The sequence below is a fragment of the Variovorax flavidus genome, from assembly GCF_030317145.1.
Taxonomy (GTDB): domain Bacteria; phylum Pseudomonadota; class Gammaproteobacteria; order Burkholderiales; family Burkholderiaceae_C; genus Variovorax; species Variovorax flavidus.
Genome location: NZ_JASZYE010000001.1, coordinates 1,061,848 through 1,118,781, shown reverse-complemented (window position 1 = coordinate 1,118,781; position 56,934 = coordinate 1,061,848). Strand labels below are relative to the sequence as shown.

Genomic DNA, 56,934 nt, shown 5'->3' with positions numbered 1-56,934 from the left:
GGGCAGCACGTGATCGGCGGCGATCGGCCCGCTGCCGATGCGCACGTGGCCTGCGTTGCCCTTGGCGAAATCGCCCACCTCGCGCAGCGCCTCTTCGGTCGCGCCGCGCAGCACGCGTGCACGCGCCAGCAATACCTGGCCTACGGGCGTGAGCCGGATGCCGCGGCCCTTGCGCTCGAACAGCGCGGCGCCGAAGGCTTCCTCCAGCCTTTGCACCGCCTTGGTCAGCGCGGGTTGCGTGCGGCCCAGCTTGTCGGCGGCCTGCCCGACGTGGCCCAGGTCGGCCACGACCTCGAAATACTTCAGGTCTCGAAGGTGGATGTCCATTCATAGCTCCGAGGAATCGATGGATGAACATTATCGAATGGACGGAATGGATCGGAGTTTTCAGAATTCACCCTACCAACAGGAGACATTCCATGACCCGTCGATACCGTTTGCTGGCAGGCGCCGCTCTCGCACTGCTCGCCTGCAGCAGCCTTGCCCAGACCCCGTGGCCCGCCAAGCCGATCAAGCTGGTCGTGCCTTTCCCGCCCGGTGGCGGCACCGACTTCGTGGCGCGCCTCATTGCCGAGAAGCTGACGACCCAGGCCGGATGGGTGATCGTGATCGACAACAAGCCCGGTGCGGGCGGCAACATCGGGCTCGACGCCGTGGCCAAGTCGGCCCCCGATGGCTACACCATCGGCCTCGGGCAGACCGCCAATCTGGCAATCAACCCAGCGCTCTACGCGAAGATGCCCTTCGATCCGCTGAAGGATTTCGCGCCGATCGCCTCGGTCGCATCGCAGCCGGTGGTGCTGCTGGTGAACGCGTCGTCGCCCTACAAGACGTTGGCCGACGTGGTCGCCGCGTCGAAGGCCAAGCCCGAATCACTGCGCATCGGCCTGGCCGGCAACGGCACCGTGGGCCATCTGGCCGGCGAGATGCTGGAGCGCCGCGCGGACATCAAGATGCTGAACGTGCCATACAAGGGCGCGGGACCGGCCATGACCGACCTGCTCGGCAACCAGGTGGAGCTGAACTTCGCGAACACGCCCGTCGCGATCCCCCAACTGACCGGCGGCAAGGTCCGCGCACTGGCCATCAGCTCGCCGCAACGGCTGAAGACCGTGCCACAACTTGCAGCCGTGCCGACGGTCGCGGAGCAGGGTTATCCGGGCTTCGACGCGATCACCTGGACCGGGCTGGTCGCACCCGCGGGCACGCCCCCGGCAGTGGTCGAGCGCATCAACAGCGAGGTGCAGAAGATCCTCAAGCGTCCGGACGTGCTCGAGAAGCTGGCGCTCGAAGGCAGCACGGCCGCTGCCGAAGGCACGCCCCGGCAGTTCGGCGACTACATCCGCAGCGAACACCAGAAATGGGGCGCGCTGATCCGCGGAGCCAACATCAAGCTCGACTGAGCCGCGACAGGACTTACCCAGTGAACCCCACCATCCTGGTCACGGCGCCCAAGCTCGCGAAGGCCGGCACCGACCTCCTGACGCAAGCCGGCGCGCGCGTGATCTACCTTGCCGACCCCGACAGCGTGGAAGAGGTCGAACGCATCATGGCCACGGAGCCCGTCGATGCGGTCATCTCGCGCACGGTACAGCTCTCGGGCCGGGCCATCGCGGCATGCCCCACGCTCAAGGTCATCTCCAAGCATGGCGTCGGCGTCAGCAACATCGATGTCGATGCGGCCACCGCGCGCGGCATCCCGGTCTACGTGACGCCGGGCGCCAATGCGCAGTCGGTGGCCGAGATGACGCTGGGGCTGATGTTCGCCGCGGCACGCCGCATCGGCTGGATGGACGCCGAGTTGCACGCCGGCCGCTGGTCGCGCGCGCAGGATGGCGTAGAACTGCATGGCAAGACGCTGGGACTGGTCGGCTTCGGCCAGATCGGCCAGCGCGTCGCGACGGTATGCCGGGCGCTCGGCATGGAAGTGCTGGCCTTCGACCCGGCACTGACCGATGGCAAGAGCGCAGTCGATGGCGTGCGGCTGGTGCCGTCGCTGGCCGCGATGCTGCCGCAGGTCGATGTGCTCAGCCTGCATGTGCCGCTCAACAAGCACACCCGCAACATGCTCGGTGCCGGGCAGTTCGCGGCGATGCGGCGCGGCGCCATCCTCGTCAATACGGCGCGCGGCGAAGTGGTCGACGAGCCGGCGTTGATCGCTGCGCTGCGGCGCGGCCAACTGCACGCGGCTGGCCTCGACACCATGGCGGTCGAGCCGCTGCCTGCCGACAGCCCGCTGGCTGCATTGCCCAACGTCGTGCTGACGCCGCATGTCGGCGGTTCCACGCCTGCCGCCCTCGCGGGCATGGCCAGCGGCGCCGCGCGCAACGTGCTCGGCTGGCTGCAGGGCCGACCGGTCGATCCGTCGGCCTGTGTCAATCCCCAGGTCTTTTCCTGATCCCCACCCGTCTGATGTCCCCGGAGATTCCATGAGCAACGAAACCGCCGTCCAGTGGCCCGCCGGCTACCGCATCCATCCCCGCGCCGCAGGCCCCGCAGCCGATGTCGTGGCAGCGTTCCGCGACATCCCGGTCGCGGCGATCGGCGATGCGATGAGCCGAAACATCGGCACCATCGGCCTGCGCCAGTACCACGCGCGGCTCGACACCGTGCTGTGCGGCCCGGCCGTCACGGTGCGCGTGCGCCCCGGCGACAACCTGATGATCCACAAGGCGCTGATGATGGTGCAGCCCGGCGACGTGCTGGTCATCGATGGCGGCGGCGATGTGTCGCAGGCCCTGGTCGGCGGGCTGATCCGCACGACCTGTCTCTTCAAGCGCCTCGGCGGCCTCGTCATCGACGGCGCGGTGCGCGACCTGTGCGAATGGGCGGAGGAGGGCATGCCAATCTTCGCTCGCGGCCACACGCACCGTGGCCCGAGCAAGGACGGCCCCGGCGAGATCAACGTGCCGGTCTCCTGCGCCGGCCTCGCGGTGCTGCCGGGCGACCTGGTCGTCGGCGATGCCGATGGCGTCATTGCCATTCCAGCAGCCGAGTGCGTCGACGTCCTGGCGCGAAGCCGCGCGCACCTGGTGAAGGAAGCGAAGATCCGCGCCGACAACGCGGCAGGCAAGTCCGACCCCGAGCGCTTCGACGCGACCTTGCGCGCCAAGGGCCTGCCGGTGTGAGCGCCGCCGTGACGACGACCTCATCGACCGGCCTGGAGCACGTGGCCGCGCCGAGTTCGTCCGCGCCGGCGGGCGCAGGCGGATCGAAGCTGCCGCGCAAGCTGCGCCGCATGCTGTCGCTGGACGATTTCGAGCACGCGGCACGGCGCTTCCTGCCCGCGCCCATCTTTGCCTACGTGTCGGGCGGCTGCGAGACGAACCGCTCTCTGCGGGCCAATCGCAGCGCGTTCGAAGGCTTCGCGTGGGTGCCCCGCATCCTCACCGACACGTCCACACGCACACTGGCCACGCCCTTGCTCGGCAGGCAGTACGCGGCGCCGTTCGGCATCGCGCCCATGGGCATCGGCGCGCTGTCGGCCTACCGCGGCGACCTCGTCCAGGCGCAGGCGGCCGCGGCCACCAACGTGCCGATGATCCTGAGCGGGACTTCCCTGATCGCGATGGAGGAAGTCGCTCGCGCCAATCCGGCCGCCTGGTTCCAGGCCTATGTGCCCGGCGAGCCGGAGCGCATCCTCAAGCTGCTGGACCGGGTGGAGCGCGCCGGCTTCGGCACGCTCGTGGTCACGGTGGACACGCCGGTCTCGGGCAACCGCGAGAACAACATCCGGGCCGGCTTCTCCACGCCGCTGCGGCCGAGCCTTCGCCTCGCGCTGGACGGCATCACGCGCCCGGGGTGGCTTTGCAAGACGGCGCTGCGCACGCTGCTCGTGCACGGCATGCCGCATTTCGAGAACTCGCAGTCCACGCGCGGTGCGCCGATCCTGTCGTCCAGCGTGATGCGCGACTTCGGCGCGCGCGACCACCTGAACTGGGAGCACTTCGCGCTGATACGCCGGCGCTGGCAAGGCCAACTGGTCGTCAAGGGCATCCTCGACCCTCGCGATGCGCTGCAGGCGCGAGAGCACGGTGCCGACGGCGTCATCCTGTCGAACCACGGCGGCCGGCAGCTGGATGGCGCCGTGTCGCCGATGCAGGTGCTGCCTGCGGTCGTCGATGCGCTCGGCAAGGACTATCCCGTGATGATCGACAGCGGCTTTCGTCGCGGCAACGACGTGCTGCTCGCGCTGGCGCTGGGCGCGAAGTTCGTCTTCGTCGGGCGGCCGTTCAACTACGCCGGCGCGATGGCGGGGCAGGCCGGCGTGGAGCACGCCATCGGCATCCTGGCGTCGGAGATCATGCGCAACATGGCGCTGATCGGGGTCCGGAGTCCCGCGGGCGTGGGCCGCCAGAACCTTTTCGGCACGGCGTAGGCGCAACGCCCTATCTGCGCAGCTGCATCGACACCGAGAACCGGTCCGCGGGATGCACCGAGACAGAGATCTCGAAGACATCGCCCTCGTCGTCGAAATAGCGTCGAACGATCTTCAGCGCCGTCGTGCCAGCCTTCACCTGGAGCTTGTCGGCCATGGCGCCATCGGTGATCGTGAATGCGCGCACGTCCTGGTGGATCTCTGCGATATGCCGGTCATAGCGGTCCTCGATCAGTGAGCTGATCAGCGAATCGGGCGAGGCCCGGACCACCTCGGCAATGTCGGCGTAACCGGGGTCGATGTAGACGTCGGTCCAGCCGATCGGCAGCGCGTCCTCGTCGCCCACCATCCGAAGGCTCGAAATGCGCAGCCAAGGCGCGCCATCGGCGCAGCCCAGCTCACGGGCGAGTTCGCCCGTCACCGTCGTCTGCCCGATCGCCTGCACCACGCGCTGGTGCTCGGCACCGAACTGCACCAGATCGTCGACCGATGCCAGCGAAGGCCTGAACCTGGGCCTCGGCTTCGCGGAGACGACGCGCGTGCCCACGTTCTTGCGGCGCGACACCAGTCCCAGCTCTTGCAATTCCGCCAGTGCGGCGCGCACGGTGTGGCGGCTGGTGCCGTAGTGCTTGCAAAGCTCCAGTTCGGTCGGCAGCAGCGTCCCCACGGCGAAGTGCCCCGACGTGATGCCGTCGGTCAGGTGGCGGGCGATGTTCGAGAAGTTGGCCTTCTGCGGGGTCGGTTCGAGAGCGTCGTTCATGGGCTTAAGGGTATACCCCATTGGGCGGTTATGTCCGAACATATTACAGTGAACATATGTCCGGACATATTGACGTCCGCCCCACATCACTTCACGAGGCCCCTATGTCCACTCCTTCGCTCCCCATGGCCAGCACGGTCGTTGATTCCATCCTCTTCCGCGATGCCTTCGGCACCCAGAAGATGCGGCAGCTCTTCTCGGACGGCGCGCTGATCCAGCGCTACATCGATGCAGAGATCGCGCTGGCAAGGGCCGAGGCCCGCTGCGGTGTCATCCCCGCGGAGGCGGCTGAAGTCATCGCGCGCGAATCCAGGATCGACCGGATCGACTTCGACCACATGCGCCACGAGACGGACATCGTGGGCTATCCGATCCTGCCGCTGGTTCACCAGCTGGTGGCGATGTGCGGCGAATCGGGCCGCTACGTGCACTGGGGCGCGACCACGCAGGACATCATGGACACCGCTGTCGCGCTGCAGGTGCGCGACGCGCTCGACAGCGTGGGCGAGGACATCCGCGAGCTGCGTGGCATCCTGGCCGCGCTGGCGAAGAAGCACCGCGACACGCCGATGGCGGGCCGCACCCATCTGCAGCAGGCGCTGCCGGTGACCTTCGGCTACAAGGTGGCGATCTGGCTTGCGATGTTCGACCGGCACCAGGAGCGCCTTGCCGAGCTGCGGCCTCGCGTCGCGGTGGTCGAGTTCGCGGGCGCCGCCGGCACGCTAGCCTCGCTCGGCGACAAGGGCTTCGAAGTGCAGAAGGCGATGGCCGGAGAGCTGAAGCTCGGCGTGCCCGCCACCACCTGGCACGTGGCCCGCGACGGCTTTGCCGAAGCGGTGAACCTGCTGGCGATCATCACGGGCTCGCTCGGCAAGATCGCGCTCGACATCATGATCATGGCGTCGACCGAGTTCGCCGAGGTCTACGAGCCTTTCGTCAAGGGGCGCGGCGCGTCGAGCACGATGCCGCAGAAGCGCAACCCGATCTCCAGCGAGCTGATGCTGGCCGCCTCCAAGGCGGTGCGCCAGCACGCCGGGTTGATGATCGACGCGATGGTGCAGGACTTCGAGCGCGCCACCGGTCCCTGGCACGCCGAATGGATCGCGATCCCCGAGAGCTTCATCCTCTCGTCGGGCGCCTTGCACCAGGCCAAGTTCGCGCTCGGCGGCCTCATCGTCGATGAAGCCCGCATGGCTCACAACCTCGGCATCACCAAGGGCCTGATCGTGGCCGAGGCCGTGATGATGGGCATGGCGCCGCACATTGGCCGCCAGCAGGCCCACGACGTGGTCTACGACGCGTGCCGCACCGTGAACGACAAGGGCGGCACTCTGGCCGAAGCCCTCGCAGCCCTGCCCGAAGTCACGAAGCACTTCGACCGCGCCACCATCGATCGCCTCACCGATCCGGCCAACTACCTCGGCCTCGCGCCGCAGATGGTGGACCGTGCGCTGGCGCTGTCGGCCGAAGTCAGCGCCTGAGACGCGGGAGAGAGACATGATGACAACCACCGCCACCCTCGAAGCGCCCCTGGCTCCCGCCCGCAAGCTGCCCTGGTATCGCAAGCTGGGCATGCAGGTGCTGGTCTCCCTGGTGCTCGGCATCGTCGTGGGCTTCGCCTTCCCGAAGTTCGCCTCGCAGCTCAAGTTGCTGGGCGACATGTTCCTGTCGCTGATCAAGGCAGGCGTCGCGCCGCTGGTGTTCCTCACCATCGTGCACGGCATTGCATCGGCCGGCGACGTGAAGAGTGCAGGGCGCGTCGGTTGGCGATCGATCGTCTACTTCGAGGTGATCTCGACGATCGCACTGGTCGTCGGCCTGCTGGCGGGCAATCTGCTGGGCATCGGCAAGGGCATGACCACGGTGGCCGCGGGCGCCGCCGCCCCGATCGCGAAGGCCGCGGCGCCGCAAGGCTTCCTGGAGTTCATGGCGCACATCGTTCCCGACAACTTCGTCGGTGCTTTCGCCAAGGGCGAACTGCTGCAGGTCGTCGTCCTCGCGGTGATGGTCGGCATCGGGATCCTCGCGATTCCCGAAGGTCGCCGCGAGAAGGTCAATGGAGGACTGGACTACATCTCGGAGGTGCTGTTCTCGTTCATCAACCTGGTGATGAAGCTGGCGCCCATCGGCACCTTCGGCGCCGTGGCGTACTCGGTCGGCAGCAACGGAAGCGCGGTGCTGATTGCGCTGGCGCAACTGGTGTTGAGCTTCTATGCGGTCATCGCGCTGTTCATCGCCGTGGTGCTCGGCCTGATCGCGAAGATCGCAGGCTTCAGCCTCTGGCGCTTCCTGCGCTACATCAAGGACGAGATCCTGATCGTGCTGGGCACGGCATCGTCGGAGAGTGCCTTGCCGCGCCTGCTGATCAAGCTCGAACGCCTGGGCTGCGCCAAGCAGACCGTCGGGCTGGTGCTGCCCACCGGCTACGCCTTCAATCTCGACGGCACGTCGATCTTCATGGCGATGGGGGTGATGTTCATCTCCCACGCCTACGGCGTACCGCTGTCGCTGGACCACCAGATCGGCATCCTGCTGCTGATGCTGCTGACCTCCAAGGGCGCGGCCACGGTGTCGGGCGGTTCGTTCGTGGTGTTCGCGGCGACCGTGACTTCGACCGGCATTCTTCCCGTCGAAGGGCTCGCTGTGATCTTCGGCGTCTACCGCTTCCTGTCGATGGCGATCTCGACGTGCAACACCATCGGCAACAGCGTGGCGGTCGTAGTCGTCGCGAAATGGTCCGGCACCTTCGACCCGAAGGTCGCCGAGCGGCATCTCTATCCCGAGCGCTTTCCGGCCATCGCCGCCGCAGATGCGCAACTGGACGACGGCAACCTGCTGCCCGAGGACATGAAGGACACCAATCCCCACCCGACCGGCATCGACATGCGTGCGCCGGCCGCTGCCCACTGACCCCGATCCACCTCAAGGAAATCATCATGAAGTCGAACTGGAAACTTGGCGCGCTTGCGCTGGCGTTTGTGGCGGGCAGTGCGTTCGCGCAGGCCTACCCGGTGAAGCCGGTCACCTGGATCGTGCCCTTCGCCGCGGGCGGGCCGACGGATGCACTCGCACGCAGCATCGCGGAACATGTGGCGCGGGAACTGGGACAACCCATCGTCATCGACAACACGCCCGGCGCGGGCGGCACGGTCGGCGCCGCCAAGGCTGCGCGCGCCGCGCCCGACGGCTACACGATGCTGGTCGGGCACATGGGCTACATGGGCGCCGCGCCCGCGCTCTACAAGAAGCTCAACTACGATCCGGTCAAGGACTTCGCACCGGTGTTCCGCTTTCCGGATACGCCGCTGGTGCTCATGGTCCGCAGGGAGCATCCGGCCAAGGACATCAAGTCACTGGTCGACTTCGGCAAGGCCAACCCGGACAAGCTGTTCATCAGCAATGCGGGTGTCGGCTCCAGCTCTCACCTGATCGCGGCGCTGTTCGCGTCGACCGCGGGCATCAAGATCTCGCAGGTTCCTTACAAGGGCGCCGGCCCCGCGCTGATCGACGTGATCGGCGGCCAGGTGGACGGCATCTTCGACCAGACCAACACCGCCCTGCCACAGATCAAGGAGGCGAAAGTGCGACCGCTGGCGGTGACGTCGAAGGTGCGGCTCCCGCAACTGAAGGACGTGCCGACATTGGCCGAGACGGTGCTGCCCGGCTTCGAGGCATCGACGTGGTATGGCGTCTACTCGCCGAAGGGCACGCCGCAGGCCGTGCTGGACAAGGTGCAGGCGGCCTACCAGAAGGTCATGACGGACAAGGCTTTCACCGACAAGATGTCGGAGCAGGCCATCCAGTTGCTGCCCGCCGACCAGTACACCGGCGCGGCGCTGGGCAAGCACACGGAGAGCGAGGTGGCTCGATGGAAATCCGTCGCGGCCAAGACCAACATCTCCCTGGACTGAGCATGAGCGGCGTACGCATCGAGAGCGATGCATTCGGCCCGGTCGAGATCCCCGCCGACTGCTACTGGGGTGCGCAGACGCAGCGCGCACTCGGCATCTTCGAGGTCGGCGAGGAGCGTTTTCCGGCCTGCCTGATCCATGCTTTCGGGCTCCAGAAGATGGCGGCTGCGCAGGCCAACCTGCGTTGCGCGACGCTTGCGCCCGAACTGGCGGAGCCCATCGTGGCCGCTGCCGCCGAGTTGCGCGACGGGCGCTTCGATGCGCACTTCCCGCTCACGGTCTGGCAGACCGGCTCCGGCACCCAGACCAACATGAACGCCAACGAGGTGATCGCGAACCGGGCGAACGAGCTGCTGGGCCAGCCGTTGGGCACCAAGTCGCCGGTGCATCCCAACGACCACGTCAACGCATCGCAATCCTCGAACGACAGTTTCCCGACCGTCATGCACGTGGTCACGGTGCTGGAACTCGAACGTCGGCTGAAGCCATCGCTCGTTCTTCTGCGCGACGGTCTGCAGCGCCGTGCCGAAGCCTTCGCCAATGCGCGGAAGATCGCACGGACCCACCTGATGGACGCAGTGCCCATGACGATGGGACAGGCCTTCGACACCTTTGCCCGCCAGGTCGCGCACGGGATCGACCGGATCGATGCCGCCATGCCGCGGCTCCAGCAACTGCCGCAAGGTGGGACGGCCGCCGGCACCGGCCTGAATGCGCCGCCCGGTTTCGACGCGTTCTTCTGCGAGGCGATCAGTACGCTCGCCGGCCGGCAATTCCTGCCCAACCCGTCGAAGTTCGAAGGCATGGCGGCGCACGATGCCCTGGTCGAAGCGTCCGGCGCGCTCAACGTCATCGCGACGTCGCTGATCAAGATCGCGAACGATGTGCGCTGGCTCGGTTCCGGGCCACGTTGCGGCCTGGGCGAGTTGAAGATTCCGGACGACGGCCTGACGAGTTCGATCATGCCGGGCAAGCGCAACCCTACGATTGCGGAGGTGCTGGTGCAGGCCTGCATGCAGGTCGTGGGAAACCACGCGACCATCACGATGGCCAACGCATCAGGCAACTTCGAACTCAACGTCGCCAAGCCTGTTCTCATCGCCAACCTGCTGCAGTCGATTCGCGTGCTGGCCGATGCGGCCCGCGTGTTCGCCCTACGGTTGGTCGAAGGCATCGAGGTGGACAGGGACCGGCTCGCCAGCAACGTCGAGAACGCGTTGCTGCAGGTGACGGCCCTGAACCCGCTGCTCGGGTACGACAAGGTGGCGAAGATCGCTTCCCTTGCACTCGCGCAGGGCATCACGCCGCGAGCGGCTGCGTTGTCGCTCGGGTTCGTGGACGAGGCGACTTACGACAGCGTGGTGGGCGCGTCGACGCCATAGCGCGGCAGGAAATTCATCGCGACGCTGCCCGAGCTGCCCGCCCGGACGACACGGTGGATGAAGTCGAGCTTCTCGATCACCGGCGGGACGACGATGAACGGGTAGCTGTCGTGCGCGCCCAGGCTCCGATCCATGGCATTGATGAACTGGGAAACCGGCAGCCACTGTTCGACCACGGCGTCCCGGATGGACTCGGCCTGCAGATCGAGGCTGCATACCTTCAGGGCAGGTCCCGAGGGCAGGGCAAAGTCCAGTCGCGCGCCCCACGAGGCGGCGGTTTCGAGGCCATCCACCATGTGCAGGTAGTGGGCCCAGGTCTCGGCCCAGTCCTCCCACGGGTGCGAGCTGGCGTAGGCGCTGATGAAGCGCAAGGGCCAATCCGCCACGGGCGAGCCGTAGTGCTTCTTCAACGCTTCCTCGTAGTCCGCCCGTTCGTCACCGAACAGCGCCCGGTACTCGTTGATCCACGGGGTACCTCGCACCAGCCGGTCCCAGTAGTAGTGGCCGATCTCGTGCCGGAAGTGACCCAGCAGCGTCCGGTAGGGCTCGTGCATCGACATGCGGATGTGCTCGCGGCGCGCATCGTCGGCTTCGGCGATGTTGAGCGTGATCACGCCTTCGTCATGCCCGGTCAGCACCCGCTCCTTCGGGTCCGCCTGCTCCAGAAACTCGAACGACAGGCCGTTGGCCGGATCCTCCAGCTTGTTGGGCGTGGGCAGGACCAGTTCGACCAGCGTGTAGAACAGGCGCCGCTTGGCCTGTTCGAGCGCAGCCCAGTATCCACGGTTCTCGGGCTTGGTCAGCGCGGGAATGGTGTGTGTCGTGCGGCATGAGAGGCAATGCTCGTGGGCACCGCCGGCGGGCACCATCCAGTTGCACACGCTTTCCTTGCGGTTCACGCAGGGCCTGTAGTCGGCACCGGGGTGGCCCAGGCGGCGCCATGACGCCTCTTCCGTGGCCTCGAAGGCGAGCATGAGTTGCTCATCGGGCGCGTATCCCAGTACCGAGCCGCAGGTTTCGCAGCTCAGGTTCTCGAAGAAGACGCGATTGCTGCAATTCGAACAGGTCAACTGCTTCATGGGGTCCGCGCTCTTCTTGTTGCAACGCAACATTGTCGGTCGGCCGGCGCAGGCCGTCGCCACGGACGTCTGCCCGCCCGCACGTGGGACGAGGTGCCGTCGCATTGTTGCGGCGCCGTCCTACCGACCTTGATGACGCCCGGGTCGCGCGAGGGGGACACCCGAGGCGCACACTCCGGCGGCCTTGCGTTGATCCATGCCTCCATGAACCCACTTCGAAGCCGCACGAAAGCCATTCTCTGGACGCTCGTCCTGTCGGTCGCCGCGACGGTCCTCGTGCTCGCCTTCACCGGCGGCGAAAAGAAACTCGACGAACAGATAACCCGCGAATATGCGTTGCACGACGCGCAGTACCAGCGTGCACTGGGCGTCATGCTCGGGCCGCCCATCACTGAGGGCAATCGTTTCGAGGCGCTGTACAACGGCGACCGCATCTTCCCGCCCATGCTGGCCGCCATCCGAAGCGCGCGGCAGAGCATCACCTTCGAGACCTACATCTACTGGTCGGGCGACATCGGGCGCGCGTTTGCCGATGCGCTGGCCGAGCGATCGCGAGCCGGCGTCAAGGTGCACGTGCTGCTCGACTGGGTGGGCAGCGCGAAGGTCGACGAGGATTTCGTGAAGGAGATGGAAGACGCCGGCGTGCAGATCCGCAAGTTCCACAAGCCGAACTGGTACGACATCACCCGGATGAACAACCGCACCCACCGCAAGCTCCTGGTGGTCGATGGGCGTATCGGCTTTACCGGCGGGGTCGGTATCGCGCCCGCCTGGACGGGCGATGCCCAAGACGCGGAGCACTGGCGCGATTCCCACTTCAAGGTCGAAGGGCCCGTCGTCGCCCAGATGCAGGCCGTCTTCATGGACAACTGGATCAAGGTGTCGGGCGACGTGCTGCACGGAGAGCGCTACTTTCCGGCGATCGCCAGGATGGGGAACGGGCGCGCCCAGATGTTCAGCAGCTCGCCCTCAGGAGGAAGCGAGAGCATGCACCTGATGTACCTGCTGTCCATCGCCGCGGCAACGAAGAGCATCGATCTCGCCAGTGCCTACTTCGTGCCGGACGACCTGACCGTCGGCGCGCTGGTCGCGGCCATGCGGCGTGGTGTGCGGGTGCGCATCATCACGCCCGGCCCGATCATGGATTCGCAAACCGTGCGCGGTGCGTCCCGGGCGGCCTGGGGCCCCCTGCTGGAAGCCGGCGCGGAGATCAGCGAATACCAGCCAACCATGTTCCATTGCAAGGTCTTCACCGTCGACGGCTTGCTGGTCTCGGTCGGGTCGACGAACTTCGACAACCGTTCGTTTCGCCTCAACGACGAGGCGAATCTCAACATCTACGATGAGGCCTTCGCTGCGATGGAAACGGTCCAGTTCGAGACCGACTTGAAGCACTCCAGGCGCATCACTCTCGAAGACTGGCGCAAGCGCCCGCTGTCCGAGAAAGCGCTGGAGCACCTCGCCTCGTTGCTGTCTGCGCAACTCTGACGCACGCTCTAGGCTGGCTGAGCGGAGATCGACGGCAGGAAGGGCGGGAGAACCCGCGCTGCACTCTGGAGAAGCTCGAATTCGCCGTCCGGCAGCGGGTGGCTCTGCACATCGAAATGACAGAGCGTCCCGATGAGTTCACCCGTCGCACTCGTGAGGGGCACGCCGTGATAGGAGACCATCATGCCCTGGTACGGATGCCCATCCAGTCGGGAGTCCTTGCCTGAATCGTCCGTGCGGAAGAAGCCGTCGCGAAGCACGAACTGGCAAAAACTCACCTCGAAGGGGACGATTGCCAGGAACTCCGGGCGCAGCTCGCCTTGCTTGTCATGCAGGTAGATGTTCTGCAGGGTTTCGCCGTGAAGGCGATAGACCGCCGAGTACCGGTGCGGGACGGCAGCGTTCAGGAAGGCGAGGGCGGCTTCGGGGCCCTCCGTTTGCAAGGTTGCGGTGAAGACCGAGATATCGCGAAGGGAGGGCATGGTGTGGGTGACTGTACGCTTGATCCACTGGGCCGCCCCAGCGAGGCGGGCGCTGGGTGCTTGAAGGAAGCACTGACACCGCCCGCCTTTCTGGCACGGAGCTACCCGTTCCGCTCGCGTGCAGCGTTCCGCAGGTCGCGAATCAGATCGTGGTTTCGTTGTGCACCATCCGCCTGCCGCTGAACGACGGCGCGGACTTCCGCGGGCAGGCTTTGCTTCAGCGCCTTGCGGTAGCGCGCGACCGCCGAATCCTCGCCGCGTTCGCAGGATTCGAGGATCGAGAGTTCGCTGTCGGCGCCGACGGTTCCCTTCACCTGGACCCAGCCGCGATGCATGGCGCCAGCCGTTGTGCCGCCAGATGCCGGCTCGCCGCCGTACGCCCTGACGAGCTGGATCAGTTCCACCCCGGCCTGGCGGCAGCCATCCGCGCGACTCTCGAAAAGCTGCCTGGCGTTGGGCGTTTCCACTTGCTCGGCGCAGGTGCGGAATCCGTATTCACCATCACGCGCGTTCTCCAGCAGATCGTTCAGCACGTCCACCACGTCGTCGTCGGAGAGATCTTCGTGGCTGACGATGTCACTGCCGTTGGCCTGCGTCGCATAGTAGGTCTCGTCCGCGCGGTTCCAGGCGGCTTCCGCAGCCGGGCGAGCCTCGGTCCAATCGAGCCTCGAGGCGCCGCGGCGGCTTTCCCATTCGGATGCCAACGCGGGCTCCGCCACGCTGAAGTCTTCGCCCCGGACGCTGCGCCCGGTCCAGCCCGCTTCGTAGGCCGGACCATAGTCTTCCCAGGGCCGGCTCGGGTCGTGGTACAGCTCCTTTGTGTAGTTCTCGCGCCAGTACGTTTCTTCGGCCGTCGGGTTCACCCCTTCGGCCACTGCCTTGCCGCCGAGGCCGCCAGCGACCGCGCCGGCCACCAGGCCGACCACCGTTCCCACAGGACCGGCGAGCGACCCCGCGGCTGCTCCGGCGAGTGCGCCCCCTGTCGCTCCCAGCCCGGTGCCTACCGGATGGGCGCCGGGCGCGCCAGTGATCGGATCGCGGTTGGGTGTGCCATTGCCGAGTTGGCCGTCATCTGTTGCCATGTTGTCTCCTGGTTGCCCGCCGTGGGCGATTGAAAACTCTTCGAAGAAGAGAGCCGAGGTCACCGTAGCGAGGCGCATGACCCGGTGGAGTCGTCGACATCGTCCAGCGCATGTAGGGCAAAGCCGGTGGTGTATCGACGAGATGCAATTCGCCGTGCGGCTATGGCTGGCGGCGTCGGCGCGCGATCTTTCGTTGACGCCGGGCCCAGCGAGTGGTCAGGAAGTTGCCGAGCGTGACTGCCGCGAGCAGCACCAGTTGCCGGCTGAGCATGCTGGTTGCCTTGGCAACACGGCGATCGACCTCACGCTGTGCGGCCCCGGTTCTAGCGATGCCTGAATAGTCCGGTACCGGCGCCCGCACGCCTAGCGGTGCGATCGCTTGAGCCGCAACCTCCGGAGCGAGACCTGCGCCCGAATGGACTTGCGCGTCACGGGCGCTTCCGTCCATTGCCCTGGAACCCGCCAGCGAGCCGTGTGAATCTGCATAGGCCTTGGTGAACTCGGCGCCGAGCAGGAAGATCTGCGCAGCGTAGTAGACCCACGCGACGAGCACTACCAGCGAGCCCGCGGCGGCGAAGGATTCGCTGACCCCGCTCTTGCCCAGGTAGAGCCCGATCAGCAGTTTCCCGAGTTCGAACAACAGGGCGGTGACGAACGCGCCGATCCAGACATCACGCCAACCGATGGCCGCCGTCGGCATCAGCTTGAAGATCATGGCGAAAAGCAGCGTGAAGATGCCGATCGAAATCAACTCGTTGGTGCCCTGAAGAAGAATCTCCCAGCCTGGAAGCAGACCACCGAACCAGGCATCGAACGCCGCGAGGCCCGCGCTGACCATCAGCGACACGATCAGCAGGAAGGCCAGCCCGAGGATGAGCCCGAACGACAGAAGACGCGACCGCAGCACCGCCCACAGGCCGGACGGCTTCTCCCGCTCCGGTACATGCCATATGCGGTCGAGCGAGCTTTGCAATTCGGCAAAGACCGTCGTGGCCCCGATCAGCAGCACGGCAACGCTGATGGCGCCGGCGACGAGGCCTCTCTCCGGCTCGCTCGCGCTGCGCAACAGCGCCTCCACGGCCGTGGCCCCGTCCTGGCCTACCAGCCCGCCGATCTGCGCGACGATCTCTCCCTGTGCCGCCTCGCGACCGAACACCGCGCCGGCAATGGCGATCACGATGACCAGCAGCGGCGCCATGGAGAAGATCGTGTAGTACGAAATCGCGGCGCCCATGCTCGGAGCGAAGTCGTCGATCCAGGCCATGACCGCCTTGCGGCAGAGTGCGAGAAATTCCCTGGGCTTCATGCGGGGGCCTCCTGTTCAGCGCTCCCTGGGACTTCGAAACTAGGATTCGCGCTCGACACAGTCGGTCGGCACGCACGGACGAACGCTGTCAGGAAGTCTCCTCACTTCTATTCCGCTATGTCGTGCGACATTGACAGGCGCTTGGCACCGCTCCAGCCGGCGCCCCTTGAACAGCCTGGGACAAGAGGCGAAGATGCGTCTCAAGTTCCCGCCAGCATGGGCCTCAAGGAGACCATCCCATGAGCACCGAAGCAGCAGAAAAGCACCGCCTGGACGAAGCGCGTGCGAACCGGGCGGCCTGGAAGAAGTGGGGGCCCTATCTCAGCGAGCGGCAATGGGGCACGGTCCGCGAGGACTACAGCGAAAACGGCGACGCCTGGAACTACTTTTCCCACGACCAGGCCCGCTCGCGCGCCTACCGCTGGGGCGAAGACGGCTTGGGCGGCATCAGCGACGACCACCAGGTGTTGTGCTTCGCGCTGGCGCTATGGAACGGGCGCGATCCGATCCTGAAGGAGCGCGCCTTCGGTCTGGCCAACAGCGAGGGCAATCACGGCGAGGACGTGAAGGAGTACTACTTCTACCTCGACTCGACGCCCACGCACTCGTACATGAAGTACCTGTACAAGTACCCACAGGCGGCCTATCCCTACGACGATATCGTCGGCACCAATCGCAACCGCGGCAAGCAAGAGCCCGAGTACGAGTTGCTGGACACCGGCGTGTTCGACGACGACCGCTATTTCGATGTCTTCGTCGAATACGCGAAAGCCGCACCCGACGACGTGCTGGTGCGGATCACCGTCTTCAATCGGGGTCCGGAAGCGGCGTCCCTGCATCTGCTGCCGACGCTGTGGTTCAGGAACACCTGGTCGCAGTCGGGAGGCGGGTCCAAGCCGATTCTCGAGCGCGTGACGTCCGCGCGAGCTTCGACCGTCCGCGCCCGGCATACCGATCCTCTGTTCCTGGAATCGCTGGGGGACTACGACCTGCATTGCGACGCGGACGTACCGTTGCTCTTTACCGAGAACGAGACCAACAACGCCCGCCTGTTCGGTGGGACCAACGCCTCCGCCTACGTGAAGGACGCCATCCACAGCTTCGTCGTCCATGGCGACACGGCCGCGATCAATCCGGCGCAGACGGGCACCAAGGTGGCCGCGCACTATCAGCTCGACATTGCTTCCGGGGAATCGCAGGTTGTCCGGCTGCGACTGAAGGCCAGCGAAATTGGCGCCGCGGACAGTGCCTTCGGGGATTTCGATGCCGTCTTCGCGTCCCGGCTCCAGGAGGCCGATGCGTTCTATGCCTCCGTGACACCGCCTGCCATTCGAGATGATCCCGACCGGGTGAACGTCATGCGCCAGGCACTGGCCGGCATGCTGTGGACCAAGCAGTACTTCTACTACGACCTCGATCTCTGGCTCGACGAGCATGGCGCGGGCACACAGTTGCCGCTGTCGGAGCGCCGCCGGGTGCGCAATAGCGAGTGGGGCCACATGTTCAACGACGACATCATCTCGATGCCCGACAAATGGGAGTACCCCTGGTACGCCGCGTGGGATCTGGCCTTCCACATGATCCCGCTGGGCATGGTCGACCCCGACTTCGCGAAGCAGCAGCTCGACCTGATGCTGCGCAACGACTACCTGCATCCGAATGGCCAGCTCCCGGCCTACGAATGGAACTTCGGCGACGTCAATCCGCCCGTGCACGCGTGGGCGACGATGCAGCTCTATCTGATCGACAAGGAGCGCCGCGGGGGGCAGGGGGACGTCGAGTTCCTCAAGTACGCCTTCTCCAAGCTGCTGGTCAACTTCACCTGGTGGGTCAACCGCAAGGACCGCACCGGCGCCAATGTCTTCGAGGGCGGCTTCCTGGGGCTCGACAACATCGGCGTGTTCGACCGCTCGTCGCCGCTGCCCACGGGCGGCTACCTGGACCAGGCCGACGGGACGGCATGGATGGTGTTCTTCAGCCAGCAGATGCTGCGCATCGCCGTCGAACTGGCGCTGGAGGAGCCGCTCTACGAGGAGTTCGTCGAGAAGTTCTTCCAGCACACCCTGTTCATCGCCGGCGCCATGGACCGTGTCGGCGAGCGGCATGACGAGATGTGGGACGAGGAAGATGGCTTCTTCTACGACGTGCTGCGTCTGCCGGACGGCAGCGCCACGCGCCTGAAGGTGCGCTCCATCGTCGGCCTCTTGCCCCTGGCAGCGGTGGCCGTGTTCGAGGAGGACATCCTCACCAGGCTGCCGAAGTTCCGCGAGCGTGCGCAACTGTTCCTGGTGCGCCACCCCGAGCTCGCGGCCAACATGCATCTGCCGCAGGAGCCCGGCGTGGCCAATCGCCGCATGATGGCCATCGTCGACGAGAAGAAGCTGCGCCGCATCCTCGCGCGCATGCTCGACGAGAGCGAGTTCTTCGGCCCCCATGGCATTCGCGCGCTGTCGCGCGTTCATCTGGAACATCCTTATGTCTTCCAGCATGCGGGGCAGGACTACCGCGTGGCGTACGTGCCCGGCGACTCGGATTCAGGCATGTTCGGCGGCAATTCCAACTGGCGCGGACCCGTGTGGATGCCGATCAACTTCCTGCTCTACACCTCGCTGCTCCGCCTCTATGCCTACTTCGGCGAGGATTTCAAGGTCGAATGCCCCACGGGCTCGGGGCAGATGAAGACCCTGCTCGAAGTGGCGAAGGAACTGGGCGAGCGCCTGACCCGGATCTTCCTTCGCGACAGCGATGGTGGCCGGCCGGCATACGGCACGGCGCCGAAGTTCCGCGACGACCCGCACTGGCGCGACCTGCTGCAGTTCTACGAGTACTTCCATGGCGACACCGGGGCCGGGATCGGCGCCAGCCACCAGACCGGCTGGACCGGTTGCGTGGCGCGCATCATCCAGGTCAACGCCGTGCTGACCCAGGACCTGTTGCTGATGCCAGGCGCGGAGGCTGCGGCAGCGCGAGCGATGCATGGCAGGCAGGGGCCCGGATCCGACACCCGGCGGTGAGCGCCGTGCAAAAGCCTCGCTATCCGGCGCTGTACCAGATCAACACACGCGTCTGGCTCACCGCGCTGTCGCATTCGCTCGGGCGTCCGGCCACGCTGGACGACATCGCCGACGCCGAACTGGATCGACTGGCGGAGATGGGTTTCGACTGGCTCTGGCTGCTCAGCGTCTGGCAGACGGGGGAGGCGGCGCAGCGGGTCTCGCGCAGCAATCTGTCGTGGCGGCGCGAATTCGAGCACACGCTGCCTGATCTGCGCGAGGAGGACATTGGAGGCTCGGGCTTTGCCATTGCCGACTACCGCGTGCATGCGGCCCTGGGCGGCAATGACGCCCTGGCGCGGCTGCGGGCGCGCATGCGCGCGCGAGGGCTGAACCTGATGCTCGACTTCGTGCCGAACCACATGGCGCCGGATCATCCGTGGACGGACGATCACCCGGACTATTTCGTCCCCGGCAGCGAAGCCGATCTGGCGCGTTCGCCGCAGAATTTCGGCCGCGTGGCGACGGCAAGCGGGCCGCTCCTGCTCGCCTATGGCCGCGACCCGTACTTCGATGGCTGGCCCGACACGCTGCAACTCGACTACGGCAATCCGGCGCTCCAGGCTGCGATGGTCGGCGAACTGGAACGCATCGCCGGCCAGTGCGACGGCGTGCGCTGCGACATGGCCATGCTGGTGCTGCCCGAGGTGTTCGAGCGCACCTGGGGCATCCGCGCCGAGCCCTTCTGGCCGAAGGCCATCGCGACGGTGCGGCGCACGCATCCGGCGTTCCTGTTCATGGCCGAGGTGTACTGGGACATGGAGTGGACCCTGCAGCAACAGGGCTTCGACTACACCTACGACAAGCGCTTGTACGACCGCTTGAAAGAGCAGCACGCTCGCCCAGTGCGCGAGCACCTGTGCGCGGACATGGGCTATCAGGACAGGCTGGCGCGTTTCCTGGAGAACCACGACGAGCCGCGAGCGGCATCCACCTTCGCGCCGGAAATGCACGCAGCCGCCGCGGTGCTCACCTATCTCTCGCCGGGCCTGCGTTTCTTCCACGAGGGGCAGCTCGAGGGTCGGCGAGCACGGATCTCGCCGCATCTGGTCCGCGCGCCGGATGAAGCCGTGGACGCCGCACTCCAGCGAATCTACGAGCGGCTGCTCGCCGTGCTGCGCCTGCCGATCGTGCGCGAAGGCCGCTGGTCCTTGCTGGAGTGCGTTCCGGCATGGGCCGAGAACCCCACGGCGGACAACTTCATCGCCTTCCGTTGGGAAGGGGCCGGGCAGCCATGGCTGCTCGCGGCCGTGAACTGTTCGCCGCAGCAGTCCCAGTGCTTCGTGCGCGTTCCCATGCCGCAGATGGCGGGATGCACCTTGCAGCTACGCGATCTGCTCGGCCCGGCGGTCTACGACCGGGCAGGCGATGACCTGCTTGCCCGTGGGCTGTTCCTGGACATGCCGCCATGGGGCCGGCATGTTTTCGATGTGCAACGGCTCACCTGACTCCGTCAGTCAGCTCAGGCGCCGGCCATATGCTCCATCGCCTCGAAATCCCGGGTTTCCAGCAGAACGGGGTGATGAGGCGCCTCGTGATGGCGCTCCAAGGCGCAGGCGTCGATGATCGAGGCGTTCGCCTTGTAGGCCTCCACCAGGGTGTCCCCGCCGCCGTCCGCACCAAACAGGTCGCGCAGCGGATCTTCGGCGATCTCGACGACGACTCGCTCGCCCTCGGGGCCATCGGGGTAGATTGCGAACCGCACCGTTGCCGTGTCGAAACAGTAGATGGCTTCGCTCATTTCATTGCCTCCACGATCAGCGCAGGCACGCCAAGCGGATGCATTGCCATGCCCTCGCATGCCGCTCAATGATCCGCGCCGGCAGGCCGGGCGTCCAATGACAAAGTGTTTCCTCTTCGGTCAGTGCGGGCACTTTTCTTCGCGTTACGGTTGGAGCAAGCGGCGCGGCTCATCCGCGCCGGACGAGGCGCTGATCATTTCCTTTGCGTTAAGCCACGCTGGCCGTTACATTCGTTTTCGATCAGGAGGAGATCCAGATGCACCAGCCTCGTGGGCGTTCAATGAAGTGGCGCGGCCGTCGTCTTCGAGCCGGCCTCTCGACAGCGATTGCGCTGTCATTGGGATGGGCCTCGCAGGCGCACGCATCCTTCCTGGAAGGCGATGCGCTCGATACGGCCGCCGATGTCATGTCGTGGGTCGTGCTGGCGCTGGTCCCCTGCCTGGCGATCGCAGTGTTCTGGATCGTGCACGTGATGCCCGAGAAGATCGCCGAGAAGCGCCACCATCCGCAAAAGGATGCGATCCACACCCTGTGCCTGCTGTCTCTCGTCTTCGGTGGGTTGCTCTGGCCGCTCGCCTGGCTCTGGGCCTATACCCGGCCCATCGGCTACAAGATGGCCTTCGGCACCGAGAAGCATGAGGACTTCTTCGTCGAACACGGCGAGAAGGCCCATCGCGACGAGCTGGAGAGCGAGCACCTCGACCATCTGCTGGATGAACTCGAGGCGCTCGGGCGGCGCGGCAGCCTGACGCCGGAGCTCCAGCTGGTGCGCGAGCGCGTGCTGGCCGCGCGGGCGCGAAGGAGCGCAGCCGTGGCAACGGTCGAAGGGGGGGCCGCGTAATGGAAGCGATCCTCCTCGGCATCTATGCCTTCTTCGTCTGGCTGATCTTCTTCAAGTTCAAGTGGCTTCCCTGGAACACCGTGACGATGGTGATCGTCATCACCATCCCGGTCGTCGCGCTGACGGCGCTGGTCCTCCTGCTCAACATCTTCGCGCCGTCCACGACCGAGGTGCGGGTGTTCAAGTACGTGGTGAACATCGTGCCGCAGGTGAGGGGACGGGTGATCGAAGTGCCGATCGAGCCGAATCGGCTGATCAAGCGTGGCGACGTCCTGTTCAAGATCGATCCGACACCGTACCAGCTGCAGGTCAAGGCGCTGGAGGCTCAGCTCGCGAATGCCGAGGGCGGCACGCGCAAGATGCGCGAAGAACTGAAGGCCGCGACCTCGAAGTCCGGCGTGGTGCGGGCGCAGCTGGATCTGGCGCGCAAGCGCGTCGAACAGAACCGGCAGTTGGTCGCCTCAGGGGCGGGCGACCGCTTCGCGCTCGAACAGGCGCAAGCCAACCTGGCGGAGCTGCAGGCTCAGTTGGCGTCATCGATTGCCGGTGAGGCACAGGTGCGTGCCACGCTGTCTGCGACCGTTGACGACGATCAGGCGGAAATCGCGCAGATCAAGGCGCAGCTCGAAAACTCGCGATGGGAGTTGTCGCAGACCACCATCGTCGCGCCATCCGACGGCTACGCGATCAACCTGCAATTGCGGGTCGGCTCGATGACCGCGGCGTTCCCGGTCACTCCTGCGATGACCTTCGTGGAGAACGAGTACCAGGTCATCGCGCTCTATCAGCAGAACGAACTGCACCAGGTCGCGCCGGGCGACGAAGCCGAGTTCACGCTGAAGACCCGGCCGGGCACGGTGTTCAAGGCCAAGGTCGAATCCATCGTCTGGGCGCAGGGCCAGGGACAGGTGGCGAATTCGACGCAGTTGCCCTCGACCGGCATGGGGCCCATCCCCCCGGGACGTTTCGGCGTCAGGCTCGACGTGGACCCCCGGCACCAGGACGAGTTCTTCGCCGCTGGCGCGGTGGGCGACGGCGCCATCTACACGCAGCATCTTGCGCTGATCCACATCATCCGCAAGATCATCCTGCGTGTCGGCTCCAAGCTCGACGTGCTGATCCTCAAGCTGCATTGAGAGTCGCGCATGAATACGCACTCCATCCGCTTCTGGTCGACGATCGCGCTGGCGGCACTCGGAGCGGCGGGGTGCGCGTTGAAGTCACCGCCGGACCGCGCGTCGCTGGCCAGCGAGTCGCTGCCCAATGCACCGGCGCCGGCTGCATGGAAGGCCGGTGCGACATCCGGCAGCGTCGGCGACGACTGGATCGCGAGCTTCGGCGACCCGGTGCTGAGCCAACTGGTCGCCGAAGCGCTCGCCTACAACAACGACCTGCGGGCATCGGCTGCCCGGGTCGAGCAGGCCGCTGCGGGCGTGAAGGCCGCAGGGGCCCAGATATGGCCCGCCATCGACCTCATCGGCCGGCGCGGCGGCAAGATGGGTGGCGATGGGTCGGGCCTCAATGGCTGGGTGATCTCGGCATCATGGGAAATCGACCTGTGGGGCCGCGTGCGCTATGCCCGGCGTTCCGCAGAGGACCAATACGCATCGACGCAGGCCGATTTCGCGGCGGCGCGCCAGTCGATCGCCGCGCTCGTCGCGAAGTCGTGGTTCCTCGCGACCGAGGCGTCGTTGCAACGCCAGCTCGCCCGCCAGATGATCGATACCAGCACCCAGTCGGTCAAGCTTGCGGATCAGCGCTGGCGTATCGGTGCGTCGAGCGAAAGCGATGTCGTGCAGGCCCAGGCGAATTTGAAGACGTTCGTCGATGCCGAGCGGCAGCTGGACCTGGCCTACTCGAAGTCGCTGCGCTCGCTTGAATTGCTTCTCGGCCGCTACCCCGGCGCGGACCTCAAGCCGGCCGCCGCGTGGCCGCGTGTCGACATGCCGGTCGGGACGGGCGTGCCGTCCGAACTGCTCGAACGCCGCCCGGACATCGTCGCCGCGGAGCGTCGCGTCGCCGCGGCCTTCGATCGCACCCAGGAAGCTCAGGCCGCGCGGCTGCCGCGCATCTCGCTCTCGGCGGGAATCTCTTCGATCACGAGCGAGATGTTCGTGCTGAAGGACCGCGACAACCCCAGTGCGAGCATCGGCGCGGGCCTGGTCGCCCCGCTGTTCCACGGCGGCGCGCTGCTGGCGCAGGTCGAGGCGCGCACGGCCGAGCAGCAGCTGGCCGTGGCCGCCTGGGCGCAGACCGCGCTCAGGGCCTTCAATGAGGTCGAGACGGCGCTGGCGGAAGAAGCCACCCTGCGCGACCGCGAGCCGATCCTCGATGCGCAGGCGAGGGATGCGCAGAAAGTGCTCGACATCGAGAACTCCCGCTACCGGGTGGGCTCGCGCGACCTGCGGACCGTGACGCAGCAGGAGATGAGCGTGTATGCCGCGCGCTCGACACTGCTTCGCGTCCAGGCAGAACGGCGCGTGCAGCGCGTCAATCTCCTGCTTGCGCTTGGCGGCGGATTCGGTCCCGGCGCCGAGATCGAATCGACCATGCAGGGCCAGGAGAAGCAGCCATGACAACGACCCGATCGCACTTTGCGCTCGGGTGTCTTTGCGTTTGCCTTCTGCTGCTCGGTGGCTGTGCCACGCGTCCGGTCAATCCGCCGATCGCCCAGGCGAATCCGGGCAGCGGCTACCGCTTCGAAACGCGGCAGGCCGAGGTCAAGGACAAGGACGCGCTGGTCATCCTTGCGTTTTCGGGTGGGGGCACGCGCGCCGCCGCGTTTTCATACGGCGTCCTCGAATACCTGCGCCGCACCGAGATCGTCACGCCGAAGGGCAGGGGCCGGCTGATCGACCAGGTCGACATCATCACGGGCGTCTCGGGCGGCAGCTTCACCGCGCTGGCCTACGGCCTCTATGGCGAAAAGCTGTTCGACGACTACGAGCAGCGCTTCCTCAAGCGCGACGTACAGGGCGAGATCATTTCCCGTTCGCTCAATCCCGGCAACTGGGGCAGGCTGTCGTCGCTGGGATGGGGGCGGTCCGAACTGGCGTCCCAGCTCTACGACGAGGTCTTGTTCAACAATGCCACCTTCGGCGACCTGAACCGCGGCAAGGGGCCGCTGATCCTCGCATCGGCAACCGACATTTCGAGCGGCGCCCGTGTCGTCTTCCAGCAGGCCACGTTCGATGTCTTGTGCTCGGACCTGAACGCCGTGCCCTTGTCGCGCGCCGCCGCCGCCTCGTCGGCGGTGCCGGTGGTGCTCTCGCCGGTCACGATCAACAACTACGGCGGCACCTGCAACATGACGCCTCCCGCGTGGGTGAAGCGCTTCACCGATACCGACAACCCGCCGCGACCGGCGGCCCGCGCGATACGCTCCCTCCGCTCGCTGGGCGACTTCGAGGACAGCAAGAAGCGGCCCTACCTCCATCTGGTGGACGGTGGCGTATCGGACAACGTCGGCATGCGCGGCGTGCTCGATTCGCTGGAGATCCTGGAGGCCATGCAGGAAACCGGCATGCCGACGCAACTCGACAATGCGAAGCGGATCGTCGTCTTTATCGTCAACTCGCTGTCCGTGCCGCCGACGAACTGGGACGAATCCGAATCGCCGCCCGGCAGCGTGGAGATCCTGCTCAAGTCGAGCGGTGTGCCGATCGACCGCTATTCGTTCGAGGCCGTCGAGCTTCTGAGGGACATGGCGGCACGTTGGAACACCATGCGCAGGATCCGCAAGTCGGCGGCCATGGCGGACAACAAGGACCCGGCGCTCGCGTCCGCGATCCGCGGGCCGGACGCCGAGATCTATGCCATCGACGTGTCGTTCGCTGCGCTGAAGGACAAGGGGGAACTGGCCTATCTCAACCAGCAGCCGACGTCCTTCGTCCTGCCTGAGGAGGCGGTTGATCGCCTGCGGGCCGCGGCAGGCACGATCATCCTGGATTCGCCCGAGTTCAAGCGTCTGCTGAAGGACGTCGACGGCACCTTGGCTGCCGAACCGCAAGCGAGGCGACGGACAGTGCTGAAGAATTAGGCCAGCCTCGTTTCCGAAGCAGAATCCAGATGCTTCAACGTGGACTGCGGTCCAGGAAGGCAAAAGATGGAACTGGAAGAAGTCAACGCGCGCCTCCGCTCGCTGGAACTGCGGGCTGTCGCCCACACTGCGGCGATCGCGGTCCTGCTCCAGGAGCAGCCCAATGCCGCGGCCAAGCTGCACCTGGTCTCCGAGCACCTTGTCGACGCGCCGCCGATCCCGATGTCCGATGCAGACCTGGTGAAGGTCGCGGCCTACATACAAGCCATGCTGGGAGGCCCGTGGGTCGAGTGAATCCTGCCTCAGCGTCCCGGCGGAATCTTCGCCTGAGCGGCTGGGTCGCCGCAGCGCGGGGCGTCAGTCGAAGCCGCGAGCGGCATCCTCGCTGCGAAGCCACCGCTCCCGGCTGAGGCGGTACAGGCAGCACCGCCTCATCGCGCTGCCTTCCGGATAGGCGGGGTGATCGAAGTCTTCGTTGGCGTTGACCATTCCCACCCGTTCCATGACTGCGCGCGAGGGCAGGTTCAGGCGCGTGGTGAATGAAACGATCTCCTCCAGGCCCAGGCGTTCGAAGCCCAGTCGCAGCACCGCCTTCGAACCCTCGGTGGCGTAGCCCTTGCCCCAATGCGCCTCGGCCAGGCGATAGCCGAGTTCCACGCAGGGCATGAACGGAAGCGCTCTCCTGGGAACGGAAAGCCCGATGTAGCCGATGAAGGTCCCGGAATCGCGCGTCTGCGCCGCCCAGTTGCCCCAGCCCCGGTTGTCGATGTCGCCTCGCCAGGCGTCGATGTCGCGATCGCTGCCCGCGCGCGAAAGAGTGCTGGCGAAGAAACGCATGACGACCGGATCCGCGCACAAGGCCGCGTACGGCTCGCGATCCGAGTCTCGCCACTGACGAAGAAGCAGCCGCTGGGTCGTGATCTCGATCGGAGTCGACATGAGATGGGCACCGTGAAAGCGTCAGGTCAAGCTCGACTCAACGAACCGTTCCGAAGGTTGTTGTGCGCCGGTGGACCCGTGACACGGCAGGTTCCACGCATCGCGGATTTTCACCTGATGCGATTCATAATGTCCCAGATCAGGAACATCTCAACCAGTGGAACATCCCTCGCCACTCACGACCAGGTTCAGCACCGAAGAGCGCTACCGTCTGCTCGTGGAGGCGGTCGCCGACTACGCCATCTACATGCTCGACAGCGAGGGCTTCGTGGTCAGCTGGAACCCGGGCGCGGCGCGGCTCAAGGGTTACGCCGAACGGGAAATCATAGGGCGGCATTTCTCTCTCTTCTACGAGCCTGACGATGTTCGCGACGGCCTGCCGACTCGGGCCTTGGCCACCGCAGCCCGGGAGGGGCGCTATGAAGCGGAAGGCTGGCGTCGCAAGAAGGACGGCGGACGATTCTGGGCGCAGGTCATGGTGAACCCCATCGTCGCCCCCGACGGCGAACTGCTGGGCTTCGCGAAGGTGACCCGCGACCTGACCGAGCGGCGGGCCGCCGAGGAGAAGCTTCGGCGCAGCGAAGAGCAATTCAGGCTCCTGGTACAGGCCGTGACCGACTACGCGATCTACATGCTCGACGTCGACGGAATCATCACCAGCTGGAACGCGGGCGCGCAGCGCGCCAAGGGCTATGCGCCGCACGAGGTCGTCGGGACCTCTTTCTCCCGCTTCTACCGGCAAGAGGACCGGGACCGCGGTCTTCCCGCCAGAGCGCTCGCGACGGCTGCGGCCGAAGGACGCTTCGAGGGAGAGGGCTGGCGGGTGCGGAAGGACGGCACCGAATTCTGGGCCAACGTCGTGATCGACCCCATCCGCGACGCGAACGGTGTCCTCATCGGCTTTGCCAAGGTCACCCGCGACATCACCGAAAAGCGTCAGGCGCAACTCGCCCTCGAGCAGGCCAGGGAAGCGCTGTTCCAGTCCCAGAAGCTGGACGCGATCGGCCAGCTCACCGGCGGCGTCGCACACGATTTCAACAACCTGCTGATGGTCGTCCTGACAAGCCTCGAGCTTCTGCGCCGGGGCCTGCCGGAAGACCAGCGGCTGCACCGCCTCCTGGACAACGCGGTGCAGGGTGCCAAGCGCGGGGTGTCGCTCACGCAGCGCATGCTTGCATTCGCGCGCCGGCAGGAGCTGCGTCCTGTCAATGTCGACGTTCCGTCGCTGATCGGCGGGATGCGGGAGATGCTCGAACGCACGCTGGGCCCGACGATTCGCATCGACGCAAACTTCCCGGACGGCCTGAAGCCCGTCAGGGTGGACCACAACCAACTCGAACTCGCCATCCTGAATCTCGCCGTCAACGCGCGCGACGCGATGCCCAACGGCGGTTCGCTCACCATCGAGGCCAGCGAAGTGGAGGGCACTCCGGCGGACAGGCTCGCGGCGGGCAGGTACCTTCGCCTCTCGCTCGCCGACAGTGGCAGCGGCATGAATGCCGCCACGCTCTCGCAAGCCATCGAACCGTTCTTCACGACCAAGGGCGTCGGAAGGGGGACGGGCCTGGGCCTGCCCATGGTTCTCGGGCTGGCGATCCAGTCGGGTGGCAAGTTCGTGCTGGAGAGTTCGGAGGGCGTGGGGACGCGCGCCTTGCTCTGGCTGCCGGTCTCGACGGAGGACAGTCCGTCGATACCCGAGCCGACGCCCGCGCCGGAATTTCAGGAGGCAGTCGCTGCTCGCGTGATCGTGGCCGTCGACGATGATGCGCTGGTGCTGGCGGGCACCGCATCCATGCTGGAGGATCTTGGTCATTCGGTGCTGTGCGCCGGCAGCGCGAAGGAGGCGCTGGATCTGGTCCGGCGCACGCCGGGCGTCGGCCTGGTCATTTCCGACCAGGTGATGCCGGGCATGACCGGCGCCCAGTTGTTCGACGTCTTGCGCGCCGAGCGGCCTGACTTGTCGCTCATCCTTGCATCGGGCTATGCCGACTTGCCCGCCGACGTGGGTCCGCTGACGTTGCGGCTTTCCAAGCCGTTCGATCAGGGCCAGCTCGCCGAGGCGATCTTCCGGGCGACGAAGGCCTGAGGCCTGGCCCTTGCACAAGCACAAGCGAATGTCATCAATGGACGACGATCTCGACGCACGAATCCGCTCAGGCAAGGCACTGAGCGAATCGATGGGCAATTTCCACGTGACCGGATGGGATCCTGACCGCAAGGTGCTGAAGGCCGCGTTCACGGTCCGGCGCGAGTACTGCCACACGAACGGCACGATCGCCCAGGGCGGCTTCATCACGGCCTGGCTCGATGCGGCAATGGCGCACGCGGTGATTCACGACACCGGGCATGCGCAGACGGTCTTCAGCCTGGAGATCAAGGTCAGCTTCTACGAGAAGGTGGGCCCGGGCGAAGGCCGGGTCGAGGGGCGGGTGATCCGGCGCGGCAAGCGGGTCACCTTTCTCGAAGCCGCGCTCTACAACCCTGAAGGCAAGCTGGCGGCAGAGGCGACGTCGACCGGGATCCTGGCGGATCTCTAGAGGCGCGGGCGCTTCAGGCTGCGTTCGGGCCCGCCAAGGCTCCATGCAGCTTCATGCCCGGCACATCCAGTGTCGTGCGCAGGATCGTTCCCGTCGTAGATTCGGTGCAGTAGAGCACCTTGCGTTCCGGTCCGCCGTAGGCAAGGTTCGTCAGCGACATGCCCTCGACGCTGCGCAGGACGATCACCGGCTCCGCGCGATGATTCAGTACCCACGCATAGCCGAGGCCGGGGTTCGCCACGAGCAGGCGACCCTCTTCATCCATGGCCAGCCCATCGGGCCCGCTCGGCCCGTACGAGGTGAAGAACTGGCCGACCTTTGCCACGCTGCCATCCTGCATCAACGGCACCCGCCAGACGCAGTTGCCCCGCGTCGCGGCGACGTAGAGCACGCGTTCGTCCGGGGAGAGCACGACGCCGTTCGGACTCGGGACGTTGTGCAGCAGCAGGTCGAGCCGCCCATCCGCAGCCAGCCTGTAGACGCGACCCGTGGGCTCGTGCATCCCGCTCTGGCCCTGGTCCGTGAAGTAGAGGCAGCCGCGGGAATCGAACACCAGATCGTTCACCCCCCGGAAGCGCTCGCTGTTGCGTCGCTCCAGAAACGGCGTGGCCACGCCGCTGACCACGTCGAGCGCCATGAGACCGTTCTTGTAGTCGGTGATGACGAGCGTGCGCTCGTCGGCGAACTTCATGCCGTTGGGTTCGCCGTCGAACTCCGCGACCAGTTCCCAGTCACCCGCGGGATCGATGCGAAAGATCCGTCCCCATGGAATATCCGTCACGTACAGATGGCCGGCCGCATCGAAGACCGGCCCTTCGAGGAAGCTGTCGACGGGCGCTCCGCCGCGGTTCGCGTCCGCCCAGGCCGAGCGCTGCCCCGTTCGCCGAAAGCGCTCCGGCATGCGGGTGAAGACGTCGAGATCGCGAACTTCGGGCGCGTGCAGCAGCATGATGAGTCTCGTGGTGGTCCGGAGGCCGGCTATTGTTTCTCGACCTTGGCGGCTGCAGCCACTGTGCTCCACAACTGCGTGTTGTCGCGCAGCATCTTCGTGAAGGCATCGCCCGACACCACCGACGGCACCGAGCCGAGGTCGGCGGAGAACTTCTGGACGTCCGGGCTCGCCATGGCTGCCGCTATTTCCTTCTGCAGTCGCTGCATCACCGGCGCGGGCGTTCCCTTGGGCGTCCAGAGGCCCGTGAAGTTGATGACGCTGTAGTCCTTGATGCCGGCCTCGGCGAAGGTCGGCACATTCGGCAACGCCGCCAGGCGCTTGTCGCCGCTGATGCCCAGCAGCCTCACCTTGCCGCCCTTGACCTGGCCCATCACGCCGGGCGTCGACGCGATCTGGAAATCGATGGTGCCGGACAACAAGGCCAGCGTGGCCTCGCCCGCGCCCTTGAAAGGAACGTGCGTGACATCGATCTTCGCCGCACTGGCGAGGGCCTCGGTCGAGAAGTGCGGCGTCGTTCCCGCACCGCCGGTGCCGTAGTTGAGCTTGCCGGGATTCGACCTGGCATAGCCGATCAGGTCCGACAGGGTCTTGAACCGGGACTCCGCGCCAACCACCAGAGCCATCGGGGCGAAGTTGAAAGCGGCCACGGGGACCAGGTCGCGCTCTGGATCGAACGGCAGCTTGTGGAAGACGTGCGGCAGGATCGAATAGGTCGTGTCGTTCGCCATCAGGGTGTAGCCGTCCGGCGCGGCCTTCGCGACCTGCTGCGCGCCGATCGTTCCGGTCGCGCCTGCCTTGTTCTCGACGAAGAAGCTCTGGCCGGTCTGCTCGGTGAGCTTCTGTGCGACGCGGCGCGTCACCTGGTCGACTGCGCCTCCCGGCGGATACGGCACGACGATGCGGACCGGCTTGGAAGGGTAGTCACCCTGCGCCAACGCGGCGCCGGCGGCGGTGCACAGGGCTGCCGCAGCCAGTGCGACCTGCACGGCCTTGCTGGAAATGCTCATTGAATGTCTCCTGATGGATTTCGGGAAGGCTGTCAGGCAGTCGCCTGCTGTTTCGCCAGGACTTCGAGCGCATTCCTCGCCGCCGCAACGCCCATGTTCACGTAGGCGTCGCTGGTCACGCCACCGATGTGCGGGCTCAGGATGAATCCCTTTCCGCCCTGGAAGGGATGCCCGGCAACCATCGGCTCGACCGCGAAGCTGTCCAGGCCCGCAGCCATCACCTGGCCCGAGCGCACCGCGGCAAGAAGTGCGTCTTCGTCGATCAGGCCACCCCGTGCCGTGTTGATCAGGATCACGCCGCGACGCGCCTTCGCCAGTGTCTGCGCATTCACCATCCGGCGGTTGTCCTCCGTCAGCGGGCAATGCAGCGAGATCACGTCGGCCTCGCGCCAGATCGTCGGCATGTCCACCAGTTCCAATCCTTCGGGAGCGTTCGTGGCGAACGGATCGAAGCCGATGACGCGCATGCCGAGGGCGCTGGCCATCCGTGCGAAGCGCAGCCCGATCGCACCCAGCCCGACCAGTCCCACGGTGCGGCCGCCCAGTTCGAGGCTCTTGTGCGTGGCCTTGTCCCAGTGCCCGCCGTGCATGCGCGCATCGAGCGCAACGACGGACTTCGCGCAGGCGAGCATCAGTGCCAGTGCCTGCTCGGCCACGGCCGCGGCATTGGCGCCGGCGGCGGCGACGACCTGGATGCCGCGTTCCCCGGCCGCGACCTTGTCGATCGTGTCCGTGCCGCTGCCATGCTTGGAGATCACGCGCAGGGAGGGCGCCGCATCCATCGCTGCCGCGCCGACCTTGCTGTAGCGGACGATGATCGCGACGGGATCGTGCTGTGCGCAAAGCGCCACCACATCGGCTTCGCTGGGCGTCTTGCCGGCGAAGATCACCTCGTATCCGCGCAGGAGTTCGAGTGCCTGCGGCGCCAGGTCCGCGCCGGTGACGAGAATCGCACTCACAGCGTCTCTCCTTCCTTGAGGACGCCCGCGGCGCGCAGCGCGCCGTCGAGCCAGGAGGCCGCGGTGTTGCCTTCCTTGATCGCTGCGATGCGCTTCGCTTCGTCCTGCACCTTCTTGCGCGCCGCGCCGACCAGCGACGCGATCTTCTCGCGCTCGACGACCATCACGCCGTCGCCGTCGCCGATGACGAAGTCACCGGCGCGCACGGTCACGCCGCCGACGGTCACCGGATGCCCGATGCGCCCGCCGATGTTCTTGGTCGGCCCGTTCGGATTCGTGCCGACCGAGAAGACCGGATAGTCCATCTCGTCGATCTCCAGGCTGTCACGCACGGCGCCGTCCACGACGACGCCGGCGATGCCGCGCTGGCGGCACGCGGTCATCATGATGGTGCCCATGAGCGCCGAGGTCTGGTCCGCCTTGCCGTCGATGACGAGCACGTCGCCGGGCTTCGCCAGCGCGATCGCCGCATGGATCATGAGGTTGTCGCCCGGCCGCACTTCGACGGTCAGGGCCGGGCCGGCAACCTTCATGCGGCTGCGCAAGGGCTTGATCCGGCCATGCAACGCGCCGCGGCGTCCGGCGACGTCGGCAAGGATCGCCGGCTGGAATTCGGAAGCCTGCTTGACGACGTCGGCGGGCACGCGCTCGAAGTCGCGAATGATCTCGGGAAGGGGGTGGCTCATGATGGGTCGCTTTCGGTGGAGGGAGGTGGAGGAGAGGAAGGGATGTGGTCAGTCGACCTTGGCGCCGGAGTCCTTGACGACCTTCCCCCAGCGAACGATGTCGTCCTGGATCAGCTTGGCGAACTGTTCGGGCGTGCCGCCCAGCACGTCGGCGCCCTGGCCTTCGAGCTTCTTCCTGACGTCGGCGTCCTGCAAAGCCTTGTTGAAGGCGACGTTGAGCTTGGCCACGGCATCCTTCGGCATGGAGGCGGGCCCTGCAATGCCGAACCATGTCACGGCTTCGAAGCCCTTGAAGCCGGACTCCGCGATGGTGGGAACGTTGGGCAGGTCGTTCACGCGCTTGTCCGAGGTGACCGCGATCGCCCGCATCTTGCCGCTGCGGATGTGCCCGATGAGCGTCGGAACCGACGACATGTAGAGCTGGATCTGTCCGCCGATGAGGTCGGTCGCGCCCTGTGCCGCTCCCTTGTAGGGCACATGCGTGAACTTCACGCCGGCGATCTTCTGGAACTGCTCGACGGCCAGATGGGCGACCGTGCCGCTGCCGGAGCTGGCGTAGTTGATCAAGTCGGGCTTGGCCTTGCCGGCAGCGATGACGTCGGCCAGCGTCTTGTAGGGCGAGTCGGCCGCGACGACGAGAACCAGCGGCGAGCTGGCGACCAGCCCGACCGGCGCCAGGTCCTTCTGCGGGCTGTAGGGCAGCTTCGAGTACAGCGTGGGATTGATGGCCAGGTTGCTGGTTTGCCCGAGCACGATGGTGTAGCCGTCCGGCGCCGACTTGGCCGCCGCGTCGACGCCGAGGTTGCCGCCCGAGCCGGGCTTGTTGTCGACGATCAGCGTCCAGCCCTGCTGGGTCGCCACCTTGGTCGCGACTTCGCGGGCGATGGCATCGGTGCCGCCGCCGGCCGGGAAGGGCACGATGAGCTTGATCGGCCGCGAGGGATAGGCCTGCGCGAAGGCGGCGCAACTGGCGAAGGATGCGACGACGAGCAGCGCGGCGCGGCGGGAAAGTTCGAGCTTCGGGATGGTCAAGGTTGTCTCCGGTTCGTGATCTGTATTCGCCTCTTCAGGCTTGGACGGACTGTAGATTTGCGTTCCAATACGTACAATGGGGTTGCACCAGACGGACCATGACCCATGCAGCGGACCAATAACCAAGACAAGAAATCCAAAGAATCCGCCGCGGCCGAGCCAGCGACCGGTGGCCAGGATTCCGGTGGTGTCACCGCCGTCACACGCGCCCTGCAGTTGCTCGAGGCGTTCGGCATGCAGGACCAGCGTCTTTCCCTTGCGGAGCTGACGCGCCGCAGCGGCATGCACAAGACCACGGCACTGCGCCTTCTTCGGACGCTGGCGCACAGCGGTTACGTCGTCCAGCGCGAGGACGGCGAATGGCGACTGGGACCTGCCGCCGGCTGGCTGGGCGCGCGCTACCAGGCTGCGTTCGATGTCAACAACGTCGTCGAGCCGATGCTGCGCGAGCTGACACAGGCGACCGGCGAGAGCGCGGCCTTCTACGTGCGCGAGGGAAACATCCGCACGTGCATCGTGCGCGTCGAAGGTCCGCAGCCCATCCGCCATCACGCGCGAATGGGCTCGGCCCTGCCGCTCGACAAGGGCTCGCCGGGTCGGGTCATCCTCGCGTTCTCAGGCGAGCCTGGCGCGCTGTACGAGGAGATCAGGCAGCGCGGCTACCACTATTCCATCGGAGAGAGAGAGGAGGGCGTGGCGACCGTGTCTGCCCCGGTCTTCGGCCTGAACTGGCGGCTGCTCGGTTCCGTGTGCATCTCGGGGCCTGCGGATCGCTTGCCGAAGAACAAGTTGATCCGTCACGCGAAGACGATCATCAAGGCTGCCAATCAGCTGTCCTACGCGCTGGCAGGCACTTCGACGTCACAGACACCCAAGGTCGTGTCCGCCTGGCATCCGTAGCCCGGCGCGAGAATGCACGCCGCACGAAACCTCGGCAGTGCTTGAATGACCTACGGAGTTCCCGGCATGCAATGGACAGAAATCTTCGGATATCTCGGCGCGTTGATGACGCTGACGACCTTCTCCATGAAGACGATGCTGCACCTGCGCATCGCGGGCATCGTGTCCAACCTCGTCTTCATCACCTATGGCGGACTCGGCCACGTCTACCCGGTGCTGCTGCTTCATCTGTCGCTGCTGCCCCTGAACGTGTGGCGCCTGCGCCAACTTCTGCAATTGACGCGCGAGATGAAGCTGATCGCTTCGAGCCGGCTCTCGATGGAATGGCTCAAGCCCTTTTCGCGCCGCAGGGCCGCCCAGGCCGGGGAGACGCTGTTTCGCAGGGGCGATGCGGCGGCCGAGGTGCTGTTCGTGCTGGGAGGCAAGTTCCGCGCGGTCGAGGCGGACGTCGTCCTGGAACAGGGCGAACTCATCGGCGAGCTTGGGCTCATCAACAGGGAACACACCCGGACACAGACCGTCGTTTGCGAAGAGGCTGGCCCGCTGCTGGTCGTCACCTACGACGAGGTGCGGCAGATGTACTTCCAGAACCCGAAGTTCGGCTTCTTCTTCCTGGAACTCGTGGCGGAGCGACTGACCCGGGACGCAAGGCGGGTCACGCCGGCGCAGGATGCGGCCCTCAGCCTGCACGCAGGATCTCGCCCAGCCTCTCGCCGATGATCACGCAGGGCGCCATGGTGTTGCCCGTCGTGACGTTCGGCATGATCGACCCATCCGCAATCCGCAGATTGCGAATGCCGTAGACGCGCAGCTTCGCATCGACGACGGACATCTTGTCCTTCCCCATCTTCGCGGTGCACGTCTCATGGAAGTAGGAGACCGCCGCATCCCGGATGAAGTTGTCGAGCTCCTTGCCCTTCATCGGGCCGGGCATGATCTCGCGCTTCACGAAGGGCTTCATCGGCGCCGAATTGCCGATCTCGCGGCACAGTTCCACGGCCCTGCGCATCGCGGCCATGTCATCCGGATGCTCCAGCACCTTGGCATGGATCTCCACGCCGTCGCGCGGGTTGGTCGACGTGAAGCGCAGGTAGCCGCGGCTCTTGGGCCTCACGATGCCGGGGCCGATGGTCCAGGCGGTGGGCACGGCCAGCTTGCCCGTGATCTCGGACGAGAACGGAATCTCGATCTGGAACGGTTGCATGTCCGGCGTCTCCAGCTTCGGATCGCTCTTCCAGAAGAAGGTGGCCTCTGCCGAGTTGTTGCGGGCCGGCACGGCTTCGGGCGGCTCCCACATGCATGCGGCCACCATCGTGTGGTCCTGGAAGTTCTGTCCGACGCCCGGCAGGTTCGATGCGACCGGGATGCCCAGGCGCTTGAGTTCCCTTGCATCGCCGATGCCTGAGTTCATGAGGATGCGCGGCGTATTGATGGCACCCATCGACAGCACCACCTCGCGCGCCACGCCGATCTTGCGCGCCTTGCCGTCCCACTCGAACTCCACGCCGGTCGCCTTCTTGCCATCGAGCGTGACCTTGTGGACCAGCGCCTGCGTGAGGATGGTCAGGTTGGCCTGGTCCATGATCGGATACAGATAGTGCGACGGCACGTTGCGTCGCCGCCCGTCCTTGATGCACAGGTTGGCGATCGAGGCGCCACCCGGGCCTTCCATCATCCGGCCGTTGTGATCCTCGAACGCCGGTATGCCCACGGCGGCGCAGCCTTGCACCATCGCGGGTGCCAGCGGACTCGGGTCCGGCGCGGGCTGCATGAACACCAGCCCGCCTTTTCCGCGGTAGGCGGGATCGGGCGGGCCCTGCCAGTCCTCGATGCGCTTGTAGATCTCAAGCACATGCCGGTAGCCCCACGCCTCGTCGCCCGAGGCGCGGGCCCACGAGTCGAAGTCGTTCTTGTGGCCGCGTGCCCAGACGGTGGCGTTGATGCTGCTGCCGCCGCCAATGGCCTTCCCCATGGGCATCGCGATCGACCGGTTGTTGAGTCCCGGCCTCGGCATGGTCTTGTAGCCCCAGTCGAAGGGCCCGCCGATGTTCGTGTACCAGACGGCCGGGTTGAGGATGCTGGGCGCATCCGCGGCACCTCCGGCTTCCAGCAGAAGCACCTGCACGTTCGGGTCTTCGGCGAGACGGCGCGCCACCACGGAGCCTGAAGAGCCGGCGCCGCAGACGATGTAGTCGTAGCGCGGCTTCAGCTCGCCGCGCAACTCCGACTGGTTGGCGCCGATGGCGAGCGCCTTGTCGGCCATGGTCGCCGCGGCCAGCCCGGTGACCCCCAGTGCTGATGCGGCCTGCATGAAGCCGCGCCGGTCGAGCCGGCCGGCCATCAGTTGCGCCTCGATCCGATCCAGCTTGCGTCCGCTGAGCGGATCGGGGATGGTGTTCGCCTTTTTCAATTCGAGCTCCTCGTGGCCTGCCGGACGGGTGCCGGCATCCGGCATTGTTGAAACTCGGCGCCAGGCGCACTATCCGTTTCGCGCAGCACTGTCCGTTTTGCGCAGGCGATGCCTTCAGGGTTTTCACGGATCGTTGGCCTCGCGCCGAGAACACAGGATTTCGCGTCAGCCGAACAAAGGTCTGTCCATGGCTCTTGAACATGTCCACACGCGCGACCTCGCAGAGGCCATCGAGACCGTCGGGCAGATCTATTGCGAGCACCGGCTCTCGCTGGATCGCAGGGCGAGCGGCATCGACACGACGCTGGACGTGAGCGGCGCCGCGCGCCAGCCGATCGTCCGGCTGCGGTACGGCGCGGCGGTGAATGTGGATGCGGGCAACTTCCCGGACCTGTACCTGATCATGCGCTGCACCGATGGAAGCGGGCGTGTGCGCCAGGGCCGCCGGGAAGCGGATTGGCATCCGGGCGTGACGGTTCCGGTCTCTGCCAACGTGGGCACCGATTTCGGCTTCGGGGCCGAGTTCTCGCAGGCGACCATCAAGGCCGACAAGCAGAAGCTCGACTCGCTTTGCGGCGCCATGCTCGGACGCCAGCTGGAGGACACGCTGCGCTTCGAGCTCCGGCCGTTCTCGGCATCGCTCGAGCGGACCTGGAGTTCGACGCTCGACCTGCTGGAAAGCACGGCCGCCGCTCCCTTGCCTCCCATGGCGGAAGCCGCGTTGCAGGAGTTCGTCCTGACGCTGCTGCTGGAAGGGCATCCGCACAACTACAGCGATGAACTGGCGCGGCGCCCGGACCGGATGTCGTCGCGCCTGGTCAAGCGCGCGGAGTTGTTCATGAGGGACCATGCGCACGAGCCGCTCACGGTGGCCGACGTCGCGCGCGAGTTGGGTGTGAGCATCCGGGGATTGCAGGCCGGGTTCCAGAGCTGTCGCAACTACACCCCGACTGCTTTCCTGAGAAGCATCCGGATGCACCGCGCACGGCAGGGATTGCTGGAAGCGGACGTCTGCACCACGGTCACCGATGTCGCCATCAGGAACGGCTTTCTTCATCTGGGCCGGTTCAGCGCCCTGTACAAGACCTGTTTCGGAGAAAGTCCGATGCAGACGCTGGCACGGAGCCGCGCAGCGGAGGGACGCGTATAAAGCGTCCCGGGGAGACCATCACTTGAAAATCATCATCCTCGGCGCAGGCCGAATCGGCGAGAGCGTGGCCGGCACACTCGTGTCGGAGCGCAACGACATCACCGTCATCGACACCGACGCGGCGCGCCTGCACGAACTCGAAGAACGGTTTGAACTGCGCGGCGTGGTCGGCAGCGGCATCGAGCCCGACGTGCTCGCCGAAGCCGGCGCGCGCGACGCCGACATGCTGATCGCCTGCGCGGCGCAGGACGAGACCAACCTCGTCTGCTGCAAGGTGGCCTACCAGGTGTTCGGCATCCGGACGCGCATCGCGCGCGTGCGTTCCAATGCCTACAAGGAAGACAGCCCGCTCCTCGGCAAGGAAGGCTTTGCCGTCGACTGCGTGATCTGTCCGGAGGAATCGCTGACCCGCTACATCGGCAAGCTGGTCGAGTACCCGGAGGCGCTGCAGGTGCGCGAGTTCGCCAACGGCCTGGCCTGCCTGGTGTCGGTGCGCGCGGTGGCGGGCGCGCCCCTGGTGCGCCACAGCATCGCCGAACTGCGCGAATGCGTGCCCGATGCCGACATGCGCATCGTCGCGATCTACCGCCGGTTCGAGAACGAGCCTGACCGCTTCATCGTCTGCGAAGGCCAAACGCTCATCGAGCCCGGCGACGAGGTGTTCGTGCTGTCGGCGCGCGAGCACCTGCAATCGGTGCTGTCGGCGCTGCACCGCTACGACCACGCCGACCATCGCGACGTCGAGCGCATCATGATCGCGGGCGGCGGCCGCGTGGGGCTGCGGCTTGCACGGCAGCTCGTCGAGACCGGGCGCAAGTACCAGATCAAGGTGCTGGAGCGCGACCACGCGCGCTGCGTGCAACTCGCCTCCGAGCTGCCGGGCGGCGTGCTGGTGCTGCATGGGGACGGCACCGACGAAGACTTGCTGGAAGACGAGGGCATCGAGAACATCGACCTGTTCCTCTCGCTCACCAGCGACGACGAGGACAACATCATGGCCAGCCTGCTGGCCAAGCGCATGGGCGCGACGCGCGTGCTGGCGCTGATCAACCGGCGCAGCTATGCCGACCTCATGCACGGCACGCAGATCGACATCGCGCTGTCGCCCGCGCAGACCATGCTGGGCGAGTTGCTGGCCTACGTGCGGCAGGGCGATGTGCAGGCGGTGCACAGCCTGCGCCGCGGCGTGGCCGAGGCGCTGGAGATCGTGGCCCGCGGCGACCGCAAGACCTCGCGCGTGATCGGACGCCGGATCTCCGAGATCCAGCTGCCCAAGGGCGCCCAGTTCGGCCTGGTGATGCGCGGGCTGCCGGACCTCGGCGAGGGCGTGATCCCCGACGGCGAGGCGCCGCCGACGCCGGCGAAAGTCATCATCGCGCGCGGCGACACCGTGATCGAGAGCAACGACCACGTCGTGATCTTCGTGCCGCGCAAGCGACTGGTGCGCGATGTGGAAAAGCTGTTCCGCGTGAGCGCCACCTTCTTCTGATATCACTCGCCCCGTTTTCATGAGCGATTTCTTTCCGGTGTTGCGCGTGCTGGGCGCGCTGCTGACCTTCTTTTCGTTCGGCATGTTCGTGCCGTGGATCATTTCCTGGACGCACGCCGACGGCCTGCGGCACGTGTGGGCCATCTCCGCGGGAATTTCCTTCGTCTGCGGCGGCGTGCTGTGGGGCGGCCTGCGCCGCTACAAGCGCGAGCTGCAGCCGCGCCATGGCATCTTCCTGGTGTCGCTCACCTGGGTGCTGCTGCCGCTGTTCGCCACGCTGCCGTTGATGTGGGCGCTCGATTTCATCGGACGGCCGATCAACTTCACGCATGCATATTTCGAGTCGGTGTCGGGCCTCACGACCACCGGCGCGACGGTACTCGTCAAGCTGGACGATCTGCCCGTGTCGATCAACGTGTGGCGCACCTTCCTGCAATGGATCGGCGGCATGGGGATCCTGGTGCTGGCCGTGGCCATCCTGCCGCTGCTGGGCGTGGGCGGCAGCCAGCTTTTCAAGGCCGAGGTGGCCGGCCCGATCAAGGACAGCAAGCTCACGCCGCGCGTGAAGGAAACCGCCAAGGGGCTCTGGGGCATCTACGCGACGTTCTCGGCCGTGTGCTTCCTCGCCTACTGGGCCGGCGGCATGACGGCCATCGACGCGATGATGCACATGTTCGCCACCGTGAGCCTGGGCGGACTCTCGTCGCACGACGCGAGCTTTGCGCACTTCGCGTCGCCCCTGCTCGAAGGCGTCGCGGTGCTTTTCATGCTCGCGGCCAGCTGCAACTTCGCGCTGTATTTCGTCGCGATGCGAAAGGGCCATTGGCGCGGCTTCTGGCGCGACCCCGAGTTGCGCGCCACGCTCACCGCGCTGATCGGCGGCGGGCTGCTGGTCGCCATCGTGCTGTGGGTGAAAGGTGTCTACGGGCCGGTGGAGGCGCTGCGCTACGGCGTCTTCCACGCCATCTCGGTCGGCAGCACGACAGGGTTCGCCACCGTCGACTACCTGGCCTGGCCGGTGTTCGCGCCGCTCTTCATGCTGCTGCTGTCGAGCGTGGCGACCAGCGCAGGCTCGGCCGGCTGCGGCATCAAGATGGTCCGGGTGCTCATCCTCGTGAAGCAGGCGCGGCGCGAGATGACGCGCCTCGTGCATCCGCGCGCCGTGCAGCCGGTGACGCTCGGCAACGTGGTGGTCGACCACCGCGTGATCTTCTCGGTGCTGGCCTTCATGCTGGTCTACGGCGTGACCACCATTTCACTGAGCATGCTGCTCGTGCTGACCGACCTCGATCCGGTCACTGCCTTCAGCGCCGTGCTGGCGAGCGTGAACTGCACCGGCCCGGGTCTCGGCACCGTCGGGCCGGCCGGCAACTTCAGCGGCCTGACGAATTTCCAGGTGTGGGTATGCACCTTCGCGATGGTGCTGGGCCGGCTCGAGATGCTGAGCTTCATCGCACTGCTGACGCCGTCGTTCTGGCGCAAGTGAAGTTGTTGCACTGGGGCCGATGTAGTAAGGTCCGCCGCCACCAATTTCCGGAGAACACATGGCCCACATGCGCGAGCGCTCCATCCCATGAGCCTTGACGAAATGACTCAGGCGGTCATCGCTTTCATTCGGGCGCACGAGGGCTGGGGCGTTCCGATCGTGCTGGCCCTCGCGTTCGGGGAATCGCTGGCCTTCATTTCCCTGCTGCTTCCGGCCACCGTGATCCTGTTCGGTGTGGGATTTCTCATCTCGGGCAGCGGCATCGCGTTCTGGCCGATCTGGTGCGCCGCAGCCGCCGGGGCCTTCCTGGGAGACTGGTTGTCCTTCTGGATCGGATTGCGGCTGAAGGGCGATGTCGGAAAGTACTGGCCCCTGTCCCGCCACCCGGACCTGATCCCGCGAGGGCATCGCTTCTTCGAGCGCTGGGGCGTGGCCGGCGTATTCTTCGGGCGCTTCTTCGGCCCCTTGCGCGCATCCGTGCCGCTGGCGGCGGGCATCTGCGAAATGCCCACCGCCACGTTCCAGATCGCCAACTTCGCCTCGGCGATCGTCTGGGCTACCGGCATCCTGGCTCCCGGTGCGTTCGGCATCCAGTGGATGCAGAGGTGGCTCTGAGCCGCCTGGTGCCGCCCGCGATTCGCGCGCTCAGAACCGGTCCGCCAACCCCATCGCCGGATCGCTGACCGAGTGCCGGCCGGTCTCCACGCGACCGGCGAAGCGGCGGAAGAAGCTCGCGTCGGCGTCGCAGGTCACGACGAAGTCGTACCACTGGCCGCTGCCGTCCAGGCTCCACCGGATGCTGGCGTCGGCGCCGCCCTTGACGCGGACGTTCCATGCGCCGTCGCGATCGTTGCCGCGGTCGTCGTGATCGTCCTTGCCCCGGCCATTGTTGTCGCGGTGGTCATCATGGCGATCGTCATGGTGGTCCTTGCCGCCGCCGTCGTGCGCCTCGGGGCGCGCGTACACCTTGTTGGACTGCACGGTGAAGCGGCAATCGCGCCGGCCGTCGTTGCGCAGTTGCAGGTAGATGTCGCCGCGGCGCGCGTCGTAGCCCACGCGGATCTCCGGCACCGGTGCACCGTCGGCACGCAGGCGGTTGAGGTCGCCCTTGAACTGGCGGTGGAAGCCGTTCGGGCCGAGCACCCACAGGTCGTACAGGCCGGCGTTGTCGGTCATGGCCGCCCAGTGGTCGTCGAGTTGCTTGCCAGGCTCGACCACGAAGCGCCGCGGGAGGCGGTCCGACAGGTGCAGCTTGTCGTAGACGTGGAACACGGCGGCGCTGCGGCCGCTGTTGGCGAACAGCAGCTGAACGCGGCCGTTGCGCGCGTCGCTGCGCGCGCTGGTGTGCAGCTCGTAGGGCAGGGCGCGCGAGGGGCGCACGCCGGTGGTCTGCGCGGGCAGGGCGGCATCGGTGGGCGGCGTGATCTTCGGCAGCGCCTGCTGGGCGGCGGTCAGCGCATCGGCCTGGTCCTTGGTCTTGCGTCCGGCCAGCGTCGGCAGCGGCTCGTCGTTGGGCCGCTCGAAGTTGAAGGCGCTCGTGAGGTCGCTGCAGATCGCGCGGCGGTACTTGCTGATCTGCGGCTCGGCCACGCCGAAGCACTTCTCCAGGAACAGCAGCGTGGACGTGTGATCGCAGACCTGCGAGTTGACCCAGCCGCCGCGGCTCCACGGCGAGACCACCCACATCGGCACGCGCGGGCCGGGGCCGTAGGGGCGGCCGTCGACCGCGGGCTGGCTCGGCGTCGCCGGCGCGAAGTTGTGGTACTCGACCGCCACGTCGGCATCCGCCATCGTGGTGCCGCCGGCCAGCGTGCCATCGGGGTTGCGCGAGGGCACGGCCGGCGAGGGCAGGTGGTCGAAGAAGCCGTCGTTCTCGTCGAAGTTGATCAGCAGCACGGTCTTGCTCCAGACCTCGGGATTGGCCGTCAGTGCGTCCAGCACCTGCTGCACGTACCAGCCGCCCTTCGCCGGGCTCGACGGTCCGGGGTGCTCGCTGTAGGCGGACGGCGAGATGATCCACGACACGGCGGGCAGGGTGCCGTTCTTGATGTCCTCGCGGAAGGTTTCGAGGAAGCCATAGGGCATCGTGTTGCCGAAGCCCTTCGCGAGCGGGCTGAGCGCGTCGTCGACGACGGCGTCATAGAAGGGGCCGGCGGCCGTCACCGGCTGCGTGATGTCCGTCGCCGCGACGTAGACCGGACGGCGAGCCGGCGGCATCTGCTCGATCGCGGCGCGCCAGTGGCGGAAGCCCATCATCTCGTTGCAGCCGTAGTTGTCGATCAGGCTCTGGTAGACCTTCCACTTCACGCCCGCCTTTTCCAGGCGGTCGGCATAGGTGGTCCATGTCCAGCCATCGGTGGACGCACCGATGTCGTTGCCGCCGTTGAACTGGTTGTTCAGCGCCGCGACCTGCACCTTGCTGCCGTCGACAGGGCTCGTGCCATTGGGGCCGTTGGTGCCGCTCCAGTAGAACAGCCGGTTCGCGATGGTGCCCGTGTGCATGCCGCAGTGGTAGTGGTCGCACAGGGTGAAGGCTTCGGCCAGTGCGCGCTGGAACGGAATCTCCGCCGTGTCGTAGTAGCCCATCGACAGCGGGTTCTTCGCGTCCGGCCACTTGTACATGCGGCCGTGATCCCATGCCGCCTGCGAATCGGACCAGCTGTGCGGCGTGCTGCCGGCGCGCTGTGCGTTGCCCTTCGTTTCGTCGAGGTGGTAGGGAAGGTAGGTGGTGGGCGGCGTGGTCTTGGTGTAGGTCTGGTGGAAGACGTTCTTGCCGTTGGGCGCCGGCACCGCGAAGCGGTCACCGAAGCCGCGCACGCCCTTGAAGGTGCCGAAATAGCTGTCGAAGGAGCGGTTCTCCTGCATCAGCAGCACGACGTGCTTGACGTCCTTGATGGTGCCGGTGTCGTGGTGCGCGGGGATGGCGAGCGCGCGGCGGATGCTGGGCGGGAACGCGGCCAGCGTGGCGGCGGCGATGCCGGTGCCGGTGGCGCTCTGGAGAAAACTGCGACGTGAGGTCATGGCGGGTTGGATGTAAGAGTAATGATGGAACCACGCGAATCGGTCGAGGCCACGCGAGGCGACGCAAGGCTAAGCAACGCGCGTGACATTTCGATGTAGCGACGATGACATCGCTGTCCGCCGGGGCCGCGCGACAGGCTGACTCGCTGCGACGCGAACGGCTACCATCTGGCGAACATCGTCGATGCAGGCGCTGGCCATCGACGCCGATCTGGAGACACCCACTTGGCAACATTCCCTGGCTTTGCAGGCATCGCCGACGAGCTGTTGCTCAAGGTGTCGCCGCCGCGTGTCCCGCGTCATCTCGTCGCCCGGGATCGCCTGCTCTCGGGGGCGGGCGGCCCGCTGGATTGCCCGGTGATCCTGGTGCAGGCGCCCGCGGGCTTCGGAAAGACCTCGCTGCTCGCGCAGTGGCGGCGCGAACACCTCGCGCAAGGGGCCGTTGTCGCCTGGCTGTCCGCGCAAGAAGCGGACGAGCCGCGGAGGCTCTCGCAAGGCCTCGCGCTGGCGGTCCGCCAGGCAGCGGGGCGACCCACATTCGGCCACACGCTGCTCGAAGCACCGCCCGGCCTCGGCCAGCTCGAAGGCATCACGGTCTGGCTCGCAGAAGTGGCACAGACGGCATTGAACGTCGTGCTCATGGTCGACGAAGCCGACCGCCTGCCGGCCGAGTCGCGTGTCGCCCTGGCTTACCTGATGCGCAACGCGCCGCCCAACCTGCGCACCGTCGTGGCAACGCGCGTCGATTGCAATCTCGACATCGATGACCTGATCGCCTACGGACAGTGCGCCGTCGTCGCGCAGGAAATGCTGCGCTTCCGTCTCGAGGAAACGCTTGGGCTGGTCCGGACGCGCTTCGCCGCGCGGGTCGACAGCGACGCGGCGGCGCGTCTGCACGAGTTGACGGAGGGATGGCCGCTCGGCTTGCAGCTCGCACTGACGGTGGTCGAACTGGCCGCCGACCCTCGCGCCGAAGTGCTGGCGATGGCCACGCATGGCGGCAAGCCGCGCGATCAGCTCGTCGGCACGCTGCTGGCGAACCTGGCCCCGGACGACCTCGCGTTTCTCACGCGCATCTCCATCCTCGACAGCCTGCACGCCGAACTGTGCCGCTCCGTCGCGCAGGTGGACGACGCTGCCGAGCGCCTGGAGCGCATGTGCAACGACACCCCGGTCTTCATCACGGGCGAGCAGGGTGAATGGCTGAGGGTCCACAACCTGGCGCGCGATGCATTGCGCGAGCGTTTCGCGATGCTCCCCGCTGGCGAGCAGGCCCAGTTGCATGCGCGTGCGGTGCCTTGGCTGGCCGAGCGCGGCCGGCTCGAAGCGGCCGCCGGTCATGCACTGCTGGCCGGCCAGCACGACCTGGCCTATGAACTGGCGGAGCGCAGCCTCTACGAGTCGACCATGCATGGCCGCGTCGATGCGGTGGTCGTGTGGCTGGAGCGCCTGCCTGCCGCGGAGCTCGACCGGCGTCCGCGTCTCCTGCTTGCCATCGCGTGGGCCTTGGCGACCAGCGAGCGGCACGACGACGCGGGGCGGCTGGTCGCTCGCATCCTCGCGCTGCCGGGGGCGGACGATGAACTGCGTTGCGAGTGCGCGCTCATCCTCAGCGGCGCGGCGGTGTTCGCGGACGAGCCCGATCGCTTCGCCGGCCTGCACGACCCATGGGCAGAGGCCCCCCCGCTGGACGATCCGCTGCTCAAGCAAATCCACGCCAACCGCACCGCCTTTCGCACGCTGCTGGCCGGCGATCCGGCGCTGGCCCGCCTGAGGCAGCAGCAGGCGCCGCGGGTGCCTGGGCGCCGTTCGCCCGACTACCTGAGCCGGTGGGGCGAGTTCATCATCGCCCTGAGCTACGTTTGGGAAGGCCAGGTGCTGCTGGCCGAAAACCTGCTGCGGCCGTCCCTGGCGGGCGCCGAGGCGACCTTGGGCCGACGCAGTTCCTTCGTCGTGATGCTGGCCGCGTTGCTGGCTTCCGCCGCCTGGGAGCGCGATCGTCCGGGCGAGGCCGTCGCCCTGCTGGCCAACCGTCTGGACGTGCTCGAGCGCAGCGGCTTGCCCGAAGTGCTGTTGCTGAGCTACCGGACTCTGGCCCGCATCGCCGTGGCCGAGGGCGCGGAGCACCGCGCGATCGAACTGCTCGATGCGCTGCACGCGGTCGGCGTCTCGCGCCGGCTGCCGCGCCTGCGCATTGCCAGCCTCGCCGAGCAGGTGCGCCTGCATGCGCGCCACTACCGGGCCCAGACCTGCCGGGAGCTGTGCGACCGGATCGATGCGGTGCTGGCCGAGCCCGGCCTGCCCGGCGGCCCGCTCTGGCGGCGCACCGTCAGTCCGCTGCGCGAACTGGCGCAGGGCCTGGCCGCCATCGCGGCGCTGGACTGGCGCGGCGCCATCGAGCCGCTGGCGCGCGCCGACGAGGTGGCGCAGGAGCTCAAGCAGGGCCGGCTCCACATCGAAATCGTCGGGTTGCGGGCGTTCGCCCTCGACCGGCGTGGCGAGAAGTCGGCGCAGCCGATGCTGCGCGAGGTGGCCGGCCTGGCGCGCGCCTATGGGCTGCTTCGGGTGTTCGAGGACGCGCACCCCGACCTGGGCACATGGGCGCGGGAGATCGAAGGCGAGGGCGAGTCCGCGCCACCCGAGGAACAACGCCCTGCCGTCCCGGTGCGGTTGCAGGCGACGCCGAGCACCGCCCTCACGCCCAAGGAGCGCGAGGTGCTGGAACTGTTGACGCGCAACCTGTCGAACAAGGAAATCGCCCTGGCGATGCAGGTCGGCGAGGAAACGATCAAGTGGCACATGAAGAACCTCTTTGCCAAGCTCGATGCGGGATCGCGCAAGCAGGTGGTGCTGCGCGCCCGCATCCTCGGCCTGCTGCAGTAGGCGCCGGCCTGTAACGCCCGGCCACACAAATGACCCCACCCCCCTCTGCGATGGGGGGGAGCGCGGGGCTGTCTCTCCTTAATCTTCGCTGACTCGAGCGCCGCCGCACAGGGCTGGCGCCATCCGCGACACACGAGGCCGGTCCGGCCCGAAGGAGACAAGCAGCATGACCCCGTCCAGCTCCGCGAATTCGCTTCAAGGTGCACCCGCCGTCGTCCACGCCTCGGCGCTGAAGACATCCCTCCATGTGGAGCCGCTGACCTGCACGATCGGCGCCGAGATCGGCAATGTCGACCTGGGTGCCGCGTCGCGCGACCCGGCGCTGGTGGGGGAGATCCGCCGCCTGCTGCTCAAGCATCGGGTGCTCTTTTTCCGCGATCAGGAGATCACGCGCGCCGAGCACGTGGCCTTCGCGCGCCACTTCGGCGAACTCGAGGACCACCCGGTGGCCGGCAGCGACCCGGATTACCCGGGGCTCGTGCGCATCTACAAGTCGCCCGACACGCCGAACGACCGCTACGAGAACGCCTGGCACACCGACGCGACCTGGCGCGAGAAGCCGCCCTTCGGCTGCGTGCTGCATTGCGTCGAATGCCCGCCAGTGGGCGGCGACACGGTGTGGGCCAACATGGTCGAGGCCTACGCGCAACTCCCCGAGGAGATCAAGACCAGGATCGCCGGCCTCCGCGCGCGGCACAGCATCGAGGCCAGCTTCGGCGCGGCGATGCCGATCGAAAAGCGCCTGGCGCTGCGCGCGCAGTTTCCCGATGCCGAGCACCCGGTGGTGCGCACCCATCCGGAAACCGGCGAGAAGGTGCTGTTCGTCAACGCCTTCACCACGCACTTCACCAACTACCACACGCCGGCCAACGTGCGCTTCGGCCAGGACGCCAACCCCGGCGCGAACCTGCTTCTCAATTACCTCGTGAGCCAGGCCAACGTGCCGGAGTTCCAGGTGCGCTTCCGCTGGAAGAAGAACACCGTCGCCTTCTGGGACAACCGCTCCACCCAGCACTACGCGGTGATGGACTACCCGCCCTGCCATCGAAAGATGGAACGCGCCGGAATCATGGGCGAAGCGACGTACTGAGCCGCCCGCCCGCTCCCGATTCACTCCAACGACACAGAAAGACGAACCATGAATTTCCTCGACGGATCACTGTTCCCCGAGAACCAGGACAAGCTGGTCATCACCGCCGCACCCTATGGCCCCGAATGGATTCCGGCTGATTTCCCGCAGGACATCCCGGTCACGATGGAAGAGCAGGTGCAGAAGGCAGTCGATTGCTACAACGCCGGCGCCTCCGTGCTGCACCTGCACGTGCGCGAGCTGGACGGCAGGGGTTCCAAGCGCCTGTCGATGTTCAACGAGCTGATCGCCGGCGTTCGCAAGGCCGTGCCGGACATGGTCATCCAGGTGGGCGGCTCGATCTCCTTCGCGCCCGAGACCGACGGCGCCTCCGCGAAGTGGCTGAAGGACGACACGCGCCACATGCTCGCCGAACTCGATCCGAAGCCGGACCAGGTCACGGTCACCGTCAACACGACGCAGATGAACGTGCTGGAGCACATGGAAGCGGAAGACATCGCCGGCACGTCCCTGGCCGACCCGGAGATCAATGCGGCCTACCGCGAGATGATCGTGCCCTCGGGGCCCGGCTTCATCGACGAGCACGTGCGCCGCCTGAGCGCCGCCGGCATCCAGAGCGCGTTCCAGTTCTACAACATCAACAGCTACGAAACCGTGGAGCGCCTGATCCGCCGCGGCGTCTACAAGGGCCCGCTGGTGATGAACTGGGTTGCCATCAGCGGCGGCATGGACGCGCCCAACATCTACAACCTGGCCAACTTCCTGCGGGCCATCCCCGACGGCGCGATGCTGACGGTGGAGAGCAGCATGCGCAACGTGCTGCCCATCAACATGATCGGCATGGCCATGGGCCTGCACGTGCGCTGCGGCATCGAGGACAACCTCTGGAACCAGTCGCGCACCGCGAAGATGACGACGGTGCAGCAGATCGAGCAGCTGGTGCGCATGTCGCGGGAGTTCGGCCGCGAGGTCGCCAACGGCAAGGAAGCCCGCGAGATCCTGAAGATCGGCGTGTTCTACGACACGGTCGAGGAGACCCTGGTGGCCAACGGCTTCGCGCCCAATCCCCCCGGACGCCAGCAGGGCTACCTGCGCAAGGTGGCTTGAACATGAACGCAGCGTTTGCCTCGCCGACGGTCCTGATCGTCCCCGGACTGCGCGACCACGTGGACGCGCACTGGCAGACGCTGCTGGCGGCCGACTTGCAGGCCCGCGGCCGCAAGGTCCATACGGTGCCGCCCATGGGGCGCGAAGACCTGGACTGCGCGGCCAGGGTCAATGCCATCGAGCGCGTCGCCAACTCCGTCGCCGGGCCGCTGGTCATCGTTGCCCACAGCGGCGGCAGCCTGATGGTCGCCCACTGGGCACGGCGCACGCGCCGCCCGGTGCAGGGGGCGCTGCTGGCGACGCCGCCGGATTTCGAGCGGCCCATGCCGGAGGGCTATCCGACGGTCGAGGCCTTGCTCGACGCCGGCTGGCTGCCCGTGCCTCGCAGGACGCTGCCCTTCCGCAGCATCGTGGTGGCCAGCCGCAACGATCCGCTCGCCGCCTTCGACCGTGTCGCCTTGCTCGCCCGCGACTGGGGCAGCGAACTGATCGACATGGGCGAGGTCGGGCATCTCAACCCGGCCTCGGGACACGGCCCCTGGCCGCTCGCCCATTACCTCATTCGCGACCTGTCCACGCCGCTCGCCGTGGCCGACTGACGTCCCCGCGATTCAACACATCCCCTCAAGGAAACCCATCATGTCCAAAGCCATTCGCCTGCACCAGACGGGCGGGACCGAAGTGCTCCAGCTCGAGAACGTCGAGGTCGGCGACCCCGGCCCCGGCCAGGTCCGCATCCGGCACACCTTCGTCGCCGTCAATTTCATCGACATCTATTTCCGCACCGGCCGCTATCCGATGCCGCTGCCCAACGGGCTCGGCTCCGATGCCGTCGGCGTCGTCGAGGCCGTCGGCCCCGGCGTGACCGATCTGCAGCCCGGCCAGCGCGTGGGCTACCTGATGGGCCCGCAAGGCGCCTATTCGGACGTGCGCGTGATGCCGGCCGAGTGGCTGATCCCGCTGCCCGACGGCATCTCCGACCGCACGGCCTCGACGCTGATGATGAAGGGCATGACCGCGCAGTACCTGTTCCGCCAGGTCTACCCGCTCAAGGGTGGCGAGACCATCCTGTACCACGCGGCCGCCGGTGGCGTGGGCCTGATCGCCTGCCAGTGGGCGCGCGCATTGGGGGTCACCATGATCGGCACCGTCTCCTCGGACGAGAAAGCCGCCATTGCCAGGGAAAACGGCTGCACGCACACCATCGTGACCACGCGCGAGAACATCGCCGCACGCGTGCGCGAACTCACCGACGGCAAGGGCGTGCCCGTCGTCTACGACTCGGTCGGCAAGGACACCCTGCAGGCCTCGCTCGACAGCCTGCAGCCGCGCGGCACGCTGGTGAGCAACGGCACCTCGTCGGGGCCGGTCGTGATCGACACGATGCAGCTCGCGGTCAAGGGGTCGGTCTGGGTCACGCGCCCGGCGATGGTCCACTACGCCACGCCGCGCCCGCACATGCTCGACATGGCCGCGGAACTCTTCGACCTAGTGCTGGCCGGCAAGATCCGCGGCGAGCCGAAGCAGATGTTCGCGCTGGCCGATGCCGCCGAGGCGCATCGCGCGCTGGAGTCGCGCCGCACCACCGGCGCCACGGTGCTGGTGCCCTGAGGCCGGCCGCCCGGTACACACTGCCATGACGCCCACACTCCACGCTCGCCCCGGCGATGCCGAGGGCTACCTGATCGGCCGGCGCCAGGCCTGGTTCGCGTTCGCGATGACCCTCGGCCTGATGATGGTCGACTACATCGACCGCCAGGTCATCGTTTCGCTGTTTCCCTACCTCAAGGCCGACTGGGGCCTGTCCGACAAGCAGCTCGGCGGTCTCGTCTCGGTCGTGTCGGTCACGGTCGGGTTGGGCGCGCTGCCGGTCGCACTCATCGCCGACCGCTCCAGCCGCGTGCGCAGCATCGTTGCCATGGCCACGATCTGGAGCATGGCCACGATCTCCTGCATGTTCACGCGCAACTACGGGCAACTGCTGGCGGCCCGTTCGCTGGTCGGGCTCGGCGAGGCCGGCTACGGCTCGGTGGGTGCGGCGCTGATCGCGAGCCACTTCCCGGCGCGGCTGCGTGGCGCGCTCCTGGCCGGCTTCTTCGCATCCGCATCGATCGGCTCGGTGTTGGGCGTGATGCTCGGTGGGCTCATCGCCGCGCGCTGGGGCTGGCAGGCGGCCTTCGGCGTGGTGGGTGTGCCGGGCCTGATCATGGCGTTGCTCTACCTCAAGGTGCGCGACTACCGCACCGTCGAACTCACGCCGCGGCTCGAACGGGCCGCGCGCTCGACGCGCAGCGCAGCCATCGCGGTGGCGCAGGGCCTGTTCCGCTCGCGCACGCTGCCCTGGGTGTGCGTGGGCGGCGCCGCGCAACTCGTCGTCGTCTCGGCGGTCTGGTCGTGGTTGCCGAGCTTCCTGAACCGCGTGCACGGGCTTGCGCCCGAGCAGGCCGCCGTGCGCGCCGCCCTGGTGGTGCTGTGCGGCGCTGTGGGCAGCGTGCTGTGGGGCGCGGTGGTCGATCGCGCCGGCGCACGCCGTCCGCATGCCAAGCTGCATGCGATGGCAGTGCTGTGCGTGGCATCGCTGCTGGTGCTGGGCACGGCCTTCGGCGCGCAGCGCTTGGGCATCGCGTTGTCGGCGCAGGCCCAGTTCGCGCTGATCGCCTTCGGCGGCTTCCTCATGACCTGCACGGTGGGGCCTGTCTCCGCCGTCGTGATCGACGTCATCCATCCCGGCGTGCGCGCCACCGGCTCGTCGGTGCTCGCGCTGTTCCAGAACCTCTTCGGGCTGGCCGCCGGCCCCTTCATCGCGGGCGTGCTGTCCGATGCCTGGGGCCTCGAAGCCACGCTGGCCGCGATGCCGGCCTTCGGCATCCTGGCGGCGCTGGCCTTCATGGCCGCGGCGCGCAGCTACGGCGGCGACATGCTGCGTGCCGGCGAGGCACCGGCCGACGCAACGGACAACCCGCCCATCCCCACGCGCAAGGCCATGGCCTGAGCGTCCCATCCAACCTCCATCTTCAGGACAAGACACCATGAACGGCCTCATGCAGCACCAGCCGCTGCTGATTTCCACGCTCCTCACCCATGCCGAACGCCACCACGGCTCGCAGGAGATCGTCTCCCGCCGCGTCGAAGGCGACGTGCACCGCTACACCTTCCGCGACCTCGCGCAGCGCGCGCGCCGCATGGCCCACGCCCTCGCGGCGATGGGCATCGAGCCCGGCCAGCGCGTCGCCACGCTGGCATGGAACGGCTACCGCCACCTGGAGCTGTACTACGCGGCCTCCGGCTCGGGCGCCGTGCTGCACACGCTCAATCCGCGCCTGCACGCCGACCAGGTGACCTGGCTGGCCGACCATGCGGAAGACCAGGTCCTGTTCTTCGACATGACCTTCCTGCCGCTCATCGAGGCCGTCGCTTCGCGCGTGAAGACCATCAAGGCCTTCGTCGCGATGACCGATCGCGCCCACATGCCGGTGTCGCCAAGCCTGCCGGGCCTGCTCTGCTACGAAGACCTCATCGATGCGCACGAGCCGGACTTCGTCTGGCCCCGTTTCGACGAGAACGCCGCCTCGTCGCTCTGCTACACCTCGGGCACCACCGGCAACCCGAAGGGCGCGCTCTACAGCCATCGCTCGACGATGCTGCACACCTTCGCAGCGGCCATGCCGGATGCCCTGAACTGCTCGGCGCGCGACGTCATCCTGCCGGTCGTGCCCATGTTCCACGTCAATGCCTGGGGCCTGCCGTACGTGGCCTGCATGGTCGGCGCCAAGCTGGTGCTGCCGGGTCCCTGGCTCGACGGCAAGTCGCTCTACGACCTGTTCGAGAGCGAGCGCGTGACCATGTCCGCCGGCGTGCCGACCGTGTGGCAGGGGCTGCTCGCGCATGTCGAATCCAACCGCCTGCGCTTCAGCACCATGCGCCGCACCGTCATCGGCGGCTCGGCCTGCCCGCGCGAGATGCTCCAGACCTTCCAGGAGCGCTACGACGTACACGTGCTGCACGCCTGGGGCATGACCGAGACCAGCCCCGTCGGTACGGTGTGTGCGCTCAAGCCCGCGCAACTGGCGCTCGAAGGCGAGGCCCGGCTCGCGCTGCAGGCCAAGCAGGGCAGGGCGGTGTTCGGCGTCGACATCAAGGTGGTGGGCGAGGACGGCAGCGAACTGCCGCGCGACGGTACAAGCGCCGGCGAGCTGATGGTGCGCGGGCCATGGGTCATCGCGAACTACTTCAACCACGACGGAGGCGACCCGCTGGTGCACGATGCCGAGGGCACCGGCTGGTTCCCCACCGGCGACATCGCGACCATCGACGCCGACGGCTTCATGCAGATCACCGATCGCAGCAAGGACGTCATCAAGTCCGGCGGCGAGTGGATCGGGTCGATCGATCTCGAGAACATCGCCATGGACCACCCCGGCGTGCACATGGCGGCCTGCATCGCGGCGCGCCATCCCAAGTGGGACGAGCGGCCGCTGCTGGTGGTCGTGAAGAAGCCCGGCGCGCAAATCACGCGCACCGAGCTGCTGGGCTACTACGAAGGCCGCATCGCGCGTTGGTGGACGCCGGACGACGTGGTCTTCGTCGACGAGATCCCGCTCGGCGCCACCGGCAAGATGCAGAAGAACAAGCTGCGGGACCTGTTCCGGGACCACCGGCTGCCCACGGCCTGACGCACGATGTCCACCCTGTCCATCGCCGCCTGGCCGCAACGCGGCCGACTGCTCTTTCCCGGCGTGCTGGCAAGCACCGTGGTAGCCGCGGCCGCCACGTTCCTGTCGCAGCACTACGGCGCGCCGGTCATGTTGTTCGCGCTGCTGCTCGGAATGGCCATGAACTTCCTGTCGAGCGACGGCCCCTGCGCGCCCGGCATCGAACTCGTGGCGCGGCAGGTGCTGCGCGTGGGCGTGGCCTTGCTGGGCCTGCGCATCACGGCCGCCCAGGTGGCGGCGCTGGGCTGGCAGCCGGTGCTGCTGGTGCTGCTCTCGGTGGCGCTGACCATCGGCCTGTCGATGCTCGCCGCCCGCTTGATGGGGTTCCAGCGCGTGTTCGGCCTGCTCACCGGCGGGGCGACGGCGATCTGCGGCGCATCGGCGGCGCTCGCGCTCGCGGCGGCGCTGCCGGCGCATCCCCTGAAGGAGCGCGCCACGCTCTTCACCGTGGTGGGCGTGTCGGCCCTGTCGACGCTGGCCATGATCGTCTACCCGATGCTGGCCCACCTGCTGGGACTCGACGACCGCCAGGCCGGCGTGTTCCTCGGCGCCACCATCCATGACGTGGCGCAGGTGGTCGGCGCGGGCTACGGCATGTCGCGCGATACCGGCGACGTCGCCACGTTGGTCAAGCTGATGCGTGTGGCGATGCTGCTGCCGGTGATCGTGTTCGCCGTCGCGTTCGGCCGCGTGGCCGCGCGCTCGGGCCAGGCCATTGGCAAGCGGCCGCCGCTGCTGCCGTGGTTCGCCGTCGCCTTCGCCGCGCTGGTCGCGGTCAACAGCGCCGGATGGATCGCCGCGCCCATCGTCTCGCTCGGCGGCGACCTGTCCCGCTGGTGCCTGGTGTCCGCCATCGCCGCCATCGGCATGAAGACCCATCTGCGCGATCTCGCCTCGGTCGGCCTCAAGCCGGTGATGCTGATGCTGGGCGAAACCATCTTCCTCGCGTTGCTCGTGCTTGCATTGCTGCGCTGGGCGTCCTGAAATCACACAATCCAGAGTTCAAGCATGACCTTCGATTCCAAAACCCGCCGCACCCTGTGCGCCGCCATGTTGATCGGCGCGAGCCTGTTCGCGCCCGGCGCGCAGGCGCAGGCTCCGGCAAAGTGGCCGGAGAAGCCCTTGCGCATCGTCGTGGCCGGTCCGGCCGGCGGCTCCGCAGACGTCATTGCGCGCGTGGTGGCCGACGGCCTGTCGCGCGAGATCGGCCAGCCCGTGATCGTCGATCCCAAGCCCGGCGCCGCCGGCGTGCTCGCGGTCAACGAACTGTCGCAGGCGCCGCATGACGGCCACACGCTGCTGGTCGGCGTCAACTCGCTGGTGAGCGAGATCCCGCACATCGTCCACCTCAAGGTCGACATGGCGACCGAGATCAAGCCGGTGGCCGAACTGGCGCGCGGCGGCCTCGTCATGGTGGGCACGCCCTCGCTGCCCGCACGGAACTTCGGCGAGCTCATGACCTGGGTCAAGGCCCAGCCCGGAAAGGTCAACTACGCGTCGTACACGGCCGGCACGGTGTCGCATGTTCTGGGCCTGCAACTCAACAAGGCGGCCGGCATCGACATGGCGCATGTGGGCTACAAGGGATCGACGCCGGCCCTGACCGACGTGATGGGCGGCCACGTCCAGCTCATGTTCGACGGCATGGCCACCTCGCTGCCGCTCATCAAGGCCGGCAAGCTCAAGGCCTTCGCGGTGAGCGCGCCCAAGCGCTCACCGATGCTGCCGGACGTGCCGACCTTCACCGAACTGGGCTACCCGCAACTCGAAGCCATTGGGTGGATGGGCCTGTGGGTCAAGCCCGACGTGCCTGCGCCAGTGCAGGCGCGCCTGCGCGAAGCAGTGCTCAAGGTGCTGGCACAGCCCGCTGTGCGCGAGCGCATCGAAGGCACGGGCCTCGAATCCGGCCAGCCGCGCAGCCCCGAGCAGATGTCGAAATCGCTGCAGTCCGACTACGCCCGCATGGGCGAGGTACTCAGGTCGATCAACTTCAAGCCGGAGTAACTTCTCCAGGCGCACGGCGGCCCATGTGACGGGCTACGACCTGGGCCTGCGGCACGGCTTTCTGAGCTTCAAACGCCGGGCACGGGCGCCTTGTGCCAGCCCGCGTCCGGGTCGAGGCGCTTCATGGCGCGTGCGGCCGCGTCGGTGCCGGGGCCGAGGTCTTTCTCGTACACCACGCCATCGTGGTTCACCATGAAGGTCATCACGCCCGATTCACCATAGCGAACAGGCCAGGCGACGAGCCCGAAGCCGCCGCGCATGCGGCCGCCGATCACGTAGTCGTAGGCCCCTCCGGGTGCATTCGGGCCTTGCGCCTTCAGGATCCTGAACAGGTAGCCGTGGTAGCCCTGGCCGGGCTTCGAGCCGCCGTAGACCGGCCCTAGCGGGCTCAGCGGCTGCCCCGGCTCGTCGGGCCAATAGAGGCCGTCGCGCCGGCCGGGCGTGCTGACGATCTTCTGCGCATATTCCAGCACGCCGTTGCCGTCGTGGTCGGTGCGCGCGTATTCCCGTTGCGCATCGAAGTACGCCAGCGCTGCCTGCATGGCCGCCAACTCGTTGCGGCCGATGCGGCGGGTCTGCATCATGTCGGCGCCAGCACGCGGATCGAAGTGCCAACCCTTACCGGCCTTCACGATGGGAATCGGTAGCGTCCAGTCACCGTCGCCTGCCGCCAGGAGGGCCTTCTCAGGGCCTTCTGAAACGATGCCGTGCTTGCGTGACCAGGCTTCCAGGAAGGCGTAGATGTCCTCGCGATCGAGTTCCCCGGGCGGCACGAAGCGCCGCCACTCCGAGCCGAGCACGATGTGCAGCGCGGCGAGGTCGTTGGTTGCGATGGCGTCGGTGAATGCCTGTGCCGCGGCCTCCGGTGTCGGGTACACGCGCTGGGCCGATGCGGGTGCGCTGGCGAGCGCCACGGCAGCGATGGCCGTGGCGGCGAGAAGGCGAAGTGCATGGGGCATGGTGTGGTTCCCGATGAACGATGAGAGGGGCATGGCGCGCTCCTTGGTGCTAGCGACGACCTCCGCCG

Annotated in this window: 50 protein-coding genes (2 of these 50 cut by a window edge); 33 read left to right on the top strand and 17 right to left on the bottom strand. The window is 67.0% G+C overall.

Annotated features, from left to right (window positions below; all coding sequences use genetic code 11):
• Positions 1-327: the start of a LysR family transcriptional regulator gene (locus tag QTH90_RS05355; RefSeq protein WP_286663476.1), read on the bottom strand. Its footprint begins 606 nt before the window's first position; the window shows 327 of its 933 coding nt (coding positions 1-327); its start codon is at positions 325-327; the stop codon falls past the left edge of the window.
• 92 nt (positions 328-419) lie between these two features.
• Between QTH90_RS05355 and QTH90_RS05350 the strand changes: the two genes are divergently transcribed.
• From QTH90_RS05350 to QTH90_RS05335, 4 genes are all read left to right on the top strand, one after another.
• Entirely contained in the window at positions 420-1,403 is a 984-nt protein-coding gene (locus QTH90_RS05350) for a Bug family tripartite tricarboxylate transporter substrate binding protein (protein ID WP_286663475.1), read from the top strand.
• A 20-nt stretch (positions 1,404-1,423) separates the two neighbouring features.
• Positions 1,424-2,398, top strand: a complete 975-nt coding sequence (locus QTH90_RS05345; protein WP_286663474.1) for a hydroxyacid dehydrogenase — start codon at positions 1,424-1,426, stop codon at positions 2,396-2,398.
• Between the two features lie 31 nt (positions 2,399-2,429).
• Positions 2,430-3,128, top strand: coding sequence for an RraA family protein (locus QTH90_RS05340; protein WP_286663473.1), 699 nt, complete (start codon positions 2,430-2,432; stop codon positions 3,126-3,128).
• A gap of 110 nt (positions 3,129-3,238) precedes the next feature.
• Entirely contained in the window at positions 3,239-4,378 is a 1,140-nt protein-coding gene (locus QTH90_RS05335; protein ID WP_353506611.1) for an alpha-hydroxy acid oxidase, read from the top strand.
• Between the two features lie 10 nt (positions 4,379-4,388).
• Here the strand turns inward: QTH90_RS05335 and QTH90_RS05330 are convergent, their stop codons facing one another.
• On the bottom strand, positions 4,389-5,138 hold the full coding sequence (locus QTH90_RS05330) for a GntR family transcriptional regulator (RefSeq protein ID WP_286663472.1): 750 nt from the start codon (positions 5,136-5,138) through the stop codon (positions 4,389-4,391).
• Between the two features lie 104 nt (positions 5,139-5,242).
• On the opposite strand from QTH90_RS05330, the gene QTH90_RS05325 reads away from it, so the two are divergent.
• The 4 genes from QTH90_RS05325 to QTH90_RS05310 are packed head-to-tail and all read left to right on the top strand — an operon-like array spanning position 5,243 to position 10,431.
• Positions 5,243-6,619 (top strand): class-II fumarase/aspartase family protein, encoded by a 1,377-nt coding sequence (locus QTH90_RS05325; protein WP_286663471.1) that lies wholly within the window; start codon positions 5,243-5,245, stop codon positions 6,617-6,619.
• Positions 6,620-6,635: 16 nt separating this feature from the next.
• Positions 6,636-8,048 carry a cation:dicarboxylate symporter family transporter gene (locus QTH90_RS05320; RefSeq protein ID WP_286663470.1) on the top strand — a complete coding sequence of 471 codons (1,413 nt, stop codon included), beginning with the start codon at positions 6,636-6,638 and terminating at the stop codon, positions 8,046-8,048.
• Positions 8,049-8,074: 26 nt separating this feature from the next.
• A complete protein-coding gene (locus tag QTH90_RS05315) occupies positions 8,075-9,049 on the top strand; it encodes a tripartite tricarboxylate transporter substrate binding protein BugD (protein ID WP_286663469.1) in 975 nt (324 codons plus the stop codon).
• A gap of 2 nt (positions 9,050-9,051) precedes the next feature.
• Positions 9,052-10,431, top strand: a complete 1,380-nt coding sequence (locus tag QTH90_RS05310) for a class II fumarate hydratase (RefSeq protein WP_286663468.1) — start codon at positions 9,052-9,054, stop codon at positions 10,429-10,431.
• Here the strand turns inward: QTH90_RS05310 and QTH90_RS05305 are convergent.
• Positions 10,398-11,510 carry a zinc-binding metallopeptidase family protein gene (locus QTH90_RS05305; protein WP_286663467.1) on the bottom strand — a complete coding sequence of 371 codons (1,113 nt, stop codon included), beginning with the start codon at positions 11,508-11,510 and terminating at the stop codon, positions 10,398-10,400. The genes QTH90_RS05310 and QTH90_RS05305 overlap by 34 nt on opposite strands.
• A gap of 204 nt (positions 11,511-11,714) precedes the next feature.
• On the opposite strand from QTH90_RS05305, the gene QTH90_RS05300 reads away from it, so the two are divergent.
• Positions 11,715-12,998, top strand: coding sequence for a phospholipase D-like domain-containing protein (locus QTH90_RS05300; RefSeq protein ID WP_286663466.1), 1,284 nt, complete (start codon positions 11,715-11,717; stop codon positions 12,996-12,998).
• Positions 12,999-13,006: 8 nt separating this feature from the next.
• On the opposite strand, the gene QTH90_RS05295 is transcribed toward QTH90_RS05300, so the two are convergent.
• From QTH90_RS05295 to QTH90_RS05285, 3 genes are all read right to left on the bottom strand, one after another.
• The gene (locus QTH90_RS05295; protein ID WP_286663465.1) at positions 13,007-13,480 is read right to left on the bottom strand and encodes a GAF domain-containing protein; all 474 of its coding nucleotides are present in this window, start codon (positions 13,478-13,480) and stop codon (positions 13,007-13,009) included.
• A gap of 101 nt (positions 13,481-13,581) precedes the next feature.
• Positions 13,582-14,562 (bottom strand): PA2169 family four-helix-bundle protein, encoded by a 981-nt coding sequence (locus QTH90_RS05290; protein ID WP_286663464.1) that lies wholly within the window; start codon positions 14,560-14,562, stop codon positions 13,582-13,584.
• A 160-nt stretch (positions 14,563-14,722) separates the two neighbouring features.
• Positions 14,723-15,868: a YihY/virulence factor BrkB family protein gene (locus tag QTH90_RS05285; protein ID WP_286663463.1), complete on the bottom strand. Its 1,146-nt coding sequence runs from the start codon at positions 15,866-15,868 to the stop codon at positions 14,723-14,725.
• A gap of 239 nt (positions 15,869-16,107) precedes the next feature.
• Here QTH90_RS05285 and QTH90_RS05280 point away from each other — a divergent pair, with 239 nt between their 5' ends.
• On the top strand, positions 16,108-18,882 hold the full coding sequence (locus tag QTH90_RS05280; protein ID WP_286663462.1) for an MGH1-like glycoside hydrolase domain-containing protein: 2,775 nt from the start codon (positions 16,108-16,110) through the stop codon (positions 18,880-18,882).
• A 5-nt stretch (positions 18,883-18,887) separates the two neighbouring features.
• Positions 18,888-20,369 (top strand): alpha-amylase family glycosyl hydrolase, encoded by a 1,482-nt coding sequence (locus QTH90_RS05275; RefSeq protein ID WP_286663461.1) that lies wholly within the window; start codon positions 18,888-18,890, stop codon positions 20,367-20,369.
• Positions 20,370-20,383: 14 nt separating this feature from the next.
• Here the strand turns inward: QTH90_RS05275 and QTH90_RS05270 are convergent, their stop codons facing one another.
• Positions 20,384-20,662: a hypothetical protein gene (locus QTH90_RS05270; protein WP_286663460.1), complete on the bottom strand. Its 279-nt coding sequence runs from the start codon at positions 20,660-20,662 to the stop codon at positions 20,384-20,386.
• A gap of 257 nt (positions 20,663-20,919) precedes the next feature.
• Between QTH90_RS05270 and QTH90_RS05265 the strand changes: the two genes are divergently transcribed.
• From QTH90_RS05265 to QTH90_RS05245, 5 genes are all read left to right on the top strand, one after another.
• Complete coding sequence (locus QTH90_RS05265) at positions 20,920-21,504, top strand: DUF3302 domain-containing protein (RefSeq protein WP_286663459.1); 585 nt, start codon at positions 20,920-20,922, stop codon at positions 21,502-21,504.
• Positions 21,504-22,640 (top strand): HlyD family secretion protein, encoded by a 1,137-nt coding sequence (locus QTH90_RS05260; protein WP_286663458.1) that lies wholly within the window; start codon positions 21,504-21,506, stop codon positions 22,638-22,640. The genes QTH90_RS05265 and QTH90_RS05260 overlap by 1 nt, the downstream gene beginning before the upstream one ends.
• A 9-nt stretch (positions 22,641-22,649) precedes the next feature.
• Complete coding sequence (locus QTH90_RS05255) at positions 22,650-24,080, top strand: TolC family protein (RefSeq protein WP_286663457.1); 1,431 nt, start codon at positions 22,650-22,652, stop codon at positions 24,078-24,080.
• Entirely contained in the window at positions 24,077-25,543 is a 1,467-nt protein-coding gene (locus tag QTH90_RS05250; RefSeq protein ID WP_286663456.1) for a patatin-like phospholipase family protein, read from the top strand. The genes QTH90_RS05255 and QTH90_RS05250 overlap by 4 nt, the downstream gene beginning before the upstream one ends.
• Positions 25,544-25,609: 66 nt before the next feature.
• Complete coding sequence (locus QTH90_RS05245; RefSeq protein WP_286663455.1) at positions 25,610-25,837, top strand: hypothetical protein; 228 nt, start codon at positions 25,610-25,612, stop codon at positions 25,835-25,837.
• A 63-nt stretch (positions 25,838-25,900) separates the two neighbouring features.
• Here the strand turns inward: QTH90_RS05245 and QTH90_RS05240 are convergent, their stop codons facing one another.
• Positions 25,901-26,482: a GNAT family N-acetyltransferase gene (locus QTH90_RS05240; protein WP_286663454.1), complete on the bottom strand. Its 582-nt coding sequence runs from the start codon at positions 26,480-26,482 to the stop codon at positions 25,901-25,903.
• A 157-nt stretch (positions 26,483-26,639) separates the two neighbouring features.
• On the opposite strand from QTH90_RS05240, the gene QTH90_RS05235 reads away from it, so the two are divergent.
• Together QTH90_RS05235 and QTH90_RS05230 are read left to right on the top strand one after the other, a co-directional pair.
• On the top strand, positions 26,640-28,568 hold the full coding sequence (locus QTH90_RS05235) for a hybrid sensor histidine kinase/response regulator (protein ID WP_286663453.1): 1,929 nt from the start codon (positions 26,640-26,642) through the stop codon (positions 28,566-28,568).
• Between the two features lie 28 nt (positions 28,569-28,596).
• Positions 28,597-29,019, top strand: a complete 423-nt coding sequence (locus QTH90_RS05230) for a PaaI family thioesterase (RefSeq protein ID WP_286663452.1) — start codon at positions 28,597-28,599, stop codon at positions 29,017-29,019.
• Between the two features lie 13 nt (positions 29,020-29,032).
• On the opposite strand, the gene QTH90_RS05225 is transcribed toward QTH90_RS05230, so the two are convergent.
• From QTH90_RS05225 to QTH90_RS05205, 5 genes are read right to left on the bottom strand one after another with little or no spacing between them, the layout of a single operon-like run.
• A complete protein-coding gene (locus tag QTH90_RS05225) occupies positions 29,033-29,971 on the bottom strand; it encodes an SMP-30/gluconolactonase/LRE family protein (protein WP_286664465.1) in 939 nt (312 codons plus the stop codon).
• A 26-nt stretch (positions 29,972-29,997) separates the two neighbouring features.
• Positions 29,998-30,978, bottom strand: a complete 981-nt coding sequence (locus QTH90_RS05220; RefSeq protein WP_286663451.1) for a Bug family tripartite tricarboxylate transporter substrate binding protein — start codon at positions 30,976-30,978, stop codon at positions 29,998-30,000.
• A gap of 32 nt (positions 30,979-31,010) precedes the next feature.
• Positions 31,011-31,937 carry an NAD(P)-dependent oxidoreductase gene (locus QTH90_RS05215; RefSeq protein WP_286663450.1) on the bottom strand — a complete coding sequence of 309 codons (927 nt, stop codon included), beginning with the start codon at positions 31,935-31,937 and terminating at the stop codon, positions 31,011-31,013.
• Positions 31,934-32,623 carry an RraA family protein gene (locus QTH90_RS05210; RefSeq protein ID WP_286663449.1) on the bottom strand — a complete coding sequence of 230 codons (690 nt, stop codon included), beginning with the start codon at positions 32,621-32,623 and terminating at the stop codon, positions 31,934-31,936. Before QTH90_RS05210 ends, QTH90_RS05215 begins: the two co-directional genes overlap by 4 nt.
• A gap of 48 nt (positions 32,624-32,671) precedes the next feature.
• Positions 32,672-33,655, bottom strand: coding sequence for a Bug family tripartite tricarboxylate transporter substrate binding protein (locus QTH90_RS05205; protein ID WP_444814673.1), 984 nt, complete (start codon positions 33,653-33,655; stop codon positions 32,672-32,674).
• A gap of 105 nt (positions 33,656-33,760) precedes the next feature.
• Between QTH90_RS05205 and QTH90_RS05200 the strand changes: the two genes are divergently transcribed.
• Both QTH90_RS05200 and QTH90_RS05195 read left to right on the top strand, forming a co-directional pair.
• Positions 33,761-34,555 carry an IclR family transcriptional regulator gene (locus tag QTH90_RS05200; protein ID WP_286663448.1) on the top strand — a complete coding sequence of 265 codons (795 nt, stop codon included), beginning with the start codon at positions 33,761-33,763 and terminating at the stop codon, positions 34,553-34,555.
• A gap of 66 nt (positions 34,556-34,621) precedes the next feature.
• Entirely contained in the window at positions 34,622-35,275 is a 654-nt protein-coding gene (locus QTH90_RS05195) for a Crp/Fnr family transcriptional regulator (RefSeq protein WP_286663447.1), read from the top strand.
• Here QTH90_RS05195 and QTH90_RS05190 read toward each other — a convergent pair.
• Positions 35,235-36,965 (bottom strand): GMC family oxidoreductase, encoded by a 1,731-nt coding sequence (locus tag QTH90_RS05190; RefSeq protein ID WP_286663446.1) that lies wholly within the window; start codon positions 36,963-36,965, stop codon positions 35,235-35,237. The genes QTH90_RS05195 and QTH90_RS05190 overlap by 41 nt on opposite strands.
• Positions 36,966-37,152: 187 nt before the next feature.
• Between QTH90_RS05190 and QTH90_RS05185 the strand changes: the two genes are divergently transcribed.
• The 4 genes from QTH90_RS05185 (at position 37,153) to QTH90_RS05170 (ending at position 41,705) form a co-directional block, all read left to right on the top strand.
• Entirely contained in the window at positions 37,153-38,115 is a 963-nt protein-coding gene (locus QTH90_RS05185; protein WP_286663445.1) for an AraC family transcriptional regulator, read from the top strand.
• 22 nt (positions 38,116-38,137) lie between these two features.
• Positions 38,138-39,604: a Trk system potassium transporter TrkA gene (trkA, locus tag QTH90_RS05180; protein WP_286663444.1), complete on the top strand. Its 1,467-nt coding sequence runs from the start codon at positions 38,138-38,140 to the stop codon at positions 39,602-39,604.
• Positions 39,605-39,623: 19 nt separating this feature from the next.
• Positions 39,624-41,090, top strand: a complete 1,467-nt coding sequence (locus QTH90_RS05175) for a TrkH family potassium uptake protein (RefSeq protein ID WP_286663443.1) — start codon at positions 39,624-39,626, stop codon at positions 41,088-41,090.
• A gap of 87 nt (positions 41,091-41,177) precedes the next feature.
• A complete protein-coding gene (locus QTH90_RS05170) occupies positions 41,178-41,705 on the top strand; it encodes a DedA family protein (RefSeq protein WP_286663442.1) in 528 nt (175 codons plus the stop codon).
• A gap of 30 nt (positions 41,706-41,735) precedes the next feature.
• Here QTH90_RS05170 and QTH90_RS05165 read toward each other — a convergent pair whose 3' ends face one another.
• Positions 41,736-44,111 carry a phosphocholine-specific phospholipase C gene (locus QTH90_RS05165; protein WP_286663441.1) on the bottom strand — a complete coding sequence of 792 codons (2,376 nt, stop codon included), beginning with the start codon at positions 44,109-44,111 and terminating at the stop codon, positions 41,736-41,738.
• A gap of 225 nt (positions 44,112-44,336) precedes the next feature.
• Here QTH90_RS05165 and QTH90_RS05160 point away from each other — a divergent pair, with 225 nt between their 5' ends.
• The 9 genes from QTH90_RS05160 to QTH90_RS05120 all read left to right on the top strand — a co-directional run bounded on the left by QTH90_RS05160 (position 44,337) and on the right by QTH90_RS05120 (position 55,907).
• Entirely contained in the window at positions 44,337-46,994 is a 2,658-nt protein-coding gene (locus QTH90_RS05160) for a winged helix-turn-helix domain-containing protein (RefSeq protein ID WP_286663440.1), read from the top strand.
• 166 nt (positions 46,995-47,160) lie between these two features.
• Positions 47,161-48,084: a TauD/TfdA dioxygenase family protein gene (locus tag QTH90_RS05155; protein ID WP_286663439.1), complete on the top strand. Its 924-nt coding sequence runs from the start codon at positions 47,161-47,163 to the stop codon at positions 48,082-48,084.
• A gap of 48 nt (positions 48,085-48,132) precedes the next feature.
• Positions 48,133-49,191, top strand: a complete 1,059-nt coding sequence (locus tag QTH90_RS05150; protein ID WP_286663438.1) for a beta-keto acid cleavage family enzyme — start codon at positions 48,133-48,135, stop codon at positions 49,189-49,191.
• Positions 49,192-49,193: 2 nt separating this feature from the next.
• On the top strand, positions 49,194-49,790 hold the full coding sequence (locus tag QTH90_RS05145; protein ID WP_286663437.1) for an RBBP9/YdeN family alpha/beta hydrolase: 597 nt from the start codon (positions 49,194-49,196) through the stop codon (positions 49,788-49,790).
• 40 nt (positions 49,791-49,830) lie between these two features.
• Positions 49,831-50,802 carry a quinone oxidoreductase family protein gene (locus QTH90_RS05140; RefSeq protein ID WP_286663436.1) on the top strand — a complete coding sequence of 324 codons (972 nt, stop codon included), beginning with the start codon at positions 49,831-49,833 and terminating at the stop codon, positions 50,800-50,802.
• Between the two features lie 25 nt (positions 50,803-50,827).
• Positions 50,828-52,183: an MFS transporter gene (locus tag QTH90_RS05135; protein WP_286663435.1), complete on the top strand. Its 1,356-nt coding sequence runs from the start codon at positions 50,828-50,830 to the stop codon at positions 52,181-52,183.
• Positions 52,184-52,220: 37 nt separating this feature from the next.
• Positions 52,221-53,864 (top strand): 3-(methylthio)propionyl-CoA ligase, encoded by a 1,644-nt coding sequence (locus tag QTH90_RS05130; protein WP_286663434.1) that lies wholly within the window; start codon positions 52,221-52,223, stop codon positions 53,862-53,864.
• Positions 53,865-53,870: 6 nt separating this feature from the next.
• A complete protein-coding gene (locus QTH90_RS05125; RefSeq protein WP_286663433.1) occupies positions 53,871-54,887 on the top strand; it encodes a YeiH family protein in 1,017 nt (338 codons plus the stop codon).
• A gap of 24 nt (positions 54,888-54,911) precedes the next feature.
• Positions 54,912-55,907, top strand: a complete 996-nt coding sequence (locus QTH90_RS05120) for a Bug family tripartite tricarboxylate transporter substrate binding protein (RefSeq protein WP_286663432.1) — start codon at positions 54,912-54,914, stop codon at positions 55,905-55,907.
• 68 nt (positions 55,908-55,975) lie between these two features.
• On the opposite strand, the gene QTH90_RS05115 is transcribed toward QTH90_RS05120, so the two are convergent.
• Together QTH90_RS05115 and QTH90_RS05110 are read right to left on the bottom strand one after the other, a co-directional pair.
• Entirely contained in the window at positions 55,976-56,899 is a 924-nt protein-coding gene (locus QTH90_RS05115) for a DUF2950 domain-containing protein (protein ID WP_286663431.1), read from the bottom strand.
• Between the two features lie 16 nt (positions 56,900-56,915).
• A protein-coding gene (locus QTH90_RS05110; protein ID WP_286663430.1) for a DUF3300 domain-containing protein crosses the window boundary here: on the bottom strand, positions 56,916-56,934 show its final stretch. It continues 1,550 nt past the right edge of the window; the window shows 19 of its 1,569 coding nt (coding positions 1,551-1,569); its start codon lies beyond the right edge, outside the window; the stop codon is at positions 56,916-56,918.

Excerpts from the sequence above, each read along its gene's own strand:
- QTH90_RS05350 (WP_286663475.1), top strand. The coding sequence starts at position 420 with ATGACCCGTCGATACCGTTTGCTGGCAGGCGCCGCTCTCGCACTGCTC.
- QTH90_RS05340 (WP_286663473.1), top strand. The coding sequence starts at position 2,430 with ATGAGCAACGAAACCGCCGTCCAGTGGCCCGCCGGCTACCGCATCCAT.
- QTH90_RS05335 (WP_353506611.1), top strand. The coding sequence starts at position 3,239 with ATGCTGTCGCTGGACGATTTCGAGCACGCGGCACGGCGCTTCCTGCCC.
- QTH90_RS05330 (WP_286663472.1), bottom strand. The coding sequence starts at position 5,138 with ATGAACGACGCTCTCGAACCGACCCCGCAGAAGGCCAACTTCTCGAAC.
- QTH90_RS05325 (WP_286663471.1), top strand. The coding sequence starts at position 5,243 with ATGTCCACTCCTTCGCTCCCCATGGCCAGCACGGTCGTTGATTCCATC.
- QTH90_RS05320 (WP_286663470.1), top strand. The coding sequence starts at position 6,636 with ATGATGACAACCACCGCCACCCTCGAAGCGCCCCTGGCTCCCGCCCGC.
- QTH90_RS05315 (WP_286663469.1), top strand. The coding sequence starts at position 8,075 with ATGAAGTCGAACTGGAAACTTGGCGCGCTTGCGCTGGCGTTTGTGGCG.
- QTH90_RS05310 (WP_286663468.1), top strand. The coding sequence starts at position 9,052 with ATGAGCGGCGTACGCATCGAGAGCGATGCATTCGGCCCGGTCGAGATC.
- QTH90_RS05305 (WP_286663467.1), bottom strand. The coding sequence starts at position 11,510 with ATGAAGCAGTTGACCTGTTCGAATTGCAGCAATCGCGTCTTCTTCGAG.
- QTH90_RS05300 (WP_286663466.1), top strand. The coding sequence starts at position 11,715 with ATGAACCCACTTCGAAGCCGCACGAAAGCCATTCTCTGGACGCTCGTC.
- QTH90_RS05295 (WP_286663465.1), bottom strand. The coding sequence starts at position 13,480 with ATGCCCTCCCTTCGCGATATCTCGGTCTTCACCGCAACCTTGCAAACG.
- QTH90_RS05290 (WP_286663464.1), bottom strand. The coding sequence starts at position 14,562 with ATGGCAACAGATGACGGCCAACTCGGCAATGGCACACCCAACCGCGAT.
- QTH90_RS05285 (WP_286663463.1), bottom strand. The coding sequence starts at position 15,868 with ATGAAGCCCAGGGAATTTCTCGCACTCTGCCGCAAGGCGGTCATGGCC.
- QTH90_RS05280 (WP_286663462.1), top strand. The coding sequence starts at position 16,108 with ATGAGCACCGAAGCAGCAGAAAAGCACCGCCTGGACGAAGCGCGTGCG.
- QTH90_RS05270 (WP_286663460.1), bottom strand. The coding sequence starts at position 20,662 with ATGAGCGAAGCCATCTACTGTTTCGACACGGCAACGGTGCGGTTCGCA.
- QTH90_RS05265 (WP_286663459.1), top strand. The coding sequence starts at position 20,920 with ATGCACCAGCCTCGTGGGCGTTCAATGAAGTGGCGCGGCCGTCGTCTT.
- QTH90_RS05260 (WP_286663458.1), top strand. The coding sequence starts at position 21,504 with ATGGAAGCGATCCTCCTCGGCATCTATGCCTTCTTCGTCTGGCTGATC.
- QTH90_RS05255 (WP_286663457.1), top strand. The coding sequence starts at position 22,650 with ATGAATACGCACTCCATCCGCTTCTGGTCGACGATCGCGCTGGCGGCA.
- QTH90_RS05250 (WP_286663456.1), top strand. The coding sequence starts at position 24,077 with ATGACAACGACCCGATCGCACTTTGCGCTCGGGTGTCTTTGCGTTTGC.
- QTH90_RS05245 (WP_286663455.1), top strand. The coding sequence starts at position 25,610 with ATGGAACTGGAAGAAGTCAACGCGCGCCTCCGCTCGCTGGAACTGCGG.
- QTH90_RS05240 (WP_286663454.1), bottom strand. The coding sequence starts at position 26,482 with ATGTCGACTCCGATCGAGATCACGACCCAGCGGCTGCTTCTTCGTCAG.
- QTH90_RS05230 (WP_286663452.1), top strand. The coding sequence starts at position 28,597 with ATGTCATCAATGGACGACGATCTCGACGCACGAATCCGCTCAGGCAAG.
- QTH90_RS05220 (WP_286663451.1), bottom strand. The coding sequence starts at position 30,978 with ATGAGCATTTCCAGCAAGGCCGTGCAGGTCGCACTGGCTGCGGCAGCC.
- QTH90_RS05210 (WP_286663449.1), bottom strand. The coding sequence starts at position 32,623 with ATGAGCCACCCCCTTCCCGAGATCATTCGCGACTTCGAGCGCGTGCCC.
- QTH90_RS05200 (WP_286663448.1), top strand. The coding sequence starts at position 33,761 with ATGCAGCGGACCAATAACCAAGACAAGAAATCCAAAGAATCCGCCGCG.
- QTH90_RS05195 (WP_286663447.1), top strand. The coding sequence starts at position 34,622 with ATGCAATGGACAGAAATCTTCGGATATCTCGGCGCGTTGATGACGCTG.
- QTH90_RS05185 (WP_286663445.1), top strand. The coding sequence starts at position 37,153 with ATGGCTCTTGAACATGTCCACACGCGCGACCTCGCAGAGGCCATCGAG.
- QTH90_RS05175 (WP_286663443.1), top strand. The coding sequence starts at position 39,624 with ATGAGCGATTTCTTTCCGGTGTTGCGCGTGCTGGGCGCGCTGCTGACC.
- QTH90_RS05170 (WP_286663442.1), top strand. The coding sequence starts at position 41,178 with ATGAGCCTTGACGAAATGACTCAGGCGGTCATCGCTTTCATTCGGGCG.
- QTH90_RS05165 (WP_286663441.1), bottom strand. The coding sequence starts at position 44,111 with ATGACCTCACGTCGCAGTTTTCTCCAGAGCGCCACCGGCACCGGCATC.
- QTH90_RS05155 (WP_286663439.1), top strand. The coding sequence starts at position 47,161 with ATGACCCCGTCCAGCTCCGCGAATTCGCTTCAAGGTGCACCCGCCGTC.
- QTH90_RS05150 (WP_286663438.1), top strand. The coding sequence starts at position 48,133 with ATGAATTTCCTCGACGGATCACTGTTCCCCGAGAACCAGGACAAGCTG.
- QTH90_RS05145 (WP_286663437.1), top strand. The coding sequence starts at position 49,194 with ATGAACGCAGCGTTTGCCTCGCCGACGGTCCTGATCGTCCCCGGACTG.
- QTH90_RS05140 (WP_286663436.1), top strand. The coding sequence starts at position 49,831 with ATGTCCAAAGCCATTCGCCTGCACCAGACGGGCGGGACCGAAGTGCTC.
- QTH90_RS05135 (WP_286663435.1), top strand. The coding sequence starts at position 50,828 with ATGACGCCCACACTCCACGCTCGCCCCGGCGATGCCGAGGGCTACCTG.
- QTH90_RS05130 (WP_286663434.1), top strand. The coding sequence starts at position 52,221 with ATGAACGGCCTCATGCAGCACCAGCCGCTGCTGATTTCCACGCTCCTC.
- QTH90_RS05125 (WP_286663433.1), top strand. The coding sequence starts at position 53,871 with ATGTCCACCCTGTCCATCGCCGCCTGGCCGCAACGCGGCCGACTGCTC.
- QTH90_RS05120 (WP_286663432.1), top strand. The coding sequence starts at position 54,912 with ATGACCTTCGATTCCAAAACCCGCCGCACCCTGTGCGCCGCCATGTTG.
- QTH90_RS05115 (WP_286663431.1), bottom strand. The coding sequence starts at position 56,899 with ATGCCCCTCTCATCGTTCATCGGGAACCACACCATGCCCCATGCACTT.